The organism is Pelodictyon clathratiforme, assembly GCF_982375515.1.
Genome location: NZ_OZ455102.1, coordinates 2,150,829 through 2,206,565 on the forward strand (window position 1 = coordinate 2,150,829; position 55,737 = coordinate 2,206,565).

The 55,737-nt window shown below is 49.0% G+C and carries 60 protein-coding genes, 6 tRNA genes and 2 pseudogenes (2 of these 68 running past the window's edge); 42 read left to right on the forward strand and 26 right to left on the reverse strand.

Annotated elements, in window-relative coordinates:
- From mtnA to AC56AD_RS10500, 12 genes are all read left to right on the forward strand, one after another.
- Window positions 1–493, forward strand: the end of a protein-coding gene (gene mtnA / locus AC56AD_RS10445) for an S-methyl-5-thioribose-1-phosphate isomerase (RefSeq protein WP_012508759.1). It extends 572 nt beyond the left edge of the window; the window shows 493 of its 1,065 coding nt (coding positions 573–1,065); its start codon lies beyond the left edge, outside the window; it ends in the stop codon at window positions 491–493.
- A gap of 333 nt (window positions 494–826) precedes the next feature.
- Complete coding sequence (locus AC56AD_RS10450; protein ID WP_012508760.1) at window positions 827–2,218, forward strand: cbb3-type cytochrome c oxidase subunit I; 1,392 nt, start codon at window positions 827–829, stop codon at window positions 2,216–2,218.
- A 30-nt stretch (window positions 2,219–2,248) separates the two neighbouring features.
- Window positions 2,249–2,920 (forward strand): cytochrome-c oxidase, cbb3-type subunit II, encoded by a 672-nt coding sequence (gene ccoO, locus AC56AD_RS10455; protein ID WP_012508761.1) that lies wholly within the window; start codon window positions 2,249–2,251, stop codon window positions 2,918–2,920.
- Window positions 2,917–3,060: a cbb3-type cytochrome c oxidase subunit 3 gene (locus tag AC56AD_RS10460; protein WP_012508762.1), complete on the forward strand. Its 144-nt coding sequence runs from the start codon at window positions 2,917–2,919 to the stop codon at window positions 3,058–3,060. Before ccoO ends, AC56AD_RS10460 begins: the two co-directional genes overlap by 4 nt.
- Before the next feature lie 43 nt (window positions 3,061–3,103).
- Window positions 3,104–3,565 carry a c-type cytochrome gene (locus AC56AD_RS10465; protein WP_012508763.1) on the forward strand — a complete coding sequence of 154 codons (462 nt, stop codon included), beginning with the start codon at window positions 3,104–3,106 and terminating at the stop codon, window positions 3,563–3,565.
- Window positions 3,566–3,592: 27 nt separating this feature from the next.
- A complete protein-coding gene (locus AC56AD_RS10470; protein WP_012508764.1) occupies window positions 3,593–4,696 on the forward strand; it encodes a 4Fe-4S dicluster domain-containing protein in 1,104 nt (367 codons plus the stop codon).
- The gene (locus AC56AD_RS10475; protein ID WP_012508765.1) at window positions 4,693–5,130 is read left to right on the forward strand and encodes a FixH family protein; all 438 of its coding nucleotides are present in this window, start codon (window positions 4,693–4,695) and stop codon (window positions 5,128–5,130) included. The genes AC56AD_RS10470 and AC56AD_RS10475 overlap by 4 nt, the downstream gene beginning before the upstream one ends.
- Window positions 5,109–5,534: a hypothetical protein gene (locus AC56AD_RS10480; protein ID WP_012508766.1), complete on the forward strand. Its 426-nt coding sequence runs from the start codon at window positions 5,109–5,111 to the stop codon at window positions 5,532–5,534. The genes AC56AD_RS10475 and AC56AD_RS10480 overlap by 22 nt, the downstream gene beginning before the upstream one ends.
- A complete protein-coding gene (locus AC56AD_RS10485) occupies window positions 5,524–7,950 on the forward strand; it encodes a heavy metal translocating P-type ATPase (RefSeq protein WP_012508767.1) in 2,427 nt (808 codons plus the stop codon). Before AC56AD_RS10480 ends, AC56AD_RS10485 begins: the two co-directional genes overlap by 11 nt.
- Before the next feature lie 13 nt (window positions 7,951–7,963).
- Entirely contained in the window at window positions 7,964–8,155 is a 192-nt protein-coding gene (gene ccoS, locus AC56AD_RS10490) for a cbb3-type cytochrome oxidase assembly protein CcoS (protein WP_012508768.1), read from the forward strand.
- Entirely contained in the window at window positions 8,152–8,829 is a 678-nt protein-coding gene (locus AC56AD_RS10495; protein ID WP_012508769.1) for a sulfite exporter TauE/SafE family protein, read from the forward strand. Before ccoS ends, AC56AD_RS10495 begins: the two co-directional genes overlap by 4 nt.
- A 247-nt stretch (window positions 8,830–9,076) precedes the next feature.
- Complete coding sequence (locus AC56AD_RS10500) at window positions 9,077–9,256, forward strand: hypothetical protein (protein WP_012508770.1); 180 nt, start codon at window positions 9,077–9,079, stop codon at window positions 9,254–9,256.
- Here AC56AD_RS10500 and AC56AD_RS10505 read toward each other — a convergent pair.
- From AC56AD_RS10505 to secG, 3 genes are all read right to left on the reverse strand, one after another.
- Window positions 9,236–9,400, reverse strand: coding sequence for a hypothetical protein (locus AC56AD_RS10505; protein ID WP_481859606.1), 165 nt, complete (start codon window positions 9,398–9,400; stop codon window positions 9,236–9,238). The genes AC56AD_RS10500 and AC56AD_RS10505 overlap by 21 nt on opposite strands.
- Window positions 9,401–9,603: 203 nt before the next feature.
- A tRNA-Lys gene (locus AC56AD_RS10510) sits at window positions 9,604–9,678 on the reverse strand.
- A 7-nt stretch (window positions 9,679–9,685) separates the two neighbouring features.
- Window positions 9,686–10,048 carry a preprotein translocase subunit SecG gene (secG, locus tag AC56AD_RS10515; RefSeq protein ID WP_012508771.1) on the reverse strand — a complete coding sequence of 121 codons (363 nt, stop codon included), beginning with the start codon at window positions 10,046–10,048 and terminating at the stop codon, window positions 9,686–9,688.
- 89 nt (window positions 10,049–10,137) lie between these two features.
- Between secG and AC56AD_RS10520 the strand changes: the two genes are divergently transcribed.
- Together AC56AD_RS10520 and hisB are read left to right on the forward strand one after the other, a co-directional pair.
- On the forward strand, window positions 10,138–10,377 hold the full coding sequence (locus tag AC56AD_RS10520; RefSeq protein WP_012508772.1) for a DUF2905 domain-containing protein: 240 nt from the start codon (window positions 10,138–10,140) through the stop codon (window positions 10,375–10,377).
- Window positions 10,378–10,387: 10 nt separating this feature from the next.
- Entirely contained in the window at window positions 10,388–10,990 is a 603-nt protein-coding gene (hisB, locus tag AC56AD_RS10525; protein WP_012508773.1) for an imidazoleglycerol-phosphate dehydratase HisB, read from the forward strand.
- 110 nt (window positions 10,991–11,100) lie between these two features.
- Here hisB and rny read toward each other — a convergent pair whose 3' ends face one another.
- From rny to AC56AD_RS10570, 9 genes are all read right to left on the reverse strand, one after another.
- Window positions 11,101–12,675: a ribonuclease Y gene (gene rny, locus AC56AD_RS10530; RefSeq protein WP_012508774.1), complete on the reverse strand. Its 1,575-nt coding sequence runs from the start codon at window positions 12,673–12,675 to the stop codon at window positions 11,101–11,103.
- Window positions 12,676–12,987: 312 nt separating this feature from the next.
- Window positions 12,988–13,251 (reverse strand): cell division protein ZapA, encoded by a 264-nt coding sequence (locus tag AC56AD_RS10535; RefSeq protein ID WP_012508775.1) that lies wholly within the window; start codon window positions 13,249–13,251, stop codon window positions 12,988–12,990.
- Between the two features lie 4 nt (window positions 13,252–13,255).
- The gene (locus tag AC56AD_RS10540) at window positions 13,256–13,564 is read right to left on the reverse strand and encodes a hypothetical protein (protein WP_012508776.1); all 309 of its coding nucleotides are present in this window, start codon (window positions 13,562–13,564) and stop codon (window positions 13,256–13,258) included.
- Window positions 13,565–13,578: 14 nt separating this feature from the next.
- Window positions 13,579–15,990 carry a phenylalanine--tRNA ligase subunit beta gene (gene pheT / locus AC56AD_RS10545; RefSeq protein WP_012508777.1) on the reverse strand — a complete coding sequence of 804 codons (2,412 nt, stop codon included), beginning with the start codon at window positions 15,988–15,990 and terminating at the stop codon, window positions 13,579–13,581.
- 70 nt (window positions 15,991–16,060) lie between these two features.
- A tRNA-Glu gene (locus tag AC56AD_RS10550) sits at window positions 16,061–16,132 on the reverse strand.
- A 6-nt stretch (window positions 16,133–16,138) separates the two neighbouring features.
- Window positions 16,139–16,214: transfer RNA gene (locus AC56AD_RS10555), tRNA-His, on the reverse strand.
- Between the two features lie 26 nt (window positions 16,215–16,240).
- Window positions 16,241–16,313: transfer RNA gene (locus AC56AD_RS10560), tRNA-Arg, on the reverse strand.
- A 28-nt stretch (window positions 16,314–16,341) separates the two neighbouring features.
- Window positions 16,342–16,414, reverse strand: a tRNA-Pro gene (locus tag AC56AD_RS10565).
- Between the two features lie 64 nt (window positions 16,415–16,478).
- On the reverse strand, window positions 16,479–16,883 hold the full coding sequence (locus AC56AD_RS10570; RefSeq protein WP_041526531.1) for an NUDIX hydrolase: 405 nt from the start codon (window positions 16,881–16,883) through the stop codon (window positions 16,479–16,481).
- A gap of 235 nt (window positions 16,884–17,118) precedes the next feature.
- Here AC56AD_RS10570 and AC56AD_RS10575 point away from each other — a divergent pair, with 235 nt between their 5' ends.
- The 3 genes from AC56AD_RS10575 (at window position 17,119) to ahcY (ending at window position 21,024) form a co-directional block, all read left to right on the forward strand.
- On the forward strand, window positions 17,119–18,096 hold the full coding sequence (locus AC56AD_RS10575; protein WP_012508779.1) for a sugar phosphate nucleotidyltransferase: 978 nt from the start codon (window positions 17,119–17,121) through the stop codon (window positions 18,094–18,096).
- A 264-nt stretch (window positions 18,097–18,360) separates the two neighbouring features.
- Complete coding sequence (gene metK / locus AC56AD_RS10580) at window positions 18,361–19,575, forward strand: methionine adenosyltransferase (protein WP_012508780.1); 1,215 nt, start codon at window positions 18,361–18,363, stop codon at window positions 19,573–19,575.
- 33 nt (window positions 19,576–19,608) lie between these two features.
- Entirely contained in the window at window positions 19,609–21,024 is a 1,416-nt protein-coding gene (gene ahcY / locus AC56AD_RS10585) for an adenosylhomocysteinase (RefSeq protein WP_012508781.1), read from the forward strand.
- 66 nt (window positions 21,025–21,090) lie between these two features.
- On the opposite strand, the gene AC56AD_RS10590 is transcribed toward ahcY, so the two are convergent.
- Window positions 21,091–21,162 (reverse strand) — tRNA-Gln (locus AC56AD_RS10590).
- 240 nt (window positions 21,163–21,402) lie between these two features.
- Between AC56AD_RS10590 and AC56AD_RS10595 the strand changes: the two genes are divergently transcribed.
- Complete coding sequence (locus tag AC56AD_RS10595) at window positions 21,403–22,050, forward strand: phosphoribosylanthranilate isomerase (RefSeq protein ID WP_012508782.1); 648 nt, start codon at window positions 21,403–21,405, stop codon at window positions 22,048–22,050.
- Here the strand turns inward: AC56AD_RS10595 and AC56AD_RS10600 are convergent.
- Window positions 22,047–23,009 (reverse strand): alpha/beta fold hydrolase, encoded by a 963-nt coding sequence (locus AC56AD_RS10600; protein ID WP_041526843.1) that lies wholly within the window; start codon window positions 23,007–23,009, stop codon window positions 22,047–22,049. The two genes, AC56AD_RS10595 and AC56AD_RS10600, sit on opposite strands and share 4 nt — an antisense overlap.
- A 141-nt stretch (window positions 23,010–23,150) precedes the next feature.
- Window positions 23,151–24,905 (reverse strand): cation:proton antiporter, encoded by a 1,755-nt coding sequence (locus tag AC56AD_RS10605; protein ID WP_012508784.1) that lies wholly within the window; start codon window positions 24,903–24,905, stop codon window positions 23,151–23,153.
- A gap of 287 nt (window positions 24,906–25,192) precedes the next feature.
- Between AC56AD_RS10605 and rbp the strand changes: the two genes are divergently transcribed.
- Complete coding sequence (gene rbp / locus AC56AD_RS10610; protein ID WP_012508786.1) at window positions 25,193–25,465, forward strand: RNA-binding regulator; 273 nt, start codon at window positions 25,193–25,195, stop codon at window positions 25,463–25,465.
- A gap of 86 nt (window positions 25,466–25,551) precedes the next feature.
- A complete protein-coding gene (locus tag AC56AD_RS10615; protein ID WP_041526532.1) occupies window positions 25,552–25,839 on the forward strand; it encodes a DUF6804 family protein in 288 nt (95 codons plus the stop codon).
- 136 nt (window positions 25,840–25,975) lie between these two features.
- Here the strand turns inward: AC56AD_RS10615 and AC56AD_RS10620 are convergent, their stop codons facing one another.
- The gene (locus AC56AD_RS10620) at window positions 25,976–26,566 is read right to left on the reverse strand and encodes a UPF0149 family protein (RefSeq protein WP_012508788.1); all 591 of its coding nucleotides are present in this window, start codon (window positions 26,564–26,566) and stop codon (window positions 25,976–25,978) included.
- 131 nt (window positions 26,567–26,697) lie between these two features.
- Between AC56AD_RS10620 and AC56AD_RS10625 the strand changes: the two genes are divergently transcribed.
- Window positions 26,698–28,404, forward strand: a complete 1,707-nt coding sequence (locus AC56AD_RS10625; protein WP_012508789.1) for a SulP family inorganic anion transporter — start codon at window positions 26,698–26,700, stop codon at window positions 28,402–28,404.
- Window positions 28,405–28,553: 149 nt separating this feature from the next.
- Here AC56AD_RS10625 and AC56AD_RS10630 read toward each other — a convergent pair whose 3' ends face one another.
- The gene (locus AC56AD_RS10630; RefSeq protein WP_012508790.1) at window positions 28,554–28,808 is read right to left on the reverse strand and encodes a hypothetical protein; all 255 of its coding nucleotides are present in this window, start codon (window positions 28,806–28,808) and stop codon (window positions 28,554–28,556) included.
- Window positions 28,809–28,963: 155 nt separating this feature from the next.
- On the opposite strand from AC56AD_RS10630, the gene AC56AD_RS10635 reads away from it, so the two are divergent.
- From AC56AD_RS10635 to AC56AD_RS10645, 3 genes are all read left to right on the forward strand, one after another.
- Window positions 28,964–29,416 (forward strand): thioredoxin domain-containing protein, encoded by a 453-nt coding sequence (locus AC56AD_RS10635; RefSeq protein ID WP_012508791.1) that lies wholly within the window; start codon window positions 28,964–28,966, stop codon window positions 29,414–29,416.
- 3 nt (window positions 29,417–29,419) lie between these two features.
- On the forward strand, window positions 29,420–29,728 hold the full coding sequence (locus AC56AD_RS10640; protein WP_012508792.1) for a hypothetical protein: 309 nt from the start codon (window positions 29,420–29,422) through the stop codon (window positions 29,726–29,728).
- A gap of 90 nt (window positions 29,729–29,818) precedes the next feature.
- Complete coding sequence (locus AC56AD_RS10645; protein ID WP_012508793.1) at window positions 29,819–30,262, forward strand: PPC domain-containing DNA-binding protein; 444 nt, start codon at window positions 29,819–29,821, stop codon at window positions 30,260–30,262.
- Between the two features lie 70 nt (window positions 30,263–30,332).
- Here AC56AD_RS10645 and AC56AD_RS10650 read toward each other — a convergent pair whose 3' ends face one another.
- The 6 genes and pseudogenes from AC56AD_RS10650 to AC56AD_RS10675 form a co-directional block, all read right to left on the reverse strand.
- On the reverse strand, window positions 30,333–31,589 hold the full coding sequence (locus tag AC56AD_RS10650; protein ID WP_012508794.1) for a DEAD/DEAH box helicase: 1,257 nt from the start codon (window positions 31,587–31,589) through the stop codon (window positions 30,333–30,335).
- 284 nt (window positions 31,590–31,873) lie between these two features.
- Window positions 31,874–32,623 (reverse strand): M48 family metallopeptidase, encoded by a 750-nt coding sequence (locus tag AC56AD_RS10655; RefSeq protein ID WP_012508795.1) that lies wholly within the window; start codon window positions 32,621–32,623, stop codon window positions 31,874–31,876.
- A 55-nt stretch (window positions 32,624–32,678) separates the two neighbouring features.
- Window positions 32,679–33,815 (reverse strand): trans-sulfuration enzyme family protein, encoded by a 1,137-nt coding sequence (locus AC56AD_RS10660; RefSeq protein WP_012508796.1) that lies wholly within the window; start codon window positions 33,813–33,815, stop codon window positions 32,679–32,681.
- A gap of 331 nt (window positions 33,816–34,146) precedes the next feature.
- A pseudogene (locus AC56AD_RS10665) lies at window positions 34,147–34,290 on the reverse strand (transposase); the annotation flags it as partial.
- A gap of 79 nt (window positions 34,291–34,369) precedes the next feature.
- On the reverse strand, window positions 34,370–35,611 hold the full coding sequence (ltrA, locus tag AC56AD_RS10670) for a group II intron reverse transcriptase/maturase (RefSeq protein ID WP_012507238.1): 1,242 nt from the start codon (window positions 35,609–35,611) through the stop codon (window positions 34,370–34,372).
- Window positions 35,612–36,128: 517 nt separating this feature from the next.
- Window positions 36,129–37,202, reverse strand: a pseudogene (locus AC56AD_RS10675) (ISL3 family transposase); the annotation flags it as partial.
- 97 nt (window positions 37,203–37,299) lie between these two features.
- Between AC56AD_RS10675 and AC56AD_RS10680 the strand changes: the two are divergent.
- The 3 genes from AC56AD_RS10680 to AC56AD_RS10690 all read left to right on the forward strand — a co-directional run bounded on the left by AC56AD_RS10680 (window position 37,300) and on the right by AC56AD_RS10690 (window position 38,597).
- A complete protein-coding gene (locus tag AC56AD_RS10680; RefSeq protein ID WP_012508797.1) occupies window positions 37,300–38,013 on the forward strand; it encodes a class I SAM-dependent methyltransferase in 714 nt (237 codons plus the stop codon).
- A gap of 89 nt (window positions 38,014–38,102) precedes the next feature.
- Window positions 38,103–38,309, forward strand: a complete 207-nt coding sequence (locus AC56AD_RS10685) for a type II toxin-antitoxin system HicB family antitoxin (protein ID WP_012508798.1) — start codon at window positions 38,103–38,105, stop codon at window positions 38,307–38,309.
- The gene (locus AC56AD_RS10690; RefSeq protein ID WP_012508799.1) at window positions 38,310–38,597 is read left to right on the forward strand and encodes a type II toxin-antitoxin system HicA family toxin; all 288 of its coding nucleotides are present in this window, start codon (window positions 38,310–38,312) and stop codon (window positions 38,595–38,597) included.
- Here AC56AD_RS10690 and AC56AD_RS10695 read toward each other — a convergent pair.
- Both AC56AD_RS10695 and AC56AD_RS10700 read right to left on the reverse strand, forming a co-directional pair.
- On the reverse strand, window positions 38,534–39,199 hold the full coding sequence (locus tag AC56AD_RS10695; RefSeq protein ID WP_012508800.1) for a class I SAM-dependent methyltransferase: 666 nt from the start codon (window positions 39,197–39,199) through the stop codon (window positions 38,534–38,536). The two genes, AC56AD_RS10690 and AC56AD_RS10695, sit on opposite strands and share 64 nt — an antisense overlap.
- A gap of 53 nt (window positions 39,200–39,252) precedes the next feature.
- Window positions 39,253–39,441: a hypothetical protein gene (locus AC56AD_RS10700; protein WP_150085672.1), complete on the reverse strand. Its 189-nt coding sequence runs from the start codon at window positions 39,439–39,441 to the stop codon at window positions 39,253–39,255.
- A 404-nt stretch (window positions 39,442–39,845) separates the two neighbouring features.
- Here AC56AD_RS10700 and AC56AD_RS10705 point away from each other — a divergent pair, with 404 nt between their 5' ends.
- From AC56AD_RS10705 to AC56AD_RS10720, 4 genes are all read left to right on the forward strand, one after another.
- Window positions 39,846–40,319 (forward strand): type II toxin-antitoxin system VapC family toxin, encoded by a 474-nt coding sequence (locus tag AC56AD_RS10705; protein ID WP_012508802.1) that lies wholly within the window; start codon window positions 39,846–39,848, stop codon window positions 40,317–40,319.
- Entirely contained in the window at window positions 40,309–40,542 is a 234-nt protein-coding gene (locus tag AC56AD_RS10710; protein ID WP_012508803.1) for a hypothetical protein, read from the forward strand. Before AC56AD_RS10705 ends, AC56AD_RS10710 begins: the two co-directional genes overlap by 11 nt.
- 134 nt (window positions 40,543–40,676) lie before the next feature.
- A complete protein-coding gene (locus AC56AD_RS10715; protein ID WP_012508804.1) occupies window positions 40,677–41,129 on the forward strand; it encodes a DUF1016 N-terminal domain-containing protein in 453 nt (150 codons plus the stop codon).
- Window positions 41,057–41,353 (forward strand): PDDEXK nuclease domain-containing protein, encoded by a 297-nt coding sequence (locus AC56AD_RS10720; protein ID WP_223293901.1) that lies wholly within the window; start codon window positions 41,057–41,059, stop codon window positions 41,351–41,353. Before AC56AD_RS10715 ends, AC56AD_RS10720 begins: the two co-directional genes overlap by 73 nt.
- A 268-nt stretch (window positions 41,354–41,621) precedes the next feature.
- Here AC56AD_RS10720 and AC56AD_RS10725 read toward each other — a convergent pair whose 3' ends face one another.
- Window positions 41,622–42,116 carry an ATP-binding protein gene (locus tag AC56AD_RS10725; protein WP_223293902.1) on the reverse strand — a complete coding sequence of 165 codons (495 nt, stop codon included), beginning with the start codon at window positions 42,114–42,116 and terminating at the stop codon, window positions 41,622–41,624.
- 307 nt (window positions 42,117–42,423) lie between these two features.
- Between AC56AD_RS10725 and AC56AD_RS10730 the strand changes: the two genes are divergently transcribed.
- From AC56AD_RS10730 to AC56AD_RS10780, 11 genes are all read left to right on the forward strand, one after another.
- Window positions 42,424–42,681: a hypothetical protein gene (locus AC56AD_RS10730; RefSeq protein ID WP_150085675.1), complete on the forward strand. Its 258-nt coding sequence runs from the start codon at window positions 42,424–42,426 to the stop codon at window positions 42,679–42,681.
- Between the two features lie 442 nt (window positions 42,682–43,123).
- Window positions 43,124–43,477 carry a type II toxin-antitoxin system RelE/ParE family toxin gene (locus AC56AD_RS10735; protein ID WP_012508807.1) on the forward strand — a complete coding sequence of 118 codons (354 nt, stop codon included), beginning with the start codon at window positions 43,124–43,126 and terminating at the stop codon, window positions 43,475–43,477.
- Window positions 43,470–43,745, forward strand: a complete 276-nt coding sequence (locus AC56AD_RS10740; RefSeq protein WP_012508808.1) for a helix-turn-helix domain-containing protein — start codon at window positions 43,470–43,472, stop codon at window positions 43,743–43,745. Before AC56AD_RS10735 ends, AC56AD_RS10740 begins: the two co-directional genes overlap by 8 nt.
- Window positions 43,746–44,257: 512 nt before the next feature.
- Entirely contained in the window at window positions 44,258–46,993 is a 2,736-nt protein-coding gene (locus AC56AD_RS10745) for a DUF499 family protein (protein ID WP_012508809.1), read from the forward strand.
- Window positions 46,993–47,985, forward strand: coding sequence for a hypothetical protein (locus AC56AD_RS10750; protein ID WP_012508810.1), 993 nt, complete (start codon window positions 46,993–46,995; stop codon window positions 47,983–47,985). The genes AC56AD_RS10745 and AC56AD_RS10750 overlap by 1 nt, the downstream gene beginning before the upstream one ends.
- 10 nt (window positions 47,986–47,995) lie before the next feature.
- Entirely contained in the window at window positions 47,996–48,745 is a 750-nt protein-coding gene (locus tag AC56AD_RS10755) for a TIGR04255 family protein (protein ID WP_012508811.1), read from the forward strand.
- Entirely contained in the window at window positions 48,720–49,034 is a 315-nt protein-coding gene (locus AC56AD_RS10760) for a hypothetical protein (RefSeq protein WP_150085677.1), read from the forward strand. The genes AC56AD_RS10755 and AC56AD_RS10760 overlap by 26 nt, the downstream gene beginning before the upstream one ends.
- Window positions 49,021–49,371: a type II toxin-antitoxin system PemK/MazF family toxin gene (locus tag AC56AD_RS10765; RefSeq protein WP_223293903.1), complete on the forward strand. Its 351-nt coding sequence runs from the start codon at window positions 49,021–49,023 to the stop codon at window positions 49,369–49,371. The genes AC56AD_RS10760 and AC56AD_RS10765 overlap by 14 nt, the downstream gene beginning before the upstream one ends.
- Complete coding sequence (locus AC56AD_RS10770) at window positions 49,371–52,727, forward strand: DNA methyltransferase (RefSeq protein ID WP_012508814.1); 3,357 nt, start codon at window positions 49,371–49,373, stop codon at window positions 52,725–52,727. Before AC56AD_RS10765 ends, AC56AD_RS10770 begins: the two co-directional genes overlap by 1 nt.
- Window positions 52,724–53,224 (forward strand): hypothetical protein, encoded by a 501-nt coding sequence (locus tag AC56AD_RS10775; protein WP_012508815.1) that lies wholly within the window; start codon window positions 52,724–52,726, stop codon window positions 53,222–53,224. The genes AC56AD_RS10770 and AC56AD_RS10775 overlap by 4 nt, the downstream gene beginning before the upstream one ends.
- A gap of 9 nt (window positions 53,225–53,233) precedes the next feature.
- Window positions 53,234–55,737 carry the 5' portion of a DEAD/DEAH box helicase gene (locus AC56AD_RS10780; protein WP_012508816.1) on the forward strand. Its footprint extends 280 nt past the window's final position, so only the first 2,504 of its 2,784 coding nucleotides appear in the window; the start codon lies at window positions 53,234–53,236; its stop codon lies off the right edge, out of view.

The window sequence follows — 55,737 nt, forward strand, 5'->3', positions numbered from 1 at the left end:
CGAGCGGGTCATCACCTCCGAAAGCCGCCCGCTCTTGCAGGGGCTTCGTCTGACTGCCTGGGAACTTGAACATGATGGCATACCCTTCGTCTCTATTTCCGACTCCTCATCAGCATTTCTGATGCAGAGAGGAATGATTGATTTTGGTATTGTCGGAGCGGACCGGATTGCTGCCAACGGTGACACGGCAAACAAGATTGGCACCTGCGCCCATGCCATCAGCGCATACCACCACAATCTGCCGTTCTACATCGCCGCGCCGGTATCAACCATTGATATCACCATTCCTGACGGCACGCATATCCCGATTGAAGAGCGCAACGCCGATGAGCTGAGAACCATTTTCGGCACACAGGTAGCTTCACCGACAACACCGGTTCTCAACTATGCTTTTGATGTCACACCAGGAAAATATCTGAGAGGCATCATTACCGACAAGGAAGCTGTGGTCGGTAACTACATTACCGGACTCGCTGCACTTATGGAAGAGTAACCTGCAGTGGTTTCGCAGGAGCAACACATTGCTAAAAAGAGAGACGCTCACCGAAAACCTTGCTGATTCGGTGAGCGTTTTTTTATCTGCCTGATAACCTGGTAATGAACTCCGGTCAGGCTCATCCGCCAGGATGCAATCTTTTTGATTTTTTTATCAGCGACATACCTTGGTGAATTTGTATTTGATACTTTCCGCAAGATTTTATTCAGGTCAAAACTCTATCTTTTTAACTATATTATGGCAGTATGTCGGCAGACGATTTAACTTTTTTTATATTGATCCGTCCGACGTTCTCTCTTTATTTTCCTTAAAAATGATCTGGAGGAGAGCATGAGCGAAGCAGGGTACAACTACAGGATAGTGCGCGGTTTTGCCTTTTCGGCGCTTTTCTGGCTTATCATTGGTCTGGTCGTCGGGCTCTGGATAGCCTTCGAAATGTTCAATCCGGCACTCAACCTTACCCCCTGGCTCAGTTTCGGGCGGTTGCGTGTTGTGCATACCAATGGTCTCGGTCTTGGCTTCGGACTCGCAGGTATTTTTGCAACCTCCTACTATATCCTGCAGCGCCTGACGAGAGTACCGCTTCCCTTTCCCCGACTTGCTCAAGCTCATCTCTACCTCTTCAATGCAGCAATAGCGCTGGCAGCCGTGAGCCTTTTTGCGGGAATGAACACCACAAAAGAGTACGCTGAACTTGAATGGCCTCTTGACATTGGTGTTGTCATTTTCTGGGTCATGTTTGCCGTCAATGTCTTTGGCACGCTGATCAAACGTCGCGAAAAGCAGATGTACATCTCCCTCTGGTACATCATCGCCATGACCGTCACCATTGCCATTCTTTACATTGTCAACAACCTTGAGATTCCCGTCACACTCTTCAAGTCCTACAGTATCTATTCAGGTGCAAACGATGCCAATGTGGAGTGGTGGTACGGGCACAACATTGTGGGATTCATCTTTACGGTTCCGATACTGGCGATGTTCTACTATTTTCTTCCAAAAGCCACAGGCCTTCCCATCTACAGCCATCGGCTCTCCATCATCTCTTTCTGGGCGCTGATCTTTGCCTATCTCTGGACTGGCGCACATCACCTTATGCTCACCCCTCTGCCGGAGTGGATTCAGACCGTTGCAATCGCCTTCTCCATTTTCCTGATTGCTCCGTCATGGGGCTCTGTAGTCAATGGCTATTACACGCTGCAGGGAAACTGGGAGCAGATGCGCACCAATTATCTGGTCAAGTTCTTTATTGCGGGCATCACCTTTTATGGTCTTCAGACCCTTCAGGGGCCCCTGCAGGGATTACGCACCCTCAATGCTTTCTTTCATTATACTGACTGGGTGGTCGGGCATGTGCACATGGGAACCATGGGATGGGTGACCATGATCATTTCGGCATCGTTCTACTATATGATTCCACGCATTACCGACACCGAGCTCTACAGCATCAAACTCGCCAACAGCCATTTCTGGCTCATCCTTGTTGGTCAGCTCACCTGGACCATTACCATGTGGATCGCAGGAATCCAGCAAGGAGCGATGTGGAAAGCAACCAACCCGGATGGTTCGCTGATGTATAATTTTCTTGATACCGTCACCTCTCTCTATCCCTATTACCGGTTGCGCTTTGCCGCCGGGATAATCTATTTTATCGGTATACTGGTTTTCGCCTGGAATCTGATCATGACAGTACGCCAGCAACCTCAACAGAGTGAAGCTTAAACAACAAATCCACAAACAGGAGCTGCAATCATGGGGATCACTTCCAAACCGGTTGTTTTTGCTATTCTTTCAGCCGTTGTCATCCTTATAGGCACCACCGTAACGGTCTTTGTTCCGCTTTTCATGCCTTCTACACAGCCAGTCAGCGCTGCCATAAAACCCTATACGGCCGTAGAACTTGAAGGGCGCGACATCTATATCCGCGAGGGATGCAACAACTGCCACACCCAGACCGTACGACCGCTTAGAACAGAGGTACTTCGCTACGGGGAATACTCCAAAGCTGAGGAATTCGCCTACGACAGACCCTTCCTCTGGGGTTCACGCCGCACAGGCCCCGATTTGAACCGCGTTGGCGGGAAGTATCCCGATGCCTGGCATTACAAGCACATGCAGAGTCCGCAAGGGATGTTTGAAAAATCAAATATGCCCCCTTATGGGTGGCTTGCCAAAAACCGTCTCGATACCACATATTCATACAAAAAGACATCCATTCTTGGCTATGGCTATTCTGAAAACGATGTCCGGCAGCAGATAGCCCAATATCATGCAACGGTAACCGATGGCACCTATTCCTCAAAAGAGAGTCGTGACCAGGTGACACCGCCAGAGCTGCGCCAGGAACTGACCGAAATGGATGCCATGATTGCATACCTCCAAAAGCTGGGAAGAGATGTCAAAAACCTGGAGGCAACAAAATGACCTTTTCAGGAATGGCATATTTCCTCTTTACCCTGCTGCTCGCCACTGTTTTAGCGGGAATAATTATCTACTACTACAACCCGAAAAGAAAACAGCAGGTTGAGGAACCGAAGCACAGAATGCTTGATGACGACAATTGAAAAACCCTAAGAGTACCACAAGATCAACAAAAGGAGAGCTGCCATGCATGATACCCCGGAACCCCAGGATGGCCATAACAAAATCCCCAAAGGGTGGCTGCTCTTTTTTTATGGGGGAATTATCTTTCTGATCGCCTATATCTTCTTCTATACACCGGCAATTTCCGGCTGGTCTTTCTACCAGGGCTTTGAAAAGGAGATGGCGGCGGCGGCCAAAACCGAAAAACCGGAGACGATCAAAACATATTCCGACAACAAGGAGGCCATCAAGGAAGGGAAAGAGGTCTATGCAAACACCTGTGCACCGTGCCACAAAGATGATGCCACCGGAGGAATCGGCCCCGATCTGACCCTTGCAACGCTCAAATATGGAGCAACCCCGCTGGATATCTATGAATCCATTACCAAAGGCCGTCCCAACGGGATGCCCTCATTCCTGCCCCAGATTGGTGCGGAGAAGAGCAGCAAGGTTGTCGCTTATCTGGAAACCCTGAGAAAAAAATAATTACTGATAACACTGGAGTCTGCCATTTTGTGGAAAATCAAAAGAAACATCGTCGAGATCCTGCAGGCCATCATGCTTACGGGCCTGCCCTTTCTCACCCTGAACGGTCAAAGTGCATTCCGGTTTGATATCCCCACTCTCAAACTCTATTTTTTTGGTTCGGCCATCTGGATAAGTGAGTTTTATCTTATCCTCGCCGTCACACTTTTTTTTATCCTCCTCATCGCCTTTGTTACCGCCATTTTCGGTCGCATCTGGTGCGGTTGGCTCTGCCCGCAGACCGTTCTGCTTGACCTGAGCCAAAGCATCGCTGCCCTGGCAGGCAAGAAGTACCTCAAAACCCTGCAAAGTCTCATCCTGCTGCCCCTCTCGGCCCTGATATCGATCACCATGATCTGGTACTTCGTTCCTCCGGCTGAGACTATGAGAAGCCTCTTTGTTTCGCCAACGATTACCGCTTTTTTTCTTGTTCTCTGGGCACTGGTCTACCTTGAACTGGCGTTTCTGGGAAGAAGGTTCTGCACATCGATCTGCCCCTACGCCATGCTGCAGAATGCCCTCTTCGACAAGGATACCCTTGTTATCGAGTATGACCTTTCACGCGATGCTACCTGCATGAAATGCGACGCATGCGTTCAGGTCTGCCCGGTTGGTATTGACATCAAAAAAGGGTTGAACTCTGCCTGTATTGCCTGCGCTGAATGTATTGACGCCTGCCGCCCCCTCAGCGAAAAAAGAGGTATGCCCCCCTTTCCGAACTACAAAGGGGTGATCGTTCGCCGGAAAACATACTGGCTTGGTGGCGCCACTGCCGCTGCGGCGCTAACTCTTTTCCTGCTCATATGGAGTCGCCCGGCAGTCGATTTTCTTGTCACACGCGACAACGCACCCCTTCCGGCAGGTTTGAACCGCTACTCCTATACCGTTTATAACAACAGTGGAAAACCTCTCTCACTTGCACTCTCCTCGCCTGACCCTGTCACCCTTCTCGGTGAACACACTCTCCTTTTGCAGCCATTTTCAGCCATTCACGGCAGGATACTGATCAAATCGAACGGCAAGCTGGAACGTGTACGTCTCGGAATCTCCGGTGACGGCATATCCATAAACAGGGAAACCGGTTTTCCATGAAGCTCTTTCTTTACCTTATCTATCCCCTTTTCTTCTTTGCCATGGGATGCGGCATCTATGTGGCATACAACAATGCCGAAGGCCTTGTTGACAAAAACTATTATGAGAACGGGAAACACTATTTTGCAGCCAAAGAGGTCGAACAAAAGCTTGATGTTGCAATCAGCAAACCAGACTCGCTGAAAATGGGAAGCAACGAGATCCACATCAGCGTCACCTCACACGGCAAGCCGCTTGAAGATGCCGCTCTCTCTCTTTTTGTCGGCAACCTCTCCTCAACCCGTTATGACTCCACCCTGACCATGCAGGAAGAGGCTCCCGGCATCTATCATACAACTGCAGCGATTCCCTTCAAAGGAGTCTGGTTCGTCAGAATCGATCTTGTTAAACAACAACTCAGAGCCACACGAAAATGGTTTTTCGACGTACGGTAGCCGCACTGGCACTCGGCGCATCACTGCTGAGCAGCAGCATCTTCACCACACCACTCATCGCAAAAGAGAGTGAGTGCAACATCCACCAGGGCCCCTGCACCATCACCTCAGGGAGCCACAGTTATACGCTCAACATTGAACCAAAACCAGTGAGCGCGATGAAGGAGCTCACCTTCAGCGTAACGGTAACCCCATGCAACAGGCTATCAGACAAGCTGCTGCTCGACCTTTCCATGCCGGGTATGCCGATGGGCAAAAATCAGGTAACCCTTGTCAGAAAAAGTGGCTGCAGTTACGAGGGTAAAGGAATTATTGTCCGCTGCATGAGCGGGCGCACGCTCTGGAAGGTGACCATTCTCGCCGATGAACCCACAAATCCGGCATTTATCTTCAATGTCAGATAGCGGACTGATATCTGACGAAAAGGTGCGCTGCGACCACTGCCTTCAGGAGACAAGCAGGGCATCGGCCATAACCGCCCTTATCGACGGTGAGACCAGGTTCTTCTGCTGTCATGGCTGCCTCGGCGTCTACGAACTTGTTCACAGCAATTCACTCGACGCCTTCTACGACAAGCGCTGTGACTGGCAGCCAGGCCCTCCGCACACATCTGTAAAACTTGAAGCCGCCGCCTTTCGAGACAGCGTGACCCTTACCGACACCGGGAGTAGCATTGAGCTCCTCCTCTCGGGCATACGATGCGCCTCATGTGTCTGGCTTATCGAAAAATTTCTGATGAAACAGGAGGGGATTCTTTCAGCAAGAGTCAACTATGCCACACACAAGGCAACCATCACCTGGTCTTCCGATACCATCTCTCTCGACACAATTCTTCAGGCCCTCCATTCCATCGGCTACCTGCCACACCCTGGCCGTGGCAACAGCCAGAGTGATTTGGCAGCAAAAGAAAAACAGGATTTACTGCTGCGTTTCGGCACTGCCGCATTTTTTTCCATGCAGCTCATGCTCTTTATTGCCGCACTCTATGCCGGATTTTTCGAGGGAATGGAGGCACGCTTCAAACTTGCCTTTCAGCTCATCTCATGGGCACTCGCCACCCCGGTGCTCTTCTACTCCGGCTACCCCTTTCTGGCAAGCGCGTTTCGCTCTCTGAGGCAATGGTCGTTTACTATGGATGTGCTCATTGCTCTTGGCTCTCTCTCGGCCTACTGCTACAGCATTGCCATGATCGTTCAGGGCGGCGAAGTATTTTTCGATACCTCCGCCATGATCATCACCTTCATTCTTCTGGGCCGGTTTCTGGAGGCCGGGTCGCGCCTCAAGGCAGGTAACGCCATTGCTGAACTTGCCGAGCTGCAGCCACATGAAGCACTCCTCATCTCCGAAAACGGAGAAACAGCCTTGGTCTCTCTTGATACCATCAAGATTGGAGATCATGTGGAGATCATCCCCGGAGAGCGAATTCCGCTCGACGGGAGAGTCGTGGATGGCGAAGCGGAGGTCAACGAGTCCATGCTCACCGGAGAGTCAAACCCGGTTTTAAAAGAGGCGGGAAGCAACGTTTTCGCCGGAAGTTTTTCCATGAACGGTCGGCTCCGCATCTGCGTAACCGAAAACGCCAGCAGCACCCTGCTTGCACAGATCATTCGCACCGTCGAGGATGCACAGGCACGCAAGGCGCCGATTCAGGGAATTGCCGACAAAACTGCCGGTTATTTTGTGCCCGCAATCATCATCCTTTCCATTGCCACCTTTCTGTACTGGAAAGTCATTGCAGGAAGTACGGTCATTGCTTTGATGAACGCCGTCTCGGTACTCGTCATCGCCTGTCCCTGCGCACTTGGTCTGGCAACACCGCTTGCCATTCTGATCGGCACTACCGCTGTCGGCAAGAGAGGCATTCTGGTTAAAGGTGGCGATATTTTTGAAACCGTCTCAAAAATCACCACCGTCGTGCTCGATAAAACAGGCACCATCACCACCGGAAAACCCTCAATAACCGACCTGCACGACTACGGCCTCACTCCCGCGTTGGTACAACATATCGCCTCGCTTGAAGCGGCCTCGGAGCACCCCACCGGACGTGCCATCGTCGCTTCATGGCAGGGAGAACTCCTGAAAACCGTGCAGTTCAGGGCAACACCGGGCAGAGGAGTTTCAGGGATCATTGAAGGAACCCTCTGGCAGGCAGGATCGAGAGCCTTCATGGCACAGGAAAAAGTTGAGCTTCAACCGTTCCAGGAAAGCTGCGCCTCGGCACTCGAAGCTGAAGGAAAAACCGTGGTGATGGTCGCCTGCGGCCACAAGCTTGCCGGTATCATCGGCCTCATTGATGACCTGCGCCCGGATGCCCTTCCCCTGATAGCCGGGCTCCGCAAAAAAGGGCTATCGCTCAAAATCCTCACCGGCGACAATCAGGGAGTAGCCAACTACATCGCTGCAAAATGCGGCATCACCGACGTACAGGCCGGGCTCGGACCTCTTGAAAAAGCGGCGGTTATCCGCGACCTGAAAGCAAAGGGAATGTGCGTCATGATGGTCGGAGATGGCATCAATGACGCGCCAGCTCTGACCGAAGCCGATATCGGAGTCACCCTCGGCCACGCTTCCGCCATCGCCCTCGAAAGCGCCAGTGTTACCATCCTGAACGATGACCTCCGGCTCATCAACACCCTGACAGAAAGCTCATCTCGCTGTTTTTCCATCATCCGGCAGAATCTTGTCTGGGCCTTTTCGTATAATCTCATAGCGCTGCCACTTGCCGTATCAGGAGTGTTGCACCCCATCATCTCCGCACTCCTGATGGCAAGCAGCTCCCTTGTGGTGGTTGGCAACTCCCTGCGCCTGAAAAACATCTGACTGAGGAACCATCATGTACGCAACATTTTTTTTGATCGGCATTGGTCTTTTTGTCGGAGTCGCCGCATGGTTTCTCTTCATCTGGGCCGTAAAAAGCGGCCAGTTCGACGACCCCGAAGCTCCCAAATACCGGATGCTTGACGATGATGACGAACTGGCAAACCCCTTGAAACCTGCAAAGCCTGCAAAGAAAAAAAACCCATGACCATCACCCCCCTTCTCGCCATGCTTCTCTCCGGTCTTGCCGGAGGATTCGGTCACTGCATCAGTATGTGCGGCCCGGTTGTTGCCGCCTTCAGCGTTGGTGAAACCCGTAAAGGGATACTCCACCACCTGCTCTACAACCTCGGACGCATCACCACCTACACCATCCTCGGCGCTGTGGCTGGCCTCTCAGGCTCATTTCTGCTCCTTACCGCCTCCATCGAGCCTCTCCAACGCGCCATCATGATCATTGCTGGTCTCTCCATCATCCTCATGGGGCTCTCCACAGCAGAGTGGCTGCCACTACCGAAACAATTCACCAGTTGCTCAACCGGCGTTTCAGTAATTCAGCGCATCATGGCCCTCTTCAAAGCCCCACGCTCCGTCGGCGCCTACTACCCGATGGGCATCGTCCTCGGCTTTCTCCCCTGCGGCCTCACCTATACCGCCCTGCTCGCCGCTGCACGAGCCGCCATGGAGGCAGAGAACCCCTTTGCCGGAATGATGCAGGGCGCCCTGATGATGATGCTCTTCGGCATCGGCACTGCACCAGCGCTGATTCTTGTCGGGAAAGTGGTGAACAGCATCAGCAACAAAACTCGAAAATGGTTTTACCGGGTGGCCAGCCTGATTATGATTGCTACGGGTGTGTGGTTTGTGGTGTCGGGGTGGTGAGAGGAAGGTGGGTCAACGAGGCTGGACAGTTTCAGACGTCTTAAGAAATACTTGAACAATCCGATTATATAAGCGATGATGAATATCTCAGAAGCATTAACGGTATGGTTCAAAGCCTTAACGATGAAAAAACGAACCCCCGGAGATGCCTTTCCTTTTGTCAGCCGTGTAACACCTTGATTTCAGTATTATTAACCAAAATGCTGTACGATATTAACCTGCGAACGATACTCTGGAGATGAACAGTATGATCAAAAAAACCTTGTGCAAGCTTGACAAGCACGATATGGAAGAAAACATGGATACGATCATGAAGCTGGTTGCCAAGCCCCACTATCTTTGCGGCAAGTGCGCAAGAGTGGCAACAAAGAAAAAATATCTTTGCAAACCGGTCAAAATCAAATCATCAGAAAAAAAAGAGGAGTGATAACATGTGCAATCCCTGACAGTCAGTCAGCTCCTCAGGAAAGAAACCCGAAGAGCCTTCAAAGGTGTACTCTGGCTTGACAATACAATCCCCTGCAGCAATAACAGCTTGGCTTACCATTTGTACCCGCTGCTTTTCAGCCATTTTTTTGCCTTCGATTCTCCAAGTCTGGCGGCACTCACGAAGTCGTCGATGGCCGCTTTTTTGTTTCCCAAAACAAGGAATTTCATAAAAACACAAAATATATTTTGCTGAAACGGAAAGCCTGTACACAATTGAATGCACCCACCGGAGCCATAGAAACAATAAAGACTTGCAAGCCGAAACCTGCAAGTCTTTATTTGTTATGGTGCACCCGGGAGGACTCGAACCTCCAACCCATTGATTAAGAGTCAATTGCTCTACCATTGAGCCACGGGTGCAGAAAATCTATTTTGCCGGCAGCGCAGGAATCACGGGTGCCGGAGAAACAGGTGCGGAGGGCACTTTGTTTGCCGATGGCGCTGGCATTGCAGGAACATTCTGCTGCATACTACCTTCAGGTGCCTCTTTCACAGTTCTTCCTGGAAGCGTAAATGCGGCGACAAAACAGAGCAGCATCACGGTTGCTGCAAGAATAGCCGTCATCTTGCTTAAAAAATCACCAGTCCTTCTTACGCCAAGCGTCTGAACGGTGCCAAGGCTTGCAATACCACCTGTCAAACCACTGCCACTTTTAGGGCTCTGTAATAAAATAACCCCTATCAGCAGAATCGATGCAAGTAAACCGACAATGACAATGAAAACATGCATTTCCAGCCGCTTTAATAAATTTGCAAATATCGTATCTTCACATGAAGAAGGCCTTAATTTAGCAACTTTTAAAAAATATCCAAATCGCGATGGCTGATGCTGCCAAAATAGTTGTGATAACAGGCCTTGCCATCGTTGTTTTCGGTCTTTTCATGATGGCTTCCGAGAAGTCAGGCTCGTGGAACTGGTTCAACTGGTTTGGCAATCTTCCTCTCGACATCAAGATAGAACGGGATAATTTCCGGTTTTATTTTCCTCTTGGCACATCCGTGCTGCTCTCTCTGCTGCTCACGCTTTTTCTTTACCTTTTTAACAAATTTATCCGATAACCAATCCAATATGCCAGAAGAAATCAAAAGGGCTGCCCGTTCAGCAACGGCAAGCAGAACAACACATGAGACCGATATCACGATAACGGTCACGCTTGATGGCTCCGGAACCAGCTCGGTCAACTCGGGAGTACTCTTTCTTGATCATATGCTGACCAATTTCTGTAAACATTCCGGCTTTGACCTTGAGCTGGAGTGCCGGGGAGATCTTGATGTTGATGATCATCACAGCGTGGAAGACATTGCTCTTGTTCTTGGAAGCACCATTGCTGAAGCGCTTGGCAACAAGCGGGGAATTGGGCGCTATGGCTGGGCAATCATCCCGATGGATGAAGCTCTGGCGCAGTGTGCCCTTGACCTGGGAGGAAGAAGTTATTGCGTTTTCAATGCAAAATTTAATCGTCCGGTCATTCAGGGCTTTTCAACAGAGATGGTGGAGCATTTCTTTATCTCGCTTGCCGGGACATTGAAGGCCAATATCCATCTCTCAATCCTTGAGGGAGAGAATACGCACCACAAGATAGAGGCGCTGTTCAAAGCGTTTGCCTATGCGATGAAAGCGGCTGTTGCCATAACCGGTACAGAAATTCCTTCGACCAAAGGACAAATTTAGCTTTCGCCTCTCATTTCTCCTCCAATGCAAAAGGGCTGCCTCTTCAGGTAGCCCTTTTCTCTTTTCTGATTGCCTTTTTCGGGGAACAATCTTGTAGCTGTTAATCCCGCTTATTTCGCGTAAGCAATTGAGCGTTTTTCGCGGATGATGGATACTTTGATCTGTCCAGGATATTGTGCTTCGGATTCAATTTTGTGTGCAATATCATGGGCAAGCACATCTGCCTGTGAATCACTCACATTATCGCCTTCAACAATCACTCTGATCTCTCGTCCTGCCTGCAGGGCATAGGTTTTCAGAACCCCCGGAAATCCTTTGGCGATCTCTTCGAGACTTTCAAGACGCTTGACATTGCCGTCAGCCGTTACCGCACCACGAGCTCCCGGTCGCGAAAGCGAAATGGTGTTGGCGGCATCAACGAGATCGGCAAGAGGAGACTCTTTGTTTACATCGCCGTGATGGGCAGCAATCGCATTGAGTACAATGTGGGATTCGTTGAACTTTTTGAGATAATTCATGGCGGTAATGGCATGGGGCTCGTCGCCTTCCGGCAGCACAAGACCAATATCGTGCAAAAGACCGGCACGTTTGGCAAGTCGGACATCAAGCTTGAGTTCTGAAGCCATAAGACCGGCTAACATGGCAACTTCACGACTGTGCTGCAGGAGGTTTTGACCATAGACGGTATGAAACTTCATTTTACCGATAAGTGAGACAATCTCGGCAGGCATATCGGGAATCTGCAGCGATGAAAGCGCCTCTTCACCGGCGCTGATGATGACATCATCAATCTCTTTTTTCGCATCTTCATAGGCTTTTTCGATAGCCACAGGATGGATGATACCGTCGACAAGAAGCTTCTGGAGAGTCAGTTTGGCAAGTTCTCGACGAAGGGGATCAAAGCAGGAGAGAATAACGACCTCAGGTGTATCATCAACAATGATATCAACTCCGGTAGCATTTTCAAATGCCTTGATATTGCGACCTTCACGGCCAATGATGCGACCCTTGAGTTCATCGCTCTGGATATGAACAACGGAAAGGGCGTTTTCGGTAGCCTGCTCGAAAGAGATGCGCTGAATGGCGGTCAGGAGTGTTTTTTCGGCCAGGCGACCTGCTTTCTGCTCAGCCTCTTCGTGTATCTGGTGAATGGTCTCGGTCGCTTCCTCTTTTGCCTTTGCCACCATATTGTCGATCAACATCTGGCGAGCCTCTTCAGCCTGCAGGTTGCTGATGCTTTCAAGACGCTGGTTCTGCTCAACAATGATGCGCTCAAGCTCTGTGGAACGAAGGGTGAGCGACGCAGATACCTGATCAATCTCCTTGCGCTGATCCTGAAGTTTGCGCTCAAGATCCTTGACATCCTGGCTCTGTTTTTTCAGTTGAGCCTCCTTCTGTTGTGTCTGCTTCTGCAACTGGGTGTACTTGTTGTTTTTGATAACAACTTCCTGATCAAACTCCCGACGCTTCTTTTTCCACTCCTGGTTTACTTCGCTGACTTTCAGTTCCTTGTACTCGTTGGCCTCCTTCTGTGCCTCCTGCACTATCTGAACCGCACGTTCTTCTGCTTCAAGCACCTTGGTTGTACCGATCCGCTCAAGAAAGTAACGTCCAACCAAAAAACCTGCTGCAAAAAAAATCACTGAAGCAAAAACAATCAAAAACAGGTTTATGACTATTCCCATTAAACTACCTCCATTTTCATGCTCTCATACTTAAAGATGAGGCACCGTTTTAAACAAAAAAACCGCACCATGAACGAGGCGCGTAAGATCCAAGAACCCGTTATACACGGTGGGCACCTCCTTCAGATTTTTTGCTTCCAATGGAACAATGTTTCCACTGTTCTTGAAACGCCTGACCCGAAAAAGGTCAGGTACTTTCAACAAGGCCTGCAATCAAAAAGAAGAGTTTGGTTCCCTGTTTTTTGATGTTAGTTCTTTTACTTACAGACACCCCAATCAAACGGTGCGGATATTTCTTCTCAATGTAACGGTTTATTGCAGATTTTGCCCGATAAAAACATTCAGTCTGGCAATGTTCTGCCTCAGCAACGCCATCTCCTCTTCAAGTTCGACTTTTTTTTCGGCAAACGAAATTGCCGCAAGCACCGCCAGCTTTACTGGCTCGAATGTCGGTGCCTTTTCGGCAAAAAGCCGCATCACCCCATCAACATCACGGGCCGCTTTTTCGGTCACTTCCCGTCGGTCAACCTTTAAGGGATAGCTGTAACCATAAACATTTACATCAATTTTTTCCATCTCTTTACGACAAGGCCTGATTATTTCTGAGCTCCATCTCTATTTTTTGCAAAATCAGAACCAGTTTCTGTTTCACCTGCACTTTTTCCGCATAACCAAGCGCTCCTGCGGGAGTGCCGCATACATCAACGGCAGAAGATCCGAGAGTTCCGGGCAACTTATAGTTTCTCAAAATATTCTCCAGACTTGAGAGTTCAGATCGCAACACATCATTCTCCTGTTGGCAATCCGTTAACCGGGCAACAAGGAGTTCAATATTTTTCTCAAGGAGGCTGACATCACCTGTCATATTTTGCCCATCAAAATCTTGCATAGAGACAAAGAGTATCAGACTTGTCGAATAACCGCACCAAGCTTACTCGCGGCATTACTGCCGACTTTAGAAAGAATATCGCTGATTCTTTCATCCTGTAGCGTCCCTGCATGATCTGCAATTTCAAGAGAGAGTGCAACGCTACGCTCTCCGCCATCCTCACGGGTACGCTCGAAAAGATCAAAAACAGAGACACCCCTGATCAGGGAGTCACTTGAACGAACCAATTCAACAAGTGACTGAACAGTAACATCAGGAGGCAGAACAAGCGATATATCCCTCTGAACAACCGGAAATCTGGAAGGCGGCTCATAGGTGACACCTGAACTGAAACAGCTTTCGAGAGCTGCCGCGTCAAGTTCCGCTATATAAACATCCTGTCCAATATCAAATTTGCCCAAGAGGTTTGAATCGAGTCGCTGTACAACACCTGCCCTGTACGAGCAACTTCTTCCCTTTTCTGTCAACTGTACATCAATGCTGACAGTGTTTTCATTATAAATATTCACCACTGATTTATCAAGCAAATTCAGCTTCTCGAGCAGCATCTCGACAGCGCCCATAAGATCGTAAAAATCAACCTTTTCTGACGACTGGTTCCAGATTCTCGGGAAACGACTGCCAGTGATGGCAAGAACAAGATATTCCTGTTCACTGTAAGCATCAAGCGGCGACTCACTCCTGCACTCACCTGCTGCGAGACTTTGAAATCCCCTGGCTACCTCAAAGAGTTGAAGATCCCGGTTTCCATGCCTGATATTATGGCTTATAACCTTCAGAAATCCGGGAACAAGCGCGGGACGAAGTACTTCAAGCCCCTCACTGATAGGATTAAGCACACCAACAAGCTTGTCGCTGAACAGAGCGGCCTCTTCTCTTTTCACAAGCGGATTGGTGAGAATTTCGCGGAAATGCAAGCCGACCATGAGAGAGCGGAGAAAATCCGGGAAAAACTCCGGGAACTTGCGCGACTGTGGATAGATGGTCGCCATCTGGGCAGAAGGCTGAATATTGTCGTAACCATAGAGGCGGGCAATCTCCTCGACAAGATCGATCTCCCCTGAAACATCGACCCTGCAGGAAGGCACCTCGAAGGTGATTGATTCCCCTTCGGTTTCGTCAGTCCTGAATCCAATCCGCTGGAGCATCGCCACCATTTCGCCTGCGGCTATCGAACTGCCAAGCAAGGCGTTGACCCGATCAGCTCTCAGGGCTACGCGACGCAATTCAGCCGGCACTGAACCCCACTCCTGAGCCTCTTCAATACGGCCTCCGGCAAGCTCCAGAATCAATGCTACGGCGCACTCTGCCGACCGTCTGACATTCCGGGGGTCGATACCCCGCTCGTAACGGTATGAGGCATCCGAAGAGATCGCAGCTTTTTTTGCCGATTTCCGGATCATAGAGGGATCAAACCAGGCTGACTCAAGCAGAATATCGGTTGTGGCGTCACTTACGGCTGACTCAAGTCCTCCCATAACGCCGGCAAGAGCCACTGGCTTCTGGCTGTCACAGATAACCGGCATACCGGGCTCAACCTGGAAGGATTGCTGATTGATGGCAACAAATTCCCCACGCACATCACTCCGCACTACAACCCGCTCACCGGCAAGCTTTTGAAGATCGAAGGCATGAAGGGGCTGGCCCAACCCGTGAAGAATATAGTTGGTGATATCAACGATGTTGTTTTTCGGCCTCAAACCAATACTTTCAAGCTTTTTTCGAAGCCATGCAGGAGACTCGGCAACCGTTATCCCTCTTATGACCACACCCGTGTAATAGGGGCAGGCGACAGCATCCAGAACATCAACAAGCGTCCCAGTTTGTACAAATGGTACTGCGTTCTGTTCCGGATAGTGTATCTCTTCACCTCCTGCAAGCTCCCGTGCTATTCCGAGATGGGAGAGAACGTCGGGCCTGTTTGGTGTCACGGCAATATCAAGCACGACATCGCCATCAAAATAACGGGCTACAGGCTCACCGATCCGGCATGAAGAGTCAAGCTCCATAACGCCTGAATGGTCATCAGAGAGCCCAAGTTCGTCAGCGGCACAAATCATGCCGAACGAGCGTTCACCGCGTATTTTCGAGGGCTTGATGGTGATGGTCTGGCCATCAGAAGCGGTCAGTTTTGCTTTGAGTGTCGCTACAGGAACAACCATTCCTGCTTTGACATTCGGAGCGCCGCACACAATCTGAAGAGGCTCTTCACGACCGACATCAACCCGGCAAATAGTCAGGCGTTCAGCATTGGGATGCTGCACCACCTCTTCTATTCGTCCCACAACAACAAGATCATCTGGAAGGGAGGGCTCCTGAACCTCCTCCACCTCAAAGCCGAGAAAGGTCAGTTTTTCAACAAGTGACAGCGTATCGGAAGAAAAGGAGGGAAGAAAACCTTTGAGCCAACTGACAGATATTTTCATAAGGAGAAGGAAATCTGGCTTTCATGGATTAAAAAAAGCCCTGTACCGGCAAAGAACAGAGCTTTTAGAGTGACCCCAACGGGATTCGAACCCGTGCTACCACCTTGAAAGGGTGATGACCTAACCACTAGTCGATGGGGCCTTATATGGGTGAATGAGGGGACTCGAACCCCCGGCCTCCAGGGCCACAACCTGGCGCTCTAACCAACTGAGCTACAATCACCGTTTAAAACTTACGGACTTTTTCTTGTGCGCCCGACTGGACTCGAACCAGTAACCCTCAGCTTAGAAGGCTGATGCTCTATCCATTGAGCTACGGGCACAGCATTCAATTGTCAGACCTGTTTCCTGTCGGGGTGCCGAGACTCGAACTCGGGGCCTCCTGCTCCCAAAGCAGGCACGCTACCAACTGCGCCACACCCCGTTTTTTAACGGAAGGCCCAATATAGCACAAGAACATTAATTACAAAAAAATATTTCCGATACTCCTAAAAATTATTCAGAAAAAAATCCGCAATGATACGGCGGAGATCTTCATGGCAAACCATTTCAATTGCCTCAGATGGAGTAACAAGCTTTCGTCGGCGGTCATGCATTTCATCCCATTCATCAAGCATGGTCTCAATAAAAAGAGGATAAACCTGAACCGAAAAGAGTTTTCCAAACTTGCTGTACCGATACTGGCCAGCCTCTTTGTGATGAACAACACCGATCAGCCCAGCTTCCTCATAGGCCTCTTTTGCAGCCGACTCGGCAGGTGTCAACCCTTTTTCGACATATCCCTTTGGAATGATCCAGCGTTCCGATTTTCTGGAAGTAATAAGCACAAGCCGATTATCGAGGACTGGAATAACCCCGGACTGCTTGAAAACTCTCTTGTACCTCACTGCCATGACACACGTGTTGAATAAAATTGTTCCTGCGCATCCCCTGCTACAAAGTGCACCGAGAGCAGCCATCAAAATAAAATAGGGGGAAAAACGACTGCGAAGTCATAAAATACAACTGATTTCTTTATTTAACAGCCCTCTGAGAGCAATTGGAGTATTTAATTTCATCATGCTTTTTTGTAACATGGGATAGTGTGGTTCATATGCTTGATTTTACAACCAAAATCTTTGAGGAAACATGAAGGCAATCATTCCTGTTGCAGGGGTAGGTACCCGTTTACGCCCTCACACTTTTTCTCATCCGAAGGTGTTACTCAACGTGGCCGGAAAACCCATTATCGGCCATATCATGGACAAGCTTATCGCGTCAGGTATTGACGAAGCCATCGTCATTGTCGGCTACCTTGGAGACATGGTTGAAAAGTGGCTGAGAGCCCATTACAGCATCAAGTTCACCTTTGTCACCCAGACCGAACTCCTCGGACTTGCCCATGCCATCTGGATGTGCAAACCCTATATTATCAAGGATGAACCATTATTCATTATTCTCGGTGACACTATTTTTGATGTTGATCTTGAATCGGTACTGAAAAGCCCTGTTTCAACCCTTGGTGTCAAAGAGGTTGAAGACCCAAGACGATTCGGGGTTGCTGTAACCGATGGAGAAAAAATTCTGAAACTGGTTGAAAAACCTGACACGCCCGTCAGCAACCTTGCCATTGTGGGCCTCTATTTCCTCCAGCGAGCTGGCTCACTCTTTGCGAGTATCGATCACCTGATTGACAATGGAATCAGAACAAAAGGAGAATACCAGCTCACCGACGCCCTGCAGTTTATGATTGAAGGGGGAGAACCATTCACCACCTTCCCGGTTCACGGCTGGTATGACTGTGGCAAGCCTGAAACACTGCTCGCCACAAATGAGATTCTTCTCAAAAACAACGTCGCGACAAAAACCTTTCCCGGCTGCATCATCAACGATCCGGTCTTTATCGCAGACAGTGCGGTACTTGAAAATGCCATTATCGGCCCCTATACAACCATCGGTGAACAGGCTGTAATTACCAATGTCATTATCAGAAATTCAATTATCGGCTATAACGCACGGGTCGCCCATATCATGCTCGATCACTCGATCGTCGGCAACAACGCCTTCATTACAGGAAGTTCACAGGAAATCAATATCGGAGACTACTCAGAAATACGGGTTGGATAAGAGATTTTTTGCATAGAAGAGGGCGAATGTTTACATTTGTGCTCTCTTTTTCATCGACATCCCCATTACCTATGGACACGGTGTCGCAGGCTCTCAACAGGGGTTGTTTCCCCAGGGTCTGCTGGAAGTTTTTCCGTGTCCCAGGTCATCTCTTTGTGGCATCCTCTCACTGAAAAACTTTCCTTTGGTTCAATTATTTTTGTTCTTGCTGTTCATTTTTTTCTGTTGTTACACTCATTCGTTTAACCAAAACCTTATCAGAACATGTCACAAACAAGGTATTTCTTTACCTCAGAATCCGTCTCAGAAGGACACCCGGACAAGGTTGCCGATCAGATTTCCGATGCTGTACTTGATGATTTTCTCCGCCAGGACTCCAGTTCACGCGTTGCCTGTGAAACCTTTGTCACAACCGGTCAGGTTATTGTCGGCGGTGAAGTTACAACGAAAGGAATTGTTGATATCCAGACCATAGCACGCAAGGTTGTCACCGAAATCGGCTACACCAAGAGTGAGTACATGTTTGAGGCAAACTCCTGCGGTGTGCTTTCAGCGCTCCACAGCCAGTCACCTGATATCAATCGCGGCGTTGACCGCAAGGAAGAGATTGCTGACGAGTTTGACCGTGTTGGCGCAGGCGATCAGGGCATGATGTTCGGCTATGCATGCACTGAAACTCCGGTACTGATGCCGGCAGCTATCCAGTTTGCCCAGCATTTGATGAAAAAACTTGCCGAAATCCGCAAGGAGGGCAAAATCATGACCTACCTTCGTCCTGATGCAAAAAGCCAGGTCACCCTTGAATATGAGAATGAAGTTGTCAAACGTGTTGATGCTGTCGTTGTTTCAACCCAGCACGATCCGGAACCTGAAGGCGTCAGCGAAGCAGCCTGGCAGGAAGTGATCAAAAATGACATTATCGAAAATGTTATTAAGGTGGTCATCCCTGCTGACCTGATTGATGAAAACACCAAGTTTCACATCAACCCGACCGGACGCTTTGTCATCGGTGGACCACACGGCGATACCGGCCTGACCGGACGCAAGATCATTGTTGATACCTATGGTGGCGCTGCTCCCCACGGCGGTGGTGCATTCAGCGGTAAAGATCCTTCCAAGGTTGACCGCAGTGCAGCCTATGCAGCCCGTCACGTTGCAAAGAACATTGTCGCTGCTGGCCTTGCCGACAAATGCACCGTTCAGGTCTCCTATGCCATCGGTGTTGCCCGTCCGGTATCGATCTATATCAATACCCACGACACGGCAAAACACGGACTCAACGATGCCCAGATCCAGGAAAAAGCCGAACTGATCTTCGATCTTCGTCCTGCAGCCATCATCAAACGATTCAGCCTCAACAAACCAGAGGGTTGGTGCTATCAGCAGACCGCAGCTTATGGCCATTTCGGTCGTGATATCTTCCCTTGGGAAAAGACAGAAAAAGTTGGTGAACTGAAATCAGCCCTCAACCTGGCCTGAGCAATTGCAACATTTTTAAAACAAGATGACAATATGACAACACTCACAGAAGTGCTTGATTATAAAGTGGCGGATCTCTCCCTTGCAGAATGGGGACGCAAGGAGATTGATGTCGCTGAAAAAGAGATGCCGGGTCTTATGGCCACCAGACGCAAATATGCGGGTCAATACCCGTTGAAGGGCGCTCGTATTGCCGGTTCCCTGCATATGACCATCCAGACTGCGGTGCTGATTGAAACCCTTGTGGAACTCGGAGCCGAGGTTCGCTGGGCAAGCTGCAATATCTTTTCAACGCAGGATCATGCTGCAGCAGCTATTGCAAAGAGCGGCGTGCCGGTTTTTGCGTGGAAAGGCGAAACCCTTGAAGAGTACTGGTGGTGCACCCGCCAGATCCTTGAGTTTGAAGGCGGAAAAGGACCGAACCTCATTGTCGACGATGGTGGTGACGCTACCCTTATGATCATCCTCGGCTACAAAATCGAGAATAACCCTGAACTGCTCGAAAAAGCTCCAGCCAATCTGGAAGAAAAAGCGCTCTATCAGCAGTTCAGAGAGGTCTTTGCAGAAGACAGCCAACGCTGGCACAAGGTTGCCGCAGAAATGAAGGGCGTTTCGGAAGAGACCACCACCGGTGTTCACCGCCTCTACCAGATGATGGAGAAAGGCGAACTGCTCTTCCCTGCCATCAACGTCAACGACTCGGTCACCAAGTCAAAATTTGACAACCTCTACGGATGCCGTGAATCACTTGCTGACGGTATCAAACGTGCAACCGACGTCATGGTTGCCGGCAAAGTAGTTGTGGTGCTTGGTTATGGCGATGTGGGCAAAGGCTCAGCACGTTCAATGCGTGCGTATGGAGCACGGGTAATTGTGACGGAAATTGATCCGATCTGTGCTCTGCAGGCAGCCATGGAAGGCTATGAGGTTTCCACCATGGACGAAGCAGTCAAGGAAGGAAATATCTTTGTCACCACAACGGGCAACAAGGATGTGATTACGCTTGAGCACATGAAGCAGATGAAGGATGAAGCCATTGTCTGCAACATCGGCCACTTCGACAACGAGATACAGGTTGAGCAGCTCTATGCCTATGCAGGAGCAACAAGGCTCAATATCAAGCCACAGGTCGACAAATATACCTTCGAGAACGGCAACTGCATCTATCTGCTTGCAGAAGGACGCCTTGTCAATCTTGGATGCGCAACCGGACACCCTTCGTTTGTGATGAGCAACTCCTTTACCAACCAGACTCTGGCACAAATTGAACTCTGGACAAAGGATTATGCTGTTGGTGTTTACCGTCTGCCGAAAGAGCTTGATGAAGAGGTGGCAAGACTGCACCTTGAACAACTCGGCGTAAAACTCACCAGACTTTCTGATGAGCAGGCTGCATACATCGGCGTTCCATTGGATGGGCCATACAAACCAGAACATTACCGCTATTAAGATTTGGCGGAGGTATGACTGATCAACAAAAAAGGCAACCCCATGAAAGGTTGCCTTTTTTGTTTGCTGGGGCGGCAGGATTCGAACCTGCGGATGTCGGCTCCAAAGGCCGATGCCTTACCACTTGGCGACGCCCCACTCTGTGACGGCATACAAATGCAATTGTATCCGGCCTTAAATATACGTACAATATGAGACAATCGCAACAAGTTACCGAAGACGTCAGGTTCAGGGCAGGAGATGCACATTGAGGTTGAGGTATTGTTACAGGTAGGGGCGGGGTAACCCCGCCCTTACGATGTTTTCATATAGAGATCAGGTTATTTCAAAGCAACCCAGCCCTTACGTTTTTTTCGACATAACAATGATGAAAGCGCAATGACAAAAATAAAAATTTGTGGAATAACCCGGCTGTCGGATGCCCTTGAGAGCTGCCGGGCTGGTGCGGATGCTCTTGGCTTCAATTTCAGCAGCCTGAGCCCACGGGCAATAACTCCTGAACGAGCGAAGGAGATTATCGAGAAACTACCACCCTTTGTGGCATCGACAGGTATCTTCGTTGATCAGTCGCCTGAAGAGATTAATGCCATCTGCCGTTTCTGCAAGCTCCAGATAGCGCAATTGCACAGCGAGCAATACAGCCCGGAAGATGCACGAGCCATTACTGAGGCAAAGGTGATAAAAGTCTTTCGGCCTGAAGAAAATTTTGCAGTAGAGGAGGTTTTTGCGTTTGCAGAAAAAAGCGGGATAAACGCCTTTCTCTTCGATGCTTACCGACCCGATATGGCGGGCGGAACAGGGGAAACGATCAGAGCATCCCTTGCCACCCGTATCTTCAATGCGCTTGGAGACTCCTGTTATCCGATACTGGCCGGGGGACTGAATGAGAGCAACATCGGCGAAGCGATCCGCTCTCTTCAGCCCTATGGAGTCGATACAGCAAGCGGTGTGGAATGCGAGCCTGGCATAAAGGATCCTGTTAAAATAAAAGCATTTATCCAGGCAGTTCGCAAAACCGTTTTCTAAGAGGCCGTGGTTGCGATTACCTGTCCCAAAATAAGCGCAGATGCTGTTTCCGGCAATTCAACGGTAATCAGATGACCACATTCAGGCACTTCAACATAGGTACCTTTGTGGGTAAGCTCCACCAGTTTCTTTGTATTTTCACAGGTCATGATCGTATCGCCCTCACCTGCCACAAACAGAATAGGCATACTAACAGACTTGACCATCTCTGGCACGGAGTCTGTCGTTTTAAATGAGGTTATATGACGGGTTGTCTGATCGATAGCTTCCGGTGCACACAAACCGAGACTTTTAAATCCAATAAGAATATCGTGCAGTAAAATCGTGTTCTTCGCAAGAACAAAGCGAGCAAACATATAGGCTGGAAGCCACCAGGTCAGTTTGCGCAAAAGATTATTGAAAACAAACGTAATCGTATTGGTCGCAAATGCCTGAATAAAGGCACTGTTCGGCAGGTACCCGAAATTGAAAAAAGTCATCGACACCACTCGTTCGGGATGAACACGGACATAATCGAGGGCGACGAAAGGGCCAAAAGAAAATGCCGCTATATGAAATTTATCAAGTGCAAGTTTGGTCGCCAGTTCATCCAGATCATGAGCAAAAAAATCGATATGATAGTGGTTATTCGGGTCATTGTCTGACCATCCATGTCCACGCATATCATAGGCTATGGTGCGTATTCCCCTTTTGTTGAGATAGTGGATCACATGATGCCACCACATCCACCAGCAATCCCATCCATGAATCAGCACGACCGTTTGTGCCGCATCCCTGGGACCTGAATCATGATAATGATGAACAATGCCGTTCAGCTCAATAAAAAAGCTCTGCTCCATTAAGGAAAGCTCGTAGGTTGCACGTTTTGCCGCAGCATTGTCCTGAGATGCCTGAAGATCAAGAAGCTCCTTGCGGTAACGGACAAATTTTTGTGTGGGGGATGACGCTGGATATGCCATAACACGTATCATCTGAATGGTGAGTTGAGATCTGGTCCCAATTATATCCGTAAATATAAGAAAAAAATTACCTTGATGGGAAAAAAAGCTCCCGCATCATGGCCTCGGATGCTTGCGCAAAAAAGTGCCACATCAGGTTTTTTAAACGAGAGGAATGTTCCCGCGCAGAAAAATCTTTTCACATTCACGTCGAATAATTTCCTGCTGTTCGAGAATCAGTTCCGGATCAACCGTAAAGTGGTTGAGAAGCTGTGAAAAAATCTGAATGGATGTTTCAAACTTTTCTGTTACCACGACATCGGCACCAGCCTTGTAGAGCGCTGCTACATCATCGAGAGTTCTTGCCCTGACAATAATAAAGGCTTTGTTATTGATGTCACGAATCATCGCAATACTATTACGGACTGCTGTAGTATCTGAAATACCAAGCACAACAGCACGCGCATGGTCAATCCCTGCGCGAATCAGCGCTTTTTTTTCCGTACAGTCGCCATAATAGATCGGTTCACCCTTTCTTCTCATAACTTTAACCATTTCCCGGTCTATTTCAAGCACGGAATAGGAAATATTGGTCGCGTGAAGCACTGCTGCAACATTCTGGCCATTGATACCAAAACCGACAATTGCGGCATGAATCTCTCCTGCGCAGATAATCGTGCTATCGGGAGGGCGCACGGAAGGTGCAGAAGAGTACCTGGATACAAGAGGAATAAAACCAAGTGCCGGTGCCATCTGGTCGGCAAACTTTGGAGCAATGGCTATCATGGCTGGAGTGACAATCATCGTTACCACAATAATGGCAAGCATGGCCTGAAATACCTCATGGTTGATAACACTGTTCTTCAGACCACTCTCTGCCAGCACAAAAGAGAACTCCCCTATCTGTGCAAGTGCCATACCAGCCATCATGCTGACCCTCGGAGAGTTGCCAAGAAAAAGTGATACCCCTGCAACAAGAAGCCCTTTGACAAGAAGCACAACAAGGGCAATTGCCACAAAAAGAGGCAGATTAATCATCTTGACGTCAAGCAGAAGACCAACGGATATAAAAAAAATGCTGCTGAACGCCTCACGAAAAGGATCAATCGTCACGCTTATCTGATGACTTTCATCGGTACTCGCAATCACCATACCCGCAACAAATGAGCCGAGTGCAAGCGACAAACCTGCCAGGGAGGTGAGATAGGCTGCCCCGAAACAGATAACAAGCGCCCCGATAACCAAGACCTCCCTGGCATGCAGAGATGCTATAAGATGCACCATTTTAGGCATTAGAAGCCTGAAGCCGATAAAAATCCCGCTGGCAAAAAGCACGATGACCCCAATTTTATTGGCCACTATCGCAAAAGAGGGCGAAGCATCAGGATTTAAAAAATTGATACCAATCATCAGGGGAACAATCGCAATATCCTGAAAAATCAGAATTCCAAGGGCAATGCGACCATGTGGCAAAGTCAGTTCATCACGATCAGTCAGAATTTTCAGACATATCGCCGTACTGCTGACCGAAAAGGTAAATCCGAGAAAGAGTGCGGCTGAAAGGGAAATACCACGCCCGATGAAAAGCATAAACCAGTAAGCAAGAAAACTGATTGCAAGACCGGTGACAAGAATCTGAACAACGCCACCAACCAGCACAATGGTTTTCAGCTTTTTGAGATCATCGAGCGAAAATTCAAGCCCTATGGTAAACAACAGGAGAACAACACCAAGCTCAGCAAGTGTGGAAATCATTTTTTGATCATAAACCGCACCGATACCTGACGGACCAAGGAGGATGCCCGTAAAAATCAGCCCGATGACCGGCGGAATTTTCAACCGCTGGAAAATCAGAATAATGGCAACAGCAAATGCTCCGATAAGCACCAGTTCACCAAGAAAATCAAATTCATGCATAGAGAAAGCGCGTTATCCAAGAGAAGCAATTTTCAAACAAAGCAGATATTCCCTTATTGTATATATATCTATCAAGAAATCAAAACAAAACAGACAAATGGAGCAGAGGAGATCCCGATGATGAAAATTTGACACCGGATGAATTATCTGTTTGAGATGAAGAATAATTACGTTAAACTTGGTACAGAAATCAGTCAATGGTTGACTGATCGCTATTCAAGTAATTTGTGCTTTGGTTACTTGACGGTATCTCTTTCTATCAATGCACATGCATACTGAAACTAACAATGAATATTTACATTGGCAATTTGGCTTACACTGTTACTGAAGATGATCTGCGTGATGCCTTCTCCGAATTCGGACAGGTCGAGAGCGCAAGTATCATAAACGACAAATTTTCAGGCCGTTCCAAGGGGTTCGGATTTGTCGACATGCCTAACGAAAGTGAAGCTCGTGAAGCCATCGAATCAATGAATGAGAAAGATTTGAACGGCCGCACCATAAAGGTGAACGAAGCAAAGCCCCGTGAAGAACGGCCAGCAAGAAGAGATCGCTACTAAGCCTTTCGCTTTAAAGCCATTTTTCCCTTGAGCCAGACAGAATGCAAGTTCGGTCTGGCTTTTATACTGTTAACCAGAAAACCCTCATGCCGGTACCCGTCATCTACATTACAGCCCTGCTTCTCTTCCTCGCGGTTCTTCCCCTTCCGCTGGAATTCTATTCGCTGCTGAGAGTTGTTGCCGCAGGAACCTTTGCCTGGGGTGCCTATAGGAACTTCGGAAAAAGAGTGCTGTTACTGCCCCTTGCATACACCCTTTTCGCTATTCTCTTCAATCCCGTCATGGAAATCAACCTTGCAAAAGAGATATGGATTCCCATTGACCTTGTGGCTGGCCTGTTCCTGCTCTTGACAAAGAACCATATTGCGGAATAACAGCCCCGATACAACACTGAGAATGCTCTTCCATCATATCCTGCAAAACCTTCATACCAAAGATTGGAAGCAGTCGCCCGGGAAAATTGCCCATACGTGATGGCGGCGAAGAGTTGTCCGGGAAACGGGTTTTGAGTCAGGCCTGGTGCAGGTATTCGTATATTTTGATAATAAATTCAGGCATCAGAAGTGCCATGTTGTCCATCTCTTCTTCTGTCAACTCCTCAAAATCATCAGTTATTTTAGCGAGAAGGAAGATTGGCAACACAAACTGGGACGTCTCTTCATCTTCCATGAAAGATGTCCATGAGGCATGTGCCAACTCCATACCCACGGTAAATCCAAGCGACCAGTTTTCAACAGCCACTCTCTTCTCCTCCTCATCGGCATAACCGAATTGCTCAAAGACCGGAAAAAATTCATCGGGATCCTCATCAAACTGCCGGTCAATTGAGTTCATATGACGAACAAGGAGCTCCTCTATCTCAATCGCTTCAGCTTCTGAAGAAAAAGAGGGCTCATTATCATTTTCCTGATCCCAGATAAAGGGAATCCATACCTCCGGCTGAACAACCTCCGGCCCTACAACCAGGGCGGTCATATAACCATCAAGCATTTCAAGGGAAAAAAGACAATCATCGGGTGTTGCGTCAGAGGCAAGAAAAGTCTCAAGTCTTCCGAGCTCTTCATCGGAGAGCGGTTGCCACAGCGAATCAGATGGGTTCATGAAAGTGTGCACGAGGGCTGTTTTTTTAACGAAAAAGCGCTATCAATTGATAAAATAATACAAAAAGATTATATAGAAACCCAAGCCTGCAAAGGGCTATTTGTTCATTTTCTTTTTTTGACACTCGACACATGTTTAAACCAAAATTATTTTCAATCCTGCCGGAACTTACCCCGGACAGGATCATGAAGGATGTCATTGCCGGTATTATGGTCGGCATTGTTGCTCTTCCACTGGCAATAGCTTTTGCCATAGCTTCCGGGGTCTCCCCTGAAAAGGGTCTTATCACAGCAGTTATCGGCGGCTTCCTTGTCTCCTTTCTTGGCGGAAGCAGAGTTCAGATAGGAGGCCCTACAGGAGCTTTTATTGTAATCCTTTACGGAATTGTTCAACAATATGGCATTAACGGGCTGGTTCTGGCAACAATCATGTCAGGCATCATCCTCATGATTATGGGCTTTGCCCAGTTCGGCTCGCTGATCAAGTTTATCCCCTATCCGGTTATTGTGGGCTTTACCAGCGGTATTGCGGTTATTATTTTTTCCAGCCAGGTCAAGGATTTTCTCGGTCTTGACATCGCTATCGTTCCGGCTGATTTTATCGGCAAATGGTCCTCCTACGCTCGTAACCTGCCGACATTCGACCTTGCAAGTTTCATGATCGGCACACTTGCCCTGCTGATTATCCTGTTCTGGCCGAAGCTATCACGGAAAATTCCCGGTTCACTCATCGCAATTGTCACCACAACCGTGATTGTACAATACTTTCACCTTGATGTGGCCACAATTGAATCCCGTTTTGGAGAGATCCCCTCGATGATTCCAGCGCCGACACTCCCCTCATTTGATTTTGCGACCATTCAGCACCTCATCATGCCGGCAACCACCATTGCCCTGCTTGGCGCCATCGAAGCGCTGCTTTCGGCTGTTGTGGCTGATGGCATGATCGGCAGCCGTCACAAGTCGAATATGGAGTTAATCGCACAAGGAGCTGCAAATATCATCACTCCCCTTTTCGGCGGCATACCGGTTACCGGAGCAATTGCGCGAACAGCAACCAATGTTAAAAATGGCGGAAGAACCCCTATCGCCGGTATCGTTCACGCGATTACACTGCTTTTGATCATGCTGCTTTTCGGCAAGTGGGCGAAACTCATTCCAATGCCTGCGCTGGCAGCAATCCTTATTATTGTAGCCTGGAACATGAGCGAAATCAAGGTATTCAAGCAGCTCCTCAAAAGCCCGCGAAGCGATGTTATCGTCCTGCTGACCACCTTCAGTCTGACCGTTGTTTTTGACCTGACGCTCGCCATTGAAATCGGGATGCTGCTTGCCGTTATTCTCTTCATGCAACGCATGGCACAGCTCTCCAACGTTGGAGTTATTACAAAGGAACTGACAGACCGCGATGAAGAGGACGATCCAAACACCATCGTGACAAGGAAAGTCCCTGATGGTGTTGAGGTTTTTGAAATCAGCGGCCCATTTTTCTTTGGTGCGGCCAGCAAGTTCAGAGAGGCAATGCACATTGTTGAAAAGGCGCCCAAAATCCGGATCATCAGAATGCGCAGCGTTCTTTCTATTGATGCCACAGGACTGAATATGATGAAAGAGCTCCTCAAGGATTGCAAAAAAACCGAAACGAGACTGATCCTCTCAGGAGTTCACGCCCAACCGTTATTCGCCCTGCAGCAATACGGACTCTACGATGACATCGGAGAAGAGAACATTTTCGGCAATATTGACGATGCGCTCGACCATGCAAGAGAGATTCTTGGCCTGCCAAAAATGGGACGGCAGCAAAATTTCGTACCATCCGTACAGCGGGAAATGAAATAACTGCCAAACCATCACAAGGAAATGATGGGGGCATTCACTGAGAGGAGCTGATGCCACAACTACTGAAAATGGTGGACAGGAGAGAGGTGCGGGCCCTTTGGCCTCTTTCTCTTTCCTGTCACCATACCTCACGGCTGCATAATCCCGTCCTATTCCTTGCTGCTGTAGGTGCGAATGCTTGAGACCGCCTTCATATCATAATAGGTATTCACACTGACACCATCCTCCTCACAAGTAACCCTCAAAAAAAGATCGCTGATAAAAAGAACAGCATCTTCATAGATGGTACCTTCGTTAATCTGCAGCTTGACTCCCTTCCGAATTTTTCTGGACATGGTTCCATGCAGCGGAATCGAAGCATATTCCAGAACCTTTTCCCATGCCTGCAAGTTACTTTCAGCCATAACGACACCTCCTGTTGTAAATTATAAAAAACAACCCTACACCTTAATTAATAACCGAATAAAACTATTTTTATATTAATTATTAAGGTAATTTATGTTTTTTTCCTTAATATAACACAAATTGTTATTCAAAAATCCGGATAAAGGGCAGGAGCATGGCAACCATACTTTTTTACGAAAAACCAGGGTGCAGGAACAATAATCGACAAAAGGCAATGCTTGAACTTTCGGGCCATACTCTTGAAACCGTCAATCTGCTTGAATATGCCTGGTCGAAAGAGGAGCTTGCAGCCTATCTCGGGGATAAACCGGTAGCCGACTGCTTTAATCCGGCAGCACCAATGATAAAGTCAGGCGAACTCAACCCTCAAAGCTTTACAAGAGAAGAGGCGATCGCAATGATGATTCAGCAGCCTCTCTTAATCAAACGTCCGCTCATGAAAATTGGCGGCCATCACCTTCAGGGATTCGATACAACGATACTGAAGAAACTGATCCATCTCACTCCTCCTCATGATGAAGAGGAAATGACAACATCAATCAACATGAGTGACATGAATTCATGTCCTCATGACAAAAACTTTTCATGTACAACACAAAAGCATTGAACTATGGAACATTCACAACGCCCACTCGGAAATGTCATGCAGCTTCTCGAAGAGCTTGGTCATGAAGTAACCTATGCCTATGACGATCTCATTTTTGTCAATGACAATGATTTTTTGCTTCAGTTCGCAAATACAGGCCCCACACTGAACCTCTTTTTCAACCAGAGCTGCCTGAAAAAAACTGCCGATGATGTTGAGCAAAGCATCATTCCGGCGGCTGATAGAAAGGGACTTTCCATTGTCAAAAAAGGCCACTACAACGTGAGCGAACAGGCAGATGAAAACTTGCGGATTGAGTTTTTTGAGAACTGAGCATGCACTGATCCAAGAGGGGTGGGAAGAAATTGTATACGAAAAAATGAACCTCTGTTACGGCCCTTTTTTCAAGACGCAACAACAACGATGAAATATACAGAAGCAAAGCAGGGAAGAGTTTTTGTCATCAGGCTCGAAGACGGAGAGATCGTCCATGAGAGAATAGAGCAGTTCGTAAAGGATCATGGCATTGAGCGTGCAACCCTTTTTGCGGTCGGAGGAGCTGACAAGGGCACTCTCCTTGTGGTCGGACCCGGAGAAAGCCGCTCAAATCCCGTAAAACCCATGATTCATGAACTTGACGACGCTCATGAAATCACGGGCAGCGGAACTCTTTTTCCTGATGATCATGGTAACCCGATTCTCCATATGCATATGGCATGTGGCAGGGAGGAAAACACCGTTACGGGCTGTATTCGTAACGGTGTAAAGGTATGGCAGGTGATGGAAATTATCCTGACAGAACTGCTTGAATGCACGGCAAGGCGTCTGTATGATCCCAACACCGGCTTCAAGCTGCTTGCCCCCTGAAAAGAGACCTTTTCCGGATCAAGCTACCAATGCGTTCTTACAGCCCTGCCGGAAATCAGGCTCAAGGCCCCTATCGCCCGTTTCGGGGCTTTTCTGACCACCTTTTGGAGGCGCTTTTTGCGAGGGGTTTCGGTGCAGGATGACCTGAATTTCCTCTTCCCTGCTGTTTGGGCGCTTTGACAGGATTGTGATCCATCAACGGGAATGAGTGGTCGTCAATGACAGGAATTTTTTTGGCTATCAGCTTTTCAATATCACGGAGGTACTCTTTCTCTTCAGCATCACAGAAGGACAATGCAGTTCCTTTTGCCCCGGCCCGGCCCGTTCGTCCGATACGATGGACGTATGTTTCGGCAATATTGGGCATTTCAAAATTGATTACATACTCCAGATCATCAACATCAATACCACGGGCAGCAATGTCTGTGGCCACCAGAACGCGCGTCGTTTGTGCCTTGAAATTGAAGAGCGCCCGCTGACGGGCATTTTGAGCCTTGTTGCCATGGATCGCCTCTGCCTTGATGTTATGCTTCTCGAGGATTTTCACAACTTTATCGGCTCCATGCTTTGTGCGCGTAAAAACCAGCGCCGTTTTGATCGCCTGATCCCGCAAAATATCGACCAGCAGGCTGTTTTTATTTCCTTTATCGACAAAGTAGATCGATTGATTGATAATCTCGACCGTTGACGAAACCGGCGTCACCGAAACCTTCGAAGGGTTATGCAAAATCGTTGCGGCAAGCTTGACAATTTCAGCCGGCATCGTAGCAGAAAAGAAGAGTGACTGCTTCTGTTTCGGAACCACGGCCAAGATTTTTTTAATATCATGGATAAAACCCATGTCGAGCATACGATCGGCTTCGTCAAGCACAAGTATCTCCACATGACGCAAACTCAAAAAGCCCTGGTTGAGGAGATCGAGCAGTCGCCCTGGTGTAGCAATCACGATATCAACACCCCGTATCAATGCAGCCGTTTGCGGGTTCTGGTTAACACCACCAAAAATCACCGTATTGGTCAACCCAGTATGTCGGCCATAGGCGTTGAAGCTCTCTCCGATCTGAATAGCGAGCTCCCTTGTCGGAGTAACAATCAGCGTCCGAATTTTTCGTTTTTTATCATAAACCTTGTTTTCGCTCAGTAATTGCAGGATAGGAATGGCAAAAGCAGCCGTTTTTCCGGTTCCTGTCTGCGCACATCCGAGCAAGTCTGTGCCTTGTAAAATAATCGGTATAGCTTCTGCCTGTATCGGAGTCGGAGTCGTATACCCCTCTTCCTGTAATGCCTGCAAGATTGGATCAATGATCTCTAATGACTTGAATTCCATATGGTATATAATTGTTGAACTGTTCGTTATGAGAGAACGAACCTGGCTGAAATGCTCTGCACATCAGGCACGCTCGCCTGTAACACCACGGTCTGAACTCTCCCTGTTGCAAAGAGGAAGGACCGGGCTATCTGCAAAATGCGGGGATGTTATTCGTTGTTAGCCGTAAAAAGCGCTTTGTTGGTGCGGAATGAATCGCTAACGGTACCACAAAATCAGATCAAAGCAATATAACGATTCCATTCTGATTACAGCATTTGCATTACAACCCGGCCCAAAAAGATTCACGGCTGAACAGAAACCCATTGTGGCACATATTTCCATGCACATTTCATTTCCAGATTGTTGCTGCGGTACAAGGGGTCGTGCTCGTGAACCAGCGACCAGAAGGCACGGGAGTGATTCATATGCACCGTATGGCAAAGCTCATGCACCATAATGTAGCGGACAAGATGATCGGGCAGAAAAAGCAGTTTGCTGTTCAGGGTAATCGAGCGGCGCGAAGAACAACTCCCCCATCGGGAGTGCTGCAGGCGAATACCGGAAGAGTCATAACTGAAATTGTGCGCAGCAGCAAGCTTTTCAAGTGCTGGAAGAAGGCGCAGTTGAGCCCGGTGCTTCAGCCAGGAACAGAGCAGCTTGCAGGTAAGTGCGGTGTTGGCAACATCACCTGAAACCAGCAGACTTTTGCCTTGTTGCTCAACCATCTTTACCTCCCCGATTCCGTTATGCATGTAAGCCACCGACCACGATTCAGCAAAATCGGGAAAAACAATCGTGGCGGGCAGCCCGTTTTCAGAATGTGGCGGAGCTATTGGGCGGTGGGCATCATACTTTGCGGTAACTTTTTTTATCCACTCCTCATGCTGAAGCAAGAGCGACACAACCCTTTTTTTATCGAATCCCGGAGGAACAACCACCACAAGGCCACCATGCGGCGTCATCTTCAGACGGGCAGACTTTGCCCTCGGGCTCACCTTCAGAGTATAGGGAAAGGGGGAACCTCCCACCGGGACTGTTTGATGCGTATTCATGCCTTAATGTACTGAACCGCATCGAACAATACACACCGGTTAGAAAAAATCAGCTTCAACCAAGTGCACTCCGCAAATCCTCAATAAGGTCATCGCAATCTTCAATACCAACCGAAAGCCTGATGACCGTATCAGTTATCCCTGCCGCCTCGCGATGATCCCGATCCATTGAGGCATGGCTCATCGTTGCCGGATGCTCAATCAGCGATTCAACTCCGCCAAGGCTTTCAGCAAGTGCAAAGAGCTTTGTTCCCTTCAGCACACGGTTGACATCCTCAATGCCACCATCAAGCTCGAAAGAGACCATTCCTCCAAAACAGCGTTGCTGTTTTTTAGCCAGTTCATGCTGCGGATGAGCCGGAAGGCCGGGATAAAAAACCCGCTTCACTCTGCCATGCTGCTCAAGAAACTCGGCCACAGCCTGTGCATTGCGCTCATGCTCCCTCATGCGCACCACCAGCGTCTTGATACCACGAAGCACCAGCCAGCAGTCGAAGGGCTGTGCGCAAGTTCCAAGCGCATTGACAATAAACTTCAGACGGGCATCGAGCTCTTCACTATTCGACAGCACTGCTCCACCAACCACATCAGAATGGCCATTGAGGTACTTCGTTGTTGAATGCACTACAATATCAGCTCCAAGCTCGAAAGGCTTCTGACCATAAGGCGAAAGAAAGGTATTGTCCACAATGGTCAACAAACCCCTCTCTTTTGCAAGTGCCCCCACGGCGGCAATATCAACCAGGTTCAACAGCGGATTGGAGGGTGTTTCAACCCATACCGCTTTTGTCTTCTCATTCACATAGGGCAGAAGATTTGCCGCATCCTGAAGATTGACAAAATGTACTGTGATACCGAAGTGCTCCTCAACCGTCTTCATCAGTCGTGATGTGCCTCCATAGCAGTCATCGGTACAAATAATCTCGTCGCCGGATTTAAAGATATTGAGGGTCGAGGTAATCGCCGCCATGCCAGTTGTCACCGCTACAGCAAATGAGCAGCCTTCAAGAGCGCAAAGGTTATCTTCGAGCGCCTTGCGTGTCGGGTTTCCGCTGCGGGTATAATCAAATCCCTTGTGTTTGCCGATATCCTCGAAAACAAAGGTTGAACTCTGGTAAATCGGAGTCATAATGGCGCCATATGCCTTATCCGGGCCAACTCCGGCGTGAATCGTATCAGTCTGAAAACTCATGAATAGCGCGTTTAAAAGAATGTGTCACCGTGTTCCGTCTTTGAACGGAGTCGGTTGTCAAGGCTTCACCGGGTCTATTCCCTCAGCCTTTTTTGATGATGAGCAATGGATATAAAGAAATTCATAACAATTGTTAATGTATATATTTGGAAAGAATAATGCAAATATGAGACGATTCAACAAACGATGTGCAAATTATTATTATAACAGTTGGAGGGGGAATGGCAGTTGGGGATAATGAACATGGAAGCCGCCCCTATAGACAGCATTACTTGCAAAAAAAGGCTCTTCGCGCATTTTAATGGAAAAGAAATTTCATTTTACGGCACCCTCAGATTTTCATATCCAGTTTCCCACAGTAAAAGAGGATCCTTGTTCGATAGCTTTCGAAGCCTCGAAACCCTCGAGCAGTTGCTTTTATTAACTGGATTTTGCTGTTTATTCCTTCCGATATAGCGTTGCTGACTTGATGTTTGAGGTGAGTAGACCGGAGGAATTTCACCTCCAGCCCCTCGCAGATCCGGACAGGAACGTCCCCGCTCATCCGGCTCCCATCATCTAGCCATCGAGGTATACCCCGCTTTCCAATGCGCAAATAAGTTTGGATTCTCTTCCGCCAGAAGTCGCAGTTTTCTGCTTGCTCTGGTTTTGTGCCCACTCAATTGCTTGTACTTTCTCATCATCCAGTGTGCCAAGTAATAGTTCATGTGTTGCCAAACCGGAGCCATTGCTGAACCGTAAAATCGCGTGTAGTAGTTCTTCCATCCCCTCAGTATCGGGTTGAACTGTGCTGATAAATCCGCAAGTTCCAAGCTGTTTTTGAGCTGTAGCTTCCACCTTCTGATCGTCTGCCGCATGTGTCGCAGTGCATCCCGGCTTACTCCCGGCAGAAACCCAATAAAGTAAGTTCCATCTTTCTTCTTGGCTTCCCGTGAACAGAAGGTAAAACCAAGAAATGTAAACTGATTTACTGGATGCTCGTCCTTGCGATTGCTATCCCTGCAATACACTATTTGCGTCTTATCAGGGTGTAACTCTAATCCGCACTCACGAAAACGCTCACCAATCTTTCGCTTTACCAGCTCTGCCTGTATCTTGCTTTTACAGTGAAGAACGCCATCATCGGAGTACCGACAAAACGGCACACCGGGTAGATTTTCGCTCACCCACCGGTCAAACGCATAGTGCAGAAACAGGTTCGCCAACAGTGGACTCACCACTCCCCCTTGGGGCGTTCCTTTTGTCCGTTCTATCAGCTCACCTTCCGGGGTCTCCATCGGTGCCTTTAGCCACCGCTCTACGTAAAGAAAAACCCAAGGAGTTTGGCAATGTTTCCGAAGAGCGCGCATTAACAACTCATGATCGATGTTATCAAACAGCCCCTTGATGTCGAATTCTACAACCCAATCATATTCCCAATTTCTCTTCCTCACTACAGCTATAGCGTCATGAGCTGAACGCCCCGGACGATAACCATACGAATCTTCATGAAAAACTGGTTCCAATATGGGCTCAAGCACCATTTTTACAACGCTTTGAGCTACCCTGTCCGCCACGGTTGGAACACCAAGCATACGCACTCCTCCAGATTTCTTCGGAATGCCCACACCCCTTACCGGCGGCGGAAAATAACTGCCGGAACTGAGCCTGTTCCATACCTTGTACAGGTTGTCTTTCAGTTTTGTTTCAAATGCCTGTAACGATTCTCGGTCTACACCGGCTGCACCTCCATTAGATTTCACTTGTTGATACGCTTTCAAGACAAGTTCTTTGGAAATTTCATATGGCTTTGTCATACCGAAAAGCTCCTTCTGTTTGCACAGTTGACATGACTGTATGACCAGATGACGCGACCCCTTTGCTCCAGCCTCATTACAAGGCTTTCATTGCTCGTACGAGTCGCTCCGTCCCTTGATGGCGCATTGGTATTATCGGCCTCGCTTTTTACACTTGCGCCTTTCCCTTTGCATCGCCAACGAAGGTTCCTGTAGTTCAATACAAGAGCCCGAACCAGGATCACGCTGCCTTTATGCCGGACACCGCTTGGCCAGTAAACAGGTTTCCGCCAAACTTTTCCTGAATTAACTACTCCCTTCAGTTTTGATGTCATCTTAATCTTTTCGACACGTTCACGGCAGTTTGTTTGTACTCGTCTTCCTTGGCTCACACCTGACATCTTTACGATGCCTTTTCCGTAACGCTCACGACAAGGGCTTTTGACTAATGCCGCTTACGGTGGTTTGCACCCTGCTCCTGCAAGCCGAATGCGAGGGGACTTCCCTCATCTCTTATAATGCTTGGCTACAGCGCACAGTAATTGAGAATGTTCCCTTTATGACGTTCCATCATATCTTTCACTTTTATCAGTGGCTTCAGTTTTGTCTTGTCGACTAACTCACACCAGTACGCGAAAAATATCTCGCCCCTCAGTCCTGATGAGCAGTTCCAGAAATCACGAAAGATATTCTTCAACACCCAAGCCACACCGGTCTTAAATTCGCATGCTATCAACTCGTTAAACCGTGTTTTTTGGCTCTTGGTCATCTTTTCGGGATTTCGAAGCCAGGTGTATTTCGAGCCAACCAACCTTGTATCCCCATCTTTCTTCAGTTCCTGTGATTCCTGATGCCGAACCTTGTTAACTGCGTCATTAAGATATTTGCTGATGTGAAACCGGTCGTGAACAATATCAGCCGCAGGAAGGAGCTTATGTGTAGCTGTTGCAAAGGCTTGCCACATATCCAGCGATACCGACTTAACTGCCTTTCGTTGTTGTTTTGAAAGGGTTCCTAACAGCTTTTTCGTTGCTGTCAGTGTCCGATCCTCAATGACATCAAGTACTCGGCTTTTATCAAGATCATTGAGTATGGTGATGTATTTCTGGCCCGACCTGAAGCTTTTTTCGTCCATACCTACATGCACTACATCATCGGGCTCACGGCGTAGAAGTCCTCGCTCTACAGCACGTTTCATAATCTGATCCACAGCATGCCAATCAAGCTTGAGTATATTTGAGGCCGCTTGTACACTGGAACAGTGCTGGAGCAGAGCAACGGCAAAACCTTCAAACATGAGGGTAAAACGGGAATGGGGGGCCGCCCAAGGGACTGCTATGGTCTTCACACCACACGTTTCGCACTGACAACGGGGAATGCGTGCTATGATGATGGTTTCAAACTGCATGGTATCAAGATGCCGCCAACGTTGTTCAGGGGCCTTGTCATAGGCTTTCCCGCGCACCCCACATTGAGGGCATATTACTTCATCGCCTACAAAACGGAGGTGAACTTCTATCTTCAGACCAGAAACGGAAAGGTTGACATCATCGACCTCCCAGATGGCAGGAAATCCCAGTAATTGCTGGTAATGCTCGGTTAGTTTTTGCATCTTGGTGGTTAGGATTGAAATACTGCAGTCTACAATTTTATCCCATCATTCCACTAAATTATGCGGAGAGCCCAAAAAAAGCTAATAAAAAACGACCATGTCCTTTTATTCCGAATTTGCCGTTTGGTATGAACAGCTCTTTCCATTCCGTGAGGAGGTCTATCTTTTCCTTCGCGAACATGCCGCTCAGCCAGGAAGCACCGTGCTTGATGCCGGATGCGGGCCAGGTCACTATTGCAGCAAGTTTCAGCAAGAGGGCTTCCTCCCAACGGGAATTGATCTCGATCCGAAGATGATTGCCACAGCGACTGCAACCTCCCCATTGGTTGCGTTTCAGTGTATGGACATTGCCGATCTGGCCTCCCTGAAGCAATCGTTCCGTTTGATCTATTCCATCGGCAATGTTATAGCCCACCTTTCACCCGAGCGCTTTTCCGCCTTTCTGAGCCAGGTTTATGCTGCTCTTGAGCCCGGAGGATGCTGGATCTTTCAGACCGTAAACTGGGATTATCTGCTCACCCTTTCTGAATACCGCTTTCCGGTCAAAACCGTCGGGGATGGCTCCGTTTCCTTTTATCGTCGCTATCCCAATATTTCGCCCGAAGAGGTCATTTTTGAAGTCGAGCTTCAGGCTGATAACCATAAAATTTTCAGCGAGCAAGCGATACTCTATCCACTTACCGCAGACAGCTTCCGCCAAAGGCATGAAGCCACAGGATTTACGACGGAAGGCATCTATGCCGGTTTCGATAAAACACCATTCAGCAGGGAGCACAACTCCGGACTTGTCATGGTGTTTACAAAACGATGAGGTCATATTCACTCCATTCGCTCAGCAATTTCAGAAAATCTCATTACCTTGAGATAAATTAACTGCCATAAAAACGGTTGGAGCAAACGATGAAATTCAGTGTAACAATCAACAGGGATGAAGATGGCGTCTGGATTGTGGAGTGCCCAAGTATTCCTGGTTGTGTCAGTCAGGGAAAAACAAAGGATGAAGCCCTTGTAAACATTGCAGATGCAATTCACCAGTGCCTTCTGGTCAGGGCAGAGCAAGGCATACCGTTGACAATTGAGACCCGACAAATAGAGGTTGCTGCATAAATGCCTCCTCAACTCCCTATACTGAGTGGACGAGAAGTCGTTCATGTTTTTGAATCCCTTGGATGGCAAGTCGCAAGGCAAAATGGCAGCCATATCATTATGACCAAAAAAAATGAACTGGTCACTTTATCGGTACCGGATCATAGGGAAACAGCAAGAGTACAATTCAAGACCTCTTCGAGAACCCTCATACGAAACCGCACCATCATCAACTCCTGTCCACGTCAGAGAACCTTCCGATATTTCAAAATCATGTACGTCGGGTATGTCAAGCCGGAAATAACCTGATCGCTTGCCGGAAAATCTGTTTTTTCTTCAAGCAACTCAAGCGTAGCTGATTGCAACACCGATGGAGCCAGATAGTCCATCATGGTATGTCCGTTTTCAACCAATTTTATCGAGTGGTTAAAAATATAAGAGGTAACCTTTCTTTTGGCATAATAGTCTGAAACGCGGTCATTAACATAACTCTCAAGCAAATTACGAAACGGATGCTTGGTCAGAATGGCAATGACCCCACCAGGTTTGGTCACACGAACCATTTCCAGAAGAGCATGTGGTACATCTTCTGTATGCTGAAGTGCATAGAGACTGGTAACAATATCAAACCTGTCAGATTCATGCGGGATAGACTCCATAGGGGCTTGTTCGAAAACTCCGCACTCTCTCTTTTGAGCCATTGCAATCTCCTGCTCGGAGATATCCATACCATAAACAACTGCTCCCTGTGAGGCGTAGTATGCCCCATCATGGCCACAACCACACCCAACATCAAGAACCAGCTTCCCTTTCAACTGAGGCAATACGGCATAAAAATGGCTTCTGGTCCTTTGCTCCAGATCCTCTGTACCCGATGCATATTGTTTGGCAAATTGATCATACTCAGCCATACCCTCACCTCCCCTTCTCTGATATGAGATGATAAAAAAAGATGCTCCAGACTTCACTGCCTGCCGAAATCTGCCTGACCAATAACGCTACGTAAAAACAAGTTTTTTTCAAACAATTTTAACCTCGCATCATCACGGCATGGAGCAATGCGCTCTGTTTGGCGGTTGTCGCTGACAAGAGCATTCAGTGGCATTTTTCTCTTCCCGCCCTCTTCTCCTGGAAGCTCAACATGCTCTTTCACGGCATTCTGGATGCAAGCCTCGGACTGAAAAGCAGGCACCTGTAATTTGCAAAAAGCCTTGCTGCCTGGTGGGAAGAAAAGCTGCCAGCCATTGCACAGCATTCTGAAAGAACGGGATGCTGCAACTGTTGAGCTGGCATGGTATTTGAAGGAGTTGGGGTATGCGTAAACAATTCACAAGCTTGGACAATAAAAACCTCCGGGATCGTCACCGACTCGAGGTCGGAAGAGGATTTCTCCGGGAGCCCTTATGCAAGCAATGAGTAAGCCGATGGTGGAAGTGACGAAAAAAGCTATATTTCAAAATGATTGTAGCCGGTTTAGACTGATCTGTACAAGCCGAGATGATAAGCCATGATGTTGTTTTCTGTCTCTATTAATTTTGCATCATTCCGACAAGCAGCATGAAGTCCGTTTACATAGAATCATCTGTCATAAGCTATATCACAGCTCGTCCGAGCAGGGATGTAGTGACATCTGCGCGACAAGCGATCACTATTGAATGGTGGGAGACCTACAGGGATCTCTTTGATGTTTTTATTTCAGAATTGGTGTTAGAGGAAATTGGAACTGGCGATCTACAGGCTGCAAGTAATCGGTTGGCAATCGTTGAAAATATCCCCGTGCTTGTAGCTACAGATAGTGCGAAGGCATTAGCCAAGGCTTTAATTGGAGAAAATGCTCTTCCTGCCTCAAGCGCAGAAGATGCATTACATATCAGTATTGCCGCTGTGCAAGGTATAGATTTTCTGCTTACATGGAATTTCAAGCACATAAATAATGCAAACATGAGAGATAAAATAGCTCAAGTTGTTCATCGGTTGAATTTTCACAGTCCAATACTTTGTTCCCCAGAGGAGTTAATCAATGAAAGATGATCCAATCGTAGAAGAAATCCGTAGAGTTAGAAGCGCCCATGCGGCGAGATATGGTAACGATCTTGACCGTATTTTTGCAGCAATCAAAGAGGCGGAAAAAAAGTGCGCCGCAAAGTTGGTTAATCGCGAGCCAATACTTCAATCATTATCTGTCCCAACCATTAACGCTCAAATTTCGACGAAAGAGATTGTAGATTGTATCCGTGAAGGGAGGGATAGTTAGAACCCTCAAACAGATACAATTGGCCAACAAGCTTTTGGCCAATTACCTTTATGACATACCATTTCGATCATCTCCAAATGCATTGTGGGCAATGAAGCGCTCTCTTATGCCCAGCAGACCTTAATATAGGGAGAATGATTGCCTTTTATCGAAAGTATCCGGCCTCCCAGACAATTTTGCCACAGGCTGTGGCAAAATTACCGGAGCAGCCTTTGCTTGCAGGTATTCCCTGGGGTCATCACTGCCTGTTGCTTGAAAAAATCAAGGATATACCGGTTCGATTCTGGTACATGGAGCAGACTGCAAAAAACGGCTGGAACCGCGATACCCTTGCCGCAATGATAAAAAGCGACCAGTATAGCCGTCAGGGTTCACTGGCCAACAACTTCGGCAAAACGCTGGCCATGCCACAATCCGAACTGGTACGGCAGGCATTGAAAGATCCCTATATTTTTGATTTCCTTACACTGACAGAACCATTTGCCGAGCGGGAACTGGAGACTGAGCTGATCATTTGCGGTTACGCTGTTTCATTGTCATCGAACTCAAAAAAGGTGAGTTCAAACCGGAATATGCCGGAAAGATAAATTTTTACTGCTCCGCTGTGGATGATCTGCTGAAACATGCAACCGATGAAAAAACCATTGGCTTGATACTCTGTGAAAGTAAAGACAAGGTATTTGCCGAATACGCTCTCAGGGATATCCGTAAACCCATTGGAGTTTCGGAATACGAACTGACACGCTCGCTGCCGGAGAATCTGAAGGGCAGCTTACCGAGTATTGAAGAGATTGAGAAAGAGATGAGCTGAAATGAGGGGGTGGGAGATGAGTGAGTGGAAAAAATACGTGCTGAAAAATCTTGCAGATAAGCGGTAAAAAAGACACAATTCATTAAAGTATAACTCTTTATCAGTGTTTCATTAAACCGGAAACCACCGGTATCGTTAAAGTTTCCAATTGCTACAACTGTTGGTAATGACAAGTGGCTATCATCTGTTGTAAAAAATGCACTGTTGAATGGCCCACCATGCCTAATTTCAACGAAATCTCCCAAGCGAACAGTTTTCCAATCAGAACTCATACCCCAGCACTCCCTGATTTTGTCGAATCAATAACCACCCATTTTCCAGACTTTTTGCCCCCGATTTTTTGAAGAACACCTTGCTTCTGAAGCTTGTCGGTCAGGTAACGAATACCTCGTTCGGTAAGACCAAGTTGATCTGCCATCCCTTTTTGAGTGATGATTGGATGATGGCGAACCAAATCACACAAATCTTTTTCCTTATCGGTCAGCTCAATCTTATCGACAGTCTTATCGACAGTCTTTCCTGTAGTATCAACTTCGCCCTGTACGAAATCCTCAACAAAAGAGGGCCTTTCAAAACTTGCTATGAACAAACCGGCAATCTGGCGAAACTGCACGCTCGGTGCATTTTCAAAAATGAGCGGCATTCCACGCCCCCACCCTTCAACCATCTGGATACGGCGGAAAAGGTCGGCAATCAATGGGTTGCGGCGGCGTGATACATTACCCTGGCGCATCTCTTCCATGGTCAGCCCACTTGTCAGCAAGGAAACAAAAAAGCCCGTACAGACAATTGTCAATACGGGCCATTTGTGGAGATGGCGGGAGTCGAAAATAGCTGATTTTAAAGGCTTTAAACAGAATCAATTATAAAAATATACCCAAGAGTATACCAAAAATAACAAACTCACATCATTCCGCATCGAACTGGATCATCTGAAGGCCTCCCCCGCTCCACGTCACGAACAAGAAATCAATAGTGCTGCCCTGCATCCCGAACTTTTATTCCCCGCTGGAGTGAAAAATCTCAAACAATGTTCACGATGTTCACCACGTTCACTCCGCAGATGGTAATTGCAGGCGTGCAGCATAAGGGCCGGAATTGCAAGCAGCAAGCAAGGCGCTCAACTGCTCTTTCTGCGCGCATCGCTTGCCTCTCCGCTTCGCTACGCGCCTCCGGCTTGCCCCACCCGCCAGCGCATGAGCATTGCATTGCTGCCTGCTTGCCCGCTCACTGCCCGGCGTAGCAGCACATCAAGCGCCCGCGACGCCTTCGCAGCTCACTGTCCACCCAAGGTGCGGCATAGTGCAGGCCGCAAAGCCAGCAAGTAAAGTGGGAAAAGCTGCTTGTTTCGGTAATGCAGCGGCAAACAGCGGCGGGCAAAGCCATCTCAGCGGAAGCTTTAAACGAAGCGCGGTAGTCGCGTTATGCACGCATCTCTGTTTTCCATGGTGAGATTGATGTCAGTATTGGTTCAGGGTGTTCCGGGCTTTTTTTTCAGTCTTTGGTTATTATTATTTACTTCTCTGCCTGACGCTTGCGGCTTTGCACGAGCATTGCCGCCGCCTGCCCCCCTGATCCTGAAGCTCTGTGGCTGGTTGCCGCACAGCGCCCGCGACGCTCTCCAGCATTTTGAAGGTCTTTGTTTCAGCGCTGTCCACCCCAGGGGCAGCATGTTTTATTCCCCGCTGGAGTGAAAACTCTCAAACAATGTTCACTATGTTTGACACTTTTTAAGCTTGTATAATGTTCACGATATTGTTAACATCAACAATGCGAACAATCGAATTTTTCATCACCGCAAATGGCAAAAAGCCAGTCGAGGAATTTTTAGAATCTCTTCCAACAAAAGAGGCAAAAAAGGTTTTTTGGGTTCTTAAGTTGGTTAAGGAATTATCGTCTGTACCAACAGAGTATTTCAAGAAATTGCAAAACACAGATGGAATATGGGAAGTTCGGGCGGCACACGGAAACAATGCGTTCCGGTTGCTCGGATTTTTTGATAATGGAAACTTGGTGATTCTTACAAATGGGTTTGCAAAGAAAACCCAAAAAAACCCGTCAGAAGAAATCGAACTGGCTGAAAAAAGAAAGAAAGACTATCTCAGGAGGAAACAAAATGGATGACTTACAACGCGCTATTGCAAAACGGAAAAGCCTTGACCCTGAATTTGCTAAAACCTTTGATAACGAATACGAAGAGTTCAAGATCGGAGTGCTGTTGAAAGAAGCGAGAAAAAACGCAGGGCTTACACAGGAAGCCCTGGCCGAGAAGCTGAATACGAAAAAATCGGCAATCTCAAGAATTGAAAACCATTCAGAGGATATCAGGCTTTCCACGCTGCATCACTATGCCGAAGCACTGGGAAAAAAAGTTCACGTCTCTATTCTGTAGTAAAAACGCCGCCGAGCACAGCACCCGCCGCTGCATAAAAAGCAGTCTACCCGGCTTCGCTCGCCGCTGGTTGCCGCCCCTCGCAGCGGCAACAAAATGGCTGGTAGCCTGACAACATTTCGCACCCCGCACCATCAGCAGCCAAAACACCTACAAACAGTCGCTCCCCTATACAGAGGAGTAAATTGTATTACAAGAGAAATATTTCGAGCGACGTGCTCCCTTTTTAAAAGCAAAGGTTATATTAACACTAAAATAACAACAGGATTACATCCCTTGCCACCATCTCATTCTCAAAGCACTGCTTCGGGAAAGAAGATCATATTGAGGAATGGCTGAAAAAATGCCCGACAGCTCTGGGCAAAGAATTGTGGATCATCCAAATTGAAATCAGCGGTTTTTCAGCAATAAACGAGCGATTAGACATTGCATCATACCGTTTCATTCTGAACAAAGAAATTGAATACATATCCCTCACAGTGGCAGGATATCAACGGAAAGGGTAACAAAGAATGCTTGGTTTAACTTTACGTTCAGAATTTCGTGGCAGGCGTCTCAAGGGCACTGCTATTGAACTTTCGAACGACTCCAACACCGGAGCCACTCAAATAGCGGCAAAGCAATTCCTCGAAATCACCTACCCGACGCATGACCTTCTTAAAGGTATCGAAGCTATAGGCCCCGATCAAGGCCGTCCCGTGGTGGTGATCGGTGAGAGAGGCCTCGGTAAATCGCATCTCTTGGCCGCCCTCTATCACGCAGTATGCGACAAAGCCTCAACCCACGCATGGCTCAATGCATGGGCTACAACACTGGGTGATCCGGGTATTGGCAATATCGCCCTCCGCGACGGAATGCTCGTTATCGGCGAAAGTCTGCACCGCCAGCGCTACAAATTCCTCTGGGACCTCCTTTTGGAACGTCATCCTCACGGCACCTTCATCAAAGGGAAATGGGAGGGGATGGGAGCAGCAAAAACAGACATTCCATCCGATGAACTCATCATCGAATTATTACAGCACACCCCCGTAATGCTGCTGCTCGATGAATTCCAGACCTGGTTCGACGGTCTTACCAATACCAAGCAATACCCCTGGAAAAACTGGGCCTTCAACTTCATCCAGATACTTTCCGAAATTGCCAAAGAGCGCCCTGACCTGCTTGTGCTCGTCATATCGGTAAGAAACGGAGGAAGCGACGCCTATCAGCAGGTGCATCGGGTGAACCCTATTGCCATAGATTTTAAAGCCGGAGGTAACGCCGAACGAATCCAGCAGGATCGCCGCCGGATGTTGTTGCATCGACTGTTCGACAACCGGTTGCAGATCTCAGCAGAATCGATAGCTTCTCTGCTTGCTTCACATGTTTCGGAATATTTCCGCCTTCTCGATATTCCACCTGCCGAGCATGACCGGAAGCGCGAAGAGTTTTCAGAATCGTGGCCCTTTGCTCCGCATCTCCTTCGCTTGCTCGAAGAACAGGTACTGATTGCCACAGACGCCCAGGAAACCCGCGACATGATTCGCATTCTCGCCAATCTCTATAAAAGTCGGGGCGAAAGCTCTTCAGTACTCACCGCAGCCGATTTCTCTCTTGACGATGATACCTCAGGTATTGGCGCCCTGCTCGACTCCGTCTCCAACGAACATCATCGAACCCTGCGCGAAAAAGCCCAGCAGAACATTATTTCCGTCACCGAAGCCGTCAGCGACCACGTCCTCCGCGCTCCGCACCTTCAGGAAATAGTTGGGGCAATGTGGCTCCGCTCTATAGCTGTCGGCACCCTCGCAGGCGCAGAACCGGCTACACTACAAGTTGATATTACCCGCACGAGGCCCGTGGATGACAATGCCTTCCAGGTCGAACTGGCAACCATTGTCGAAAACAGCTTCAACATCCATCAGGAAGGCGCCCGACTGGTCTTTCGTGAAGATGAAAATCCACGAGCCAAACTGATGGCCTGCGCACGAAACGATCGTCTCTTTACCGACGGTTCCGATCAAATCCAGCTCGCCCGGCAATTACGCTATGTAATCAGTGGCAGTGAGGAGGTGGCCAAATCATTTCGCGTCATAGCGTTACCGAAATCCTGGCAGTCAGACCCATGGTCTTCACTTGACGAATCCGAAAATCCGGAACGATGGGATGAACGCCTGCCCATTCTTGTCTTGCCGGAAGAACCCGAAAAAATCGACAGGCAGCTTGGGCACTGGCTTAAAACCCATCTCCAGAAACGACGGAACACCGTCCGATTTCTCATCCCGCGTGCAGGAACAACCAACGCCTTTCAAGACCGTGACCTGCTCATTCTTGCCAGGGCAGAAATGAAAGCGCTTGAATGGAGCGCCCAGAATACCGAGTACAAAAAACTCCATAAAGAATTTGAAACCACACTGCGTGACAACCTTAAAAAGCGCTTCGACCGCTTTGCCGTCCTGCATCGCTGGAACTTTACCGATCCCGCTCAGTGTATTTTCATCGTCGAACCGCTCAGAAAGCAAGGATCGCTGATACCCGAAAGTATTGAAGAAACCATGGTCGCCGATCTCTTCGTCCCCGAAGACTTCGAAAACCTTGTGCTTCAGGCAGCGGCAGGCAACAATTCAGTCGGCAAACTTCTCCGGGAACTTCAGGAACCGCGTCCGGCAGGGCAAGACTGCATACCCTGGCTTGGCGAAACAGCCATGAAAGAGCGCATGCTTCGCCTCTGTTCACAAGGCAAAATCGCCATCAACCTCCGTGGCCTTGAATATCTCCAGACCCGTCCCGGTGAAGACGATGAAACCTCATGGAAACGCCTTCGTCCGAAACTCTCTTATACCGGTCGTCAACTCGACGAAGTGTACCTCATGTTGCCATCAGCAGTGCCCTCCACATCCGGCTCGTCTCAGACGCAATCCGCATCATCATTGGACGGAACTCTTTTTGGTGATGAGACTCAAACCCAAAACCCGCCAAACACCCTTAACGACCCGGTGGTTGGTGGCATAGGGCAACAACCATCCACTATCTTTGGTACCGGCACTTCAGCCGGTGCAGCCAGACCGCGTATTCCATTAAGCAATCCGCCGACCTCATCGCTTAATCTTATTGGGAAGCTCGAAAGCTGGGGCATCGGCCCGGCCACAAAGGTAGCCGAAGTCGCCATTAAAATTTCGGCAGCCACCGGTGCGCAGCTCAAAGAACTCCTCAAGAAACTCCCGGACGGCATGACATTCGAACTCCAGCTTGAAAAGGAGGAGAATTGATGGCAATCAATGCCGACATCCTGCATACCCTGACCAAAGGCTCTCCTGAAGAGGCATGGCAAGTCATCATGACCAACACACTCGAAATTGCCAGCAGGTCACTTGATGCCGTTCAGTTGCCCGGTGAAATTATAAACCGTGACCGTGAAATAGGCGCATTCGACCACTTCCTTGCCACGAGCGGATGGGAGCTGTGGCAGACTTTCAGTAATGTCGTTGAAAAAACCTCGGATCGGCTTGTGCATTGGTGGAAAGAACCCTACCATGCCAAAGCGCTGCTGATCCTCGATGGCCTTTCGCTTCGTGAATTGCCCTGGCTTCTTCAGGGAGCAAAAGAACACGGTTTCACCCTGCATCAGGTTGCAGCGACCTCCTCTGAGCTACCCGGCAAGACCAACGAATTTGCACGTGCGCTTGGTTTCAATTCCCGCAGTCAGTTGCAAAACAACGGTGGCGGATTCTCTCATAAACTCCAGCCAGCCAGCACCGAATGTGTCGGCATGCCATGGAAAGACTGCCAGTCGCTTATTGATGGCGCACTGAACTGGATTTTCTGGCACCAATGGCCCGACAGCAAAGTCCATGAGTGCGCCGGGGCGGGCCGTGGCCTTGAAATCCTCGCCAACGATGCCCAGGAGCAACTGACCGATAAAGAGTTCTGGTGCTTTGTCGAACGCCTTGCAACAGGTCGAAGGCTTGTTATCACCTCCGATCACGGCTATGCTGCCACCGGCCATTTCTCCGACGCCGACGGTGACGTAGCGCAATTTCTCAAGCAAACCTTCGCCAGTGGGCGGAGTTCTGCTGGTGCAAATGACGGCGGACCATTTATTCCGCCCGTAGCAGTCAGCATCAACAGCATGCACGGCCAACACCTGCTCGCCCTTGGCCGCAGAAAATGGCGAAGCCAGGGAGGATACCCAACCCTTGCTCATGGTGGACTATCACTGCTTGAGGTGCTTTCGCCCTGGATAGAAATTTCAAAAATCTGACACAACATAGATGAACAGAATTCCAAAGCGACTCAAACAAGAACCCCTCATAGAGGCTATCTGGCAGGTACAGTTCGAACCCACGGGTGATATGCAAATAGGCGATTTATTGCCCGGCATGCTCTATACGGCCTTGAGGAACGACCATCCGCAATTGCAGCTCCATCGTCTGCCCGCAGCCGACATTCCTCCTCAGATAGCTCAAATTGACCCCAACCTTCGCCACGTGGCAAAATACCGGATGGAAGAAACCGGCTTGCCATTTCTCTTCCAGGTCGGCGATCGTACCGTAACACTCAACTGCCGCAAGCCCTATGTCGGATGGGACGCATTCAAGGCAAAAACCGTTGCCCTTATAGATATTCTCGACCAGAGCGGTCTGATTCCTGTGCCCCAGCGCCACTCCTTACGCTATATTGACCTGCTCGAATTGGAGCCGGCCCCCAATCTGTCGGCACTACAGCTAAGCATTGGCCTCGGAACTCTCGACACGCAGTCAAAACCCCTGCAGATTCGGCTTGAACTGCGGGCTGAAAACTGCATGCATATTGTGCAAATCGCAACACCTACCGAAGCCGCTTTACCGGAAGGCATAAGGATCGGGAGTGTCATCGACATAGAAACCCTTCCTGTCCCGGAAGCAACATCATGGCAGGGCATTCGCAATCAACTCGATCAACTGCATACCTCTTCCAAACAGCTTTTCTTTGAGCAGATCCTCACAACCGAGGCCATTGAACGCCTCGAACCGGAGTATTGAAATGCTGGCATCAACCATAGACATCAATAGCATACCCTTCTCTTGGCATTCGGCTGTGCTACAGATCCAGCAGAAAGCGAAAACATACCTCGTTCCGGTCTCCGGTTTTCTCGACCGTACTACCTATATGGCTGGGAACGCTACCACGATGCAGCAATACCACCCGGTACGAAACAGCATAGACGCATTAGGCTGGTCAGCAGCCGATGCACTGGAAACCTACTTCCGCTTGCGAAGCTTTGCCGAAGACTGGGACTCTCCCGACATGGAGGGCTATGATGAGCTATAAACGAGGCGAAGTCATACTGGTCCGGTTTCCCAACACCGATCTCAAAACATACAAAAAACGTCCAGCCCTCGTTGTGCAGGGAGATGGCCTGAACACCGGCCTGCCGCAAAAGATCGTCGCCATGATAAGCTCAAACCTTAAACGAACAGGTCCGACCAGAGTAATGGTCAGTAAGAACGACCCTGCAGGCCGGGCAATGGGCCTCATCTCCGATTCCGTCGTGGTAACGGATAACCTCGCAACTGTTCTTGAGCGAGAAATAGATAAGAGAATAGGCTACTGTCCGAACATGACCACGGTCGAGAGTGCACTTAAAATCACCTTGGGAGTGTCGTGATGGTAACAAAAAAAGAGTGGCTTGCCCAGGAAGTTGCCAAAGCTGTTGGTGCCGGCAAGGTTGTTGCCCTTGAAACCGTTGACTTCAATGACCCGAATCGTCCCAAAACCTGCCTTGAAGTCGATTTTCCGATTTTGCCGGTTAATCAGGTTGCCATTATCGAAGGCAATGCCGGTAAGCCCATCTACCAGATGTCGAAATGGTGGGCGCGTCGTCGGTCGAGCGTTTTTCGTTCAATGCTCATTGCCGCAGCAACCAAAGCCCCCGAAGATTTGTCTCATGCAGCAAAGCTGGTTTGGGACAACTACTACGCAAACCATCAAAAACGTGGGGCGTTCAAAGAGCTGAAGGTTGCCGACATTTTCATGGGGGGTGGAACAACGCTTGTTGAGGGATCGCGCCTTGGAATGCAGATGATCGGCAACGATCTGAACCCTGTTGCATGGTTTGTCGTCAAGCAGGAATTCACCAATGTTGACCTTGAAGAGGTAAAACGACTGCTCGCCGATATCGAGGCAGAGGTCAAGCCGCAGATCATGCCCTACTACTACTGCGACGGCCCGAACGGAGAAAAGGGCACATGGACCCATCTGCCCGCCAATCAGGTCATGTCGCCCGACTTTGATCCGCTTAGCATACCTCGCGAAGAACGGCGCTACTACAAGTACGAAGGCCCGGAAATCATCTACACCTTCTGGGCCAAGCACGGCCCTTGTCAGGTCACTGGCTGCGGTCATCGTACTCCCATCATGAGCAGCCCGGTCATGGCCATCAAAACGCTTACGGTCAAGCATTGGGAACGTTCCTGCAAAAGCTGTGGTGGTAAATTCCACGTTGAAGCTCATGCTGCACGCATGGCACCCGACGTTCCGCTCTATGTTGCTCCATCCGAATACCCGTTTACGGTGTACGAACCCGGAAAAGGAATTGTCTGTCCTCATTGCGGTCATGCTGAACACATCAATCTCACCAAAGGTAAGAATAAGAAGATTCAGCTTACGTTGCTGGTGCATCCGGAGTGGCTGGCTGGCAGCCCGATGCTGGATGCCGATGGCCGTCCTTATGGAGGTTCTGCCCAGGATGATGCCGAGTCAACAGCTCGCTGGAATCAGGAACGTGCTTCGAAGATCCGGTTGCTTGAGGTTCGGGGCACAGAAACACTTATGGTTGCCGATAAGACCACCGGAATAATGAAAGAAATGGAAGTGATTCCAATAAAAGTCACCTGTCCGGAAACCGGTGTGACGTTTTATACTGATGCAAGGGGCGGTACTGCTGCACTAAAAGAGAAAAAGGGTAAAGTAACAAAGCAAACTGAGCTTGATGCTGATGGGAACCCAATAAAAAAAGCGGAAGATTCTACCTTTGCTTGTCGTGCTGATGGTCAAAGAAATGATGTGCTGTCGGCAATTAAAGCGACAGGCAAAACCGGGCCGATGGCAGCCTATGCGATTCATGGGTATACACAACCAAATCTTTCCGCCTCTAGAAAGCCCTACAACGGACGCTTTTTTGCTCCATTTGATGCAAACCATGCGCGTCAGTGCGATGCGGCGGTGAAGGAATGGGAGGTTAGAAGGAAAACTGATTTAGCCGACTACTGGCCGCGTTCAGAGGTTCCATTCGGCTTCATGACCCACATGAATAATGGCGGGATTCCAAATCATGGGTATACCCACTGGTGGACAATGTTCAATCCTCGTCAATTGCTTGTGCATACGCAGCTACTAAAAACCATCACCACAGTAGGGAATTACGACTGGCAAGTGCGTGAGTACGTGCTGGGTGCATTCCAGCAATACTTGCGAAATCAGAGCATGTTTACGCTTTGGAACGTTCAAGGCGACAAATTAGAGCCACAATTTGCAAACAACAACTACCACCCAAAGTCGACCACGGTAGAGAACAGTGTGTTCCCTGCTCTTGGTCGTGGTAATTGGATGTCAAGTGCTGAAGGCGTTATTGAGGGGCGTGAATGGGCAGAATCACCTTGGGAAGCAGTAAGTACTGAGGGGTTAAAACAATATGCAGATGTACTTGCAGATCTTATAAGTGGAAAAAGCGAAAAAGTGTTTGCAGGTGATCCTGTTGTTAATAGTCCAAAAATCCTTTGTAGTTCATCAACAGATCTTGCTCTGGTGACCTCTGGTAGTATTGACCTTGTTATCACTGATCCTCCCTTTGGAGGGCTGCTTCATTACTCTGAGCTTTCCGATTTCTTTTATGTGTGGCTTCGCCTTGCACTCAAGGATCGGTACCCTGATTATTTTGGTACAGAGTACACTCCGAAATCTCTTGAGGCCGTTGCAAATAAAGCCCGAGAGCCTGAAGACTCGGATGGTTATTATCAGCGTTTGTTAACGCAGTGTTGGCGAGAAGCATATCGTATTCTTAAACCGGGAGGAACCTTAGCGTTTACTTTTCATCATAGCGAGAATAATCCGTGGGTTGCCGTGCTGGAGTCACTGTTCGGCGCAGGTTTCTATCTTGAAGCGACCTATCCAATTCGTTCAGACGAAACCAAGGGGGAAGGATCTAAACCAGGAACATTCGGTTCGCAAACCATCGAATACGATATCATCCACGTTTGCCGCAAGCGTATAGAAGAACCCAAGTCAGTGAGCTGGGGCCGGATGCGCCGTGAAGTCATGGCTGATGTTCGCCAGATTCAGGCGATGCTGGAGAACCATGCAAAGGAAGGGCTTCCGGCAGCCGATATACAGGTCATTCGTCGAGGCAAGGCCCTGGAATACTTCTCGCGTCATTATGGGAAAGTCTACGTGGACGATGATCGAACCATTTCAGTCAGGGATGCCTTGCTCGGCATCAATCAGCTCATCGATGAGGATGCTGACAAGGGTAAGGATTTGCCTCCGGTGAATGCTGAACCGATTACCCGCCAGTTCCTGCGGATTTTCAGTAATGCCCCGGAGCTGAAGCGCGATCAGATGCAGAAATTCCTCAAAGGTTCAATTACAACGCCTGATGATTTCGTGCAGCGAGGGTGGTGTTTTGAAAAAAGCAAGGTTTTCATACGAACCAACCCGCTTGATTTTGCCCGTGAATGGTCAGGCAAGCACCGGCGCCGCCTCACCTCCGATCTCGATCAAGCCTTGGTGCTCATTGGCGCCTGCTTCGATGGCAGCGGTATCAATGCGGCCGATACCCTCAGAAACGATAATTTCAAGCCGCACGTCGCGCTCAAGCCCCTGCTCGAATGGTCGTATCGCAACGCCCCTGACCAGCCGATCAGCAATGCTGCATCGCGTGCAATCACCATCTTTAATGCATGGAATGCCAGCCGGTCGCCGCTTCCGAAACAAATTACACTCTTTGGTGAGGAGGATGAACCATGAGGCAGTTATTCGACACGGTTTGGCAACGGCAGGGCACCAGTTGGATTTGGGATGAAGAGGCCCGTAATCAGGTTTGTTTGGCAAGCGAAGTCTGGAGCCTTCGGCAGTTTATGCAGGCCGTCGGCAAATGGCCCGAGGAACTTCCGGGCAATAATGGTCGTACCCTCGTAGTCGCCGGACTTGATGGTTCCCTTGACCTGTTGACTCCTGAAGATGCGGAATTTTGGCTTGGTGATGCGGTTAAATCGGCAATCCTCTCTTTTCAGGACGAGTACGGAAGCGAAGGAGCGCTCATCTTCTGGCTGCCTTTGGGTCGCAATCGTATCGAGGTGCATATTCCCACCGATGAGGTCAAGTGGCTCTGTGAAGCCCCCTTTCGGGAAAGCAAGCTTGATTTTGGACGTATTCTCTGGGGTCAGGCGAACGAGTACCCGCAGGAAATTTTCCTGAAAGAGCGTGATAAATCCGCTGGATTGTTTCACTCGCGAATAACCTGAGGCGGCATTATGGAATCGGAGCTGCAATTTCTGCCCGGTGAACGGATAGTCCATAGTGAATTCGGTCAGGGGGTCATTCTTGAACCGGTTCGGGACGGTTACCTGCGCGCCTTCTTCGGTATCGGTGAGCGCCGTGTTCCTGTTGGTTCAATACGTCAGGAACTCTCGCGTCTTGAGCGCATCCTCCGTGCCGTCGATAATGGTGCTGATCGAGCCAGTAAGGCATGGCTCTCCTATGAAGCACATGCCTTGCCCATTATGGAAAGTGCTTCGGCCCTCACCTCCGCCCGAATTGACCTGTTGCCTCATCAGGTTGTACTCACACACCGCATCGCCACCGCATCGCCACGGCGTTTCCTCATCGCCGATGAAGTAGGACTGGGAAAAACCATCGAAACAGCGCTCATTCTCCGCGAACTGGCCAGCCGAGGTGAACTCGATCGTGCGCTCATGGTTGTTCCTGCAGGTCTGGTCAACAACTGGCACCGGGAACTGAACGAGGTATTCAATCTTGGTTTCGAAGTATTCGGCTCCGAAGGTGATATTACCGATCGCAAAACAAACGCCTTTGCAAAACATGACCGACTCATCGCCAGCGTTGACACTCTCAAGCGTCCGGCACGTATCCGGCGCCTTCTCGACGCCCCACGTTGGGATCTTGTCGTTTTCGACGAAGCGCATCACCTGTCGGCATCCCGCAACGGTGGAAAGGTCAGAAAAACCGAGAACTATAAGCTCGCAGAAGCTCTCAAAGATCACTCACGGGATCTCTTGCTGCTCTCAGCCACTCCGCACCAGGGCAATCACTTCCAGTTCTGGATGCTGGTACAACTGATGAATCCGACACTCTTCGCCAACCCTGAAGATATGCTCGGCAATCGCCATCGCCTCAACACGGTCATGTTTCGCCGCTCTAAAGCCGATGCCTGCCAGCCGGATGGCTCACCACTCTTCGCTCGTCGCTGTGTGCATACCGAATCGTTCCTGATGAATCTCGACGAACGCCGCTTCTATGAAAAGCTGCGCGAATACCTTCAGGACGGTTTTAACCTCGCCCGGCGCCAGGGTAATCAGGGTCGCGCACTTGGATTTCTCATGGCGATCTTTCAGAAAATTGCTGCATCCAGCTTTGCTGCGGTACGCCGTACTCTCAAACGGCGCCTCTTGATGTTGACACTGCACGAAGCCCACCTTAGAGATCGGGAACTCGACATCGAGGGGAGAGAACGACTCATCAATGAAGCACGGGAACTCATCCATGAAGAATTCGCTCTGTCGCATGACAGCATGGGGCGCAGTGAAGTAGACCGGGTGCTTGCCGATCTCAAATACCGCTTGCTCAAAAAGCTCGACAAGGACGCTCTCGAAATGGCCGCTGATCCCTATGGCAGCGAATATGCATCGACGCATGCTGAAGAGGCCGCTGCCGCTGCCGTAAACCTGCATTTACCGGAAGAACGCCAGCGCATTGTCGAGCTTCTCGGCGCTTTTCCGCAACAGCGCGAAACCAAGGCACAAAAACTCCTTGATGGTCTTGGAACACTATGGCGGCAGAACCCCGACGAAAAGATCGTCGTTTTCGCCACCTATCTCGGTTCCGTCGACCTGATTGCCCGTGAGATCAACCAGACCTTTCCCGGCCAAGGGGTAGTCATACTGCGTGGCGGAGACCACGGAGCCAAAGTTGCCGCCGAACGGCGTTTCCGTCAAAAGGACGGTCCCCGTGTCCTCGTATGCACTGCGGCAGGCAGAGAAGGCATCAACCTCCAGTTCTCCCGTATTCTTTTCAACTTCGACCTGCCCTGGAACCCTATGGACGTGGAACAGCGCATCGGACGCATCCATCGTTACGGTCAGAACTACACCGCCCAGGTGTACAACCTTGTACTTTCCGATACCATCGAAGGCCGGATATTCCTCATGCTCGATGAAAAACTCACCGAGATAGCCCGTACAGTCGGCAAAGTTGACGATCAGGGTAACGTCGCCGAAGACCTTCGGACTCAAATTCTTGGTCAACTCTCCGAACGCCTCAATTACGACCGCCTCTATCAGGAAGCGCTGTCCGACCCTGAACTCAAACGAACACAGATCGAACTCGAAGCCGCCATGTCGAACTCCCGGGAAGCCCGGCAGGTCGTTTTCAACCTCTTTCAGGATCTCGATGGATTCAGCCTTGACGACTACAAACCATTCTCCGATGTCTCCTCAAGTCTTGACCGAATCGTTCGCTTTCTCTCCGCCGCCCTTCTCGAACGCCAGCAAAAACTCGTCAGAATCGATGAACAGACATACGACCTCATCGCGGAAGATGGTAACCGACAGGTTCGATTTACCCTGAACCGTAATGCCGCCACCGCTCAGGACGAACTCGAACTCCTTGGACTCGATCACCCCATTATCCAATCAGAACTAACCAGATGGCGAAGCCTGCCACCTGAAGCCATTGGTATAGCAGTTACTGCTGATCTCGACGCCCCGGCTCTCCTTTCGATCTGGATCGTTGAAACCAC

Excerpts from the sequence above, each read along its gene's own strand:
- AC56AD_RS10500 (WP_012508770.1), top strand. The coding sequence starts at position 9,077 with ATGATCAAAAAAACCTTGTGCAAGCTTGACAAGCACGATATGGAAGAA.
- AC56AD_RS10520 (WP_012508772.1), top strand. The coding sequence starts at position 10,138 with ATGGCTGATGCTGCCAAAATAGTTGTGATAACAGGCCTTGCCATCGTT.
- AC56AD_RS10655 (WP_012508795.1), bottom strand. The coding sequence starts at position 32,623 with ATGAATACGCATCAAACAGTCCCGGTGGGAGGTTCCCCCTTTCCCTAT.
- AC56AD_RS10625 (WP_012508789.1), top strand. The coding sequence starts at position 26,698 with ATGTTTAAACCAAAATTATTTTCAATCCTGCCGGAACTTACCCCGGAC.
- secG (WP_012508771.1), bottom strand. The coding sequence starts at position 10,048 with ATGCATGTTTTCATTGTCATTGTCGGTTTACTTGCATCGATTCTGCTG.
- AC56AD_RS10685 (WP_012508798.1), top strand. The coding sequence starts at position 38,103 with ATGAAATTCAGTGTAACAATCAACAGGGATGAAGATGGCGTCTGGATT.
- AC56AD_RS10680 (WP_012508797.1), top strand. The coding sequence starts at position 37,300 with ATGTCCTTTTATTCCGAATTTGCCGTTTGGTATGAACAGCTCTTTCCA.
- metK (WP_012508780.1), top strand. The coding sequence starts at position 18,361 with ATGTCACAAACAAGGTATTTCTTTACCTCAGAATCCGTCTCAGAAGGA.
- AC56AD_RS10465 (WP_012508763.1), top strand. The coding sequence starts at position 3,104 with ATGCATGATACCCCGGAACCCCAGGATGGCCATAACAAAATCCCCAAA.
- AC56AD_RS10695 (WP_012508800.1), bottom strand. The coding sequence starts at position 39,199 with ATGGCTGAGTATGATCAATTTGCCAAACAATATGCATCGGGTACAGAG.
- AC56AD_RS10615 (WP_041526532.1), top strand. The coding sequence starts at position 25,552 with ATGCCGGTACCCGTCATCTACATTACAGCCCTGCTTCTCTTCCTCGCG.
- AC56AD_RS10485 (WP_012508767.1), top strand. The coding sequence starts at position 5,524 with ATGTCAGATAGCGGACTGATATCTGACGAAAAGGTGCGCTGCGACCAC.
- AC56AD_RS10715 (WP_012508804.1), top strand. The coding sequence starts at position 40,677 with ATGATTGCCTTTTATCGAAAGTATCCGGCCTCCCAGACAATTTTGCCA.
- pheT (WP_012508777.1), bottom strand. The coding sequence starts at position 15,990 with ATGAAAATATCTGTCAGTTGGCTCAAAGGTTTTCTTCCCTCCTTTTCT.
- AC56AD_RS10460 (WP_012508762.1), top strand. The coding sequence starts at position 2,917 with ATGACCTTTTCAGGAATGGCATATTTCCTCTTTACCCTGCTGCTCGCC.
- AC56AD_RS10755 (WP_012508811.1), top strand. The coding sequence starts at position 47,996 with ATGAACAGAATTCCAAAGCGACTCAAACAAGAACCCCTCATAGAGGCT.
- ccoO (WP_012508761.1), top strand. The coding sequence starts at position 2,249 with ATGGGGATCACTTCCAAACCGGTTGTTTTTGCTATTCTTTCAGCCGTT.
- AC56AD_RS10775 (WP_012508815.1), top strand. The coding sequence starts at position 52,724 with ATGAGGCAGTTATTCGACACGGTTTGGCAACGGCAGGGCACCAGTTGG.
- AC56AD_RS10630 (WP_012508790.1), bottom strand. The coding sequence starts at position 28,808 with ATGGCTGAAAGTAACTTGCAGGCATGGGAAAAGGTTCTGGAATATGCT.
- AC56AD_RS10690 (WP_012508799.1), top strand. The coding sequence starts at position 38,310 with ATGCCTCCTCAACTCCCTATACTGAGTGGACGAGAAGTCGTTCATGTT.
- AC56AD_RS10480 (WP_012508766.1), top strand. The coding sequence starts at position 5,109 with ATGGTTTTTCGACGTACGGTAGCCGCACTGGCACTCGGCGCATCACTG.
- AC56AD_RS10505 (WP_481859606.1), bottom strand. The coding sequence starts at position 9,400 with ATGGCTGAAAAGCAGCGGGTACAAATGGTAAGCCAAGCTGTTATTGCT.
- ltrA (WP_012507238.1), bottom strand. The coding sequence starts at position 35,611 with ATGACAAAGCCATATGAAATTTCCAAAGAACTTGTCTTGAAAGCGTAT.
- AC56AD_RS10575 (WP_012508779.1), top strand. The coding sequence starts at position 17,119 with ATGAAGGCAATCATTCCTGTTGCAGGGGTAGGTACCCGTTTACGCCCT.
- AC56AD_RS10450 (WP_012508760.1), top strand. The coding sequence starts at position 827 with ATGAGCGAAGCAGGGTACAACTACAGGATAGTGCGCGGTTTTGCCTTT.
- AC56AD_RS10745 (WP_012508809.1), top strand. The coding sequence starts at position 44,258 with ATGCTTGGTTTAACTTTACGTTCAGAATTTCGTGGCAGGCGTCTCAAG.
- AC56AD_RS10740 (WP_012508808.1), top strand. The coding sequence starts at position 43,470 with ATGGATGACTTACAACGCGCTATTGCAAAACGGAAAAGCCTTGACCCT.
- AC56AD_RS10635 (WP_012508791.1), top strand. The coding sequence starts at position 28,964 with ATGGCAACCATACTTTTTTACGAAAAACCAGGGTGCAGGAACAATAAT.
- AC56AD_RS10735 (WP_012508807.1), top strand. The coding sequence starts at position 43,124 with ATGCGAACAATCGAATTTTTCATCACCGCAAATGGCAAAAAGCCAGTC.
- AC56AD_RS10600 (WP_041526843.1), bottom strand. The coding sequence starts at position 23,009 with ATGGCATATCCAGCGTCATCCCCCACACAAAAATTTGTCCGTTACCGC.
- AC56AD_RS10645 (WP_012508793.1), top strand. The coding sequence starts at position 29,819 with ATGAAATATACAGAAGCAAAGCAGGGAAGAGTTTTTGTCATCAGGCTC.
- AC56AD_RS10595 (WP_012508782.1), top strand. The coding sequence starts at position 21,403 with ATGACAAAAATAAAAATTTGTGGAATAACCCGGCTGTCGGATGCCCTT.
- AC56AD_RS10660 (WP_012508796.1), bottom strand. The coding sequence starts at position 33,815 with ATGAGTTTTCAGACTGATACGATTCACGCCGGAGTTGGCCCGGATAAG.
- AC56AD_RS10770 (WP_012508814.1), top strand. The coding sequence starts at position 49,371 with ATGGTAACAAAAAAAGAGTGGCTTGCCCAGGAAGTTGCCAAAGCTGTT.
- rny (WP_012508774.1), bottom strand. The coding sequence starts at position 12,675 with ATGGGAATAGTCATAAACCTGTTTTTGATTGTTTTTGCTTCAGTGATT.
- AC56AD_RS10640 (WP_012508792.1), top strand. The coding sequence starts at position 29,420 with ATGGAACATTCACAACGCCCACTCGGAAATGTCATGCAGCTTCTCGAA.
- AC56AD_RS10540 (WP_012508776.1), bottom strand. The coding sequence starts at position 13,564 with ATGCAAGATTTTGATGGGCAAAATATGACAGGTGATGTCAGCCTCCTT.
- ccoS (WP_012508768.1), top strand. The coding sequence starts at position 7,964 with ATGTACGCAACATTTTTTTTGATCGGCATTGGTCTTTTTGTCGGAGTC.
- ahcY (WP_012508781.1), top strand. The coding sequence starts at position 19,609 with ATGACAACACTCACAGAAGTGCTTGATTATAAAGTGGCGGATCTCTCC.
- AC56AD_RS10475 (WP_012508765.1), top strand. The coding sequence starts at position 4,693 with ATGAAGCTCTTTCTTTACCTTATCTATCCCCTTTTCTTCTTTGCCATG.
- rbp (WP_012508786.1), top strand. The coding sequence starts at position 25,193 with ATGAATATTTACATTGGCAATTTGGCTTACACTGTTACTGAAGATGAT.
- AC56AD_RS10535 (WP_012508775.1), bottom strand. The coding sequence starts at position 13,251 with ATGGAAAAAATTGATGTAAATGTTTATGGTTACAGCTATCCCTTAAAG.
- AC56AD_RS10650 (WP_012508794.1), bottom strand. The coding sequence starts at position 31,589 with ATGGAATTCAAGTCATTAGAGATCATTGATCCAATCTTGCAGGCATTA.
- AC56AD_RS10605 (WP_012508784.1), bottom strand. The coding sequence starts at position 24,905 with ATGCATGAATTTGATTTTCTTGGTGAACTGGTGCTTATCGGAGCATTT.
- AC56AD_RS10710 (WP_012508803.1), top strand. The coding sequence starts at position 40,309 with ATGAAAGATGATCCAATCGTAGAAGAAATCCGTAGAGTTAGAAGCGCC.
- hisB (WP_012508773.1), top strand. The coding sequence starts at position 10,388 with ATGCCAGAAGAAATCAAAAGGGCTGCCCGTTCAGCAACGGCAAGCAGA.
- AC56AD_RS10750 (WP_012508810.1), top strand. The coding sequence starts at position 46,993 with ATGGCAATCAATGCCGACATCCTGCATACCCTGACCAAAGGCTCTCCT.
- AC56AD_RS10570 (WP_041526531.1), bottom strand. The coding sequence starts at position 16,883 with ATGGCAGTGAGGTACAAGAGAGTTTTCAAGCAGTCCGGGGTTATTCCA.
- AC56AD_RS10620 (WP_012508788.1), bottom strand. The coding sequence starts at position 26,566 with ATGAACCCATCTGATTCGCTGTGGCAACCGCTCTCCGATGAAGAGCTC.
- AC56AD_RS10705 (WP_012508802.1), top strand. The coding sequence starts at position 39,846 with ATGAAGTCCGTTTACATAGAATCATCTGTCATAAGCTATATCACAGCT.
- AC56AD_RS10765 (WP_223293903.1), top strand. The coding sequence starts at position 49,021 with ATGATGAGCTATAAACGAGGCGAAGTCATACTGGTCCGGTTTCCCAAC.
- AC56AD_RS10495 (WP_012508769.1), top strand. The coding sequence starts at position 8,152 with ATGACCATCACCCCCCTTCTCGCCATGCTTCTCTCCGGTCTTGCCGGA.